This window comes from Demequina litorisediminis, from assembly GCF_030161615.1.
Classification (GTDB): domain Bacteria; phylum Actinomycetota; class Actinomycetes; order Actinomycetales; family Demequinaceae; genus Demequina; species Demequina litorisediminis.
On record NZ_BSUN01000001.1, the window covers coordinates 2,500,084 to 2,553,173 of the forward strand.

A 53,090-nucleotide genomic window follows, 5' to 3' on the forward strand; every position below is an offset into this window, starting at 1 on the left:
CGTGGCATCCGGCTCCCAGGTGGCGAGGTCAGTTGCGAGATACCTCGCGGTGACACCGGCCGATGCCACGCTCGCCCTGGCGCGTTCGATGGCGGTGGGGGAGATGTCGATACCGGTGGCGTCCCAGCCGCGTGACGCGAGCCAGGCGACGTCGCCTCCCTCGCCGCATCCGAGGTCAAGGGAACGCCCGGGCGCGAAGCCCGCCACCGCATCGGCCAGCGTGGGGTTGACGCGGCCCGACCACACGCGGTGATCGCTCGCGTAGCGACGCTCCCAGTAGGCGCTGGGGGCGACGTCCGGCCACTGCGCGCGCTCGCGGAGTGCGGTATCGGTGTCGAGGCTCGACGAGGAAGGCGTTGGCGCGGGCTCCGGCGGTCGCGCCCTCGGCCATGCTCACGGGCACGGTCGCCATGGGGTTGACGACGTTTCCAGCAGCGAAGACGCGGGAGTGGCTGGTGGAGCCATCGGGCTGTACCTCGATGAAGGTGCCGAAGGGAGTGTCGCGTCGCGCCAGGTCCAGCGAGGCGATAGCGGAATCGTGAGGCTGGGGAGGCTCCGCCGGCGAAGAGGGCGTCCACCGCATGGCGAGCCCCGTCGGCGGTGATCACCGCTGTGAGGCGGTCGCCTGCGCCCTCGACATGAGAGACCGGACCATCGACCACGGTGACGCCGCGCGCTGCCAGGGCGAGTCGCGCATCGGCATCGAGGAATCCCGGCTCGGTGGCGAATACGGTCACGGTGTCGCTCCACTGGCGCACCATGCGCGCGAGGTGCCCATGCATCGGCGACGTGACCAGGACGCCGAGGCGCTGGTCGCGCACCTCCCAGCCGTGGCAGTACGGGCAATGCAGGACGGTAGCGCCCCAGCGCTCGGCGAGGCCAGGGACGTCGGGCAGGACATCGGTGATGCCCGTGGCAAGGATGACCGTGCGGGCCTCGACGGTGCCCGCGTCCGTGGTAGCCACGAGAGTGGCGCCCTCGTCGGAGATCGAGGTGACCGTGCCCGTGCGGAACTCGACCCCGTAGCGCGCGAGTTCTTCGCGGCCTCGGGCGTAGAGCCTCGGACGGCGGGGTGCCGTCGTGTCCCAGGATGCCGTGAGCGTGCGCGGCGAACCGATTGCGAGGGCTGCCGCCGTCGATGACGAGGACGCGTCGGCGTGCACGGCCGAGCATCTGGCCGGCGGAGAGTCCTGCGGCGCCCCCGCCGATGATGAGGGTGTCGTAGATCGGGGTCATGACTCGAGAGTGGGGTCGCAGGTGCTCGAATGGCAAGTGAGTTTGCGGAATATGCAAGACTCGCGGGATGGATGATCTCGCTCAGGTGGGTCCACGGCTGCGGACCGCGCGTCAGGCGCGGGGATGGACGCTCGAGGACCTGGCGTCGCGGGCCAATGTCTCCGCGAGCACGCTGTCGCGGTTGGAGTCGGGAAAACGTCAGGCGACGCTCGAATTGTTGGTGCCCCTGACTCGGCAGGCTCGGGATTCGCGTTGACGACCTGCTGCCCGAGGGGGACCGGGACCCTCGGGTGCGGCGTGCAGCGATCCGGCGGGACGGGATGGTCCTGGTGCCGCTCGCGCCGGAGTCGTCGACGATGCGTGCGTATCGGATCACTTACACGCCGGAGCATCGCGGCGGATCACCGCGAACGCATGCTGGGCACGAGTGGTTGTACGTGCTGTCGGGGCGGTTGCGTCTGTTGCTGGGGGACCAGGATCTCGTGCTTGAACCGGGCGAGGCAGCGGAGTTCGATACGCGGACGCCGCACTCCATGGCCAGTGCAGATGGTGAGGCCGTTTCGGTGCTGAGCATCTTCAGCGAAGAGGGCGAAAGAATCCACACCAACCGGGCGGACGACGTGGCCTAACCGTGTGTGTCACGCGGGGAATCTCAAGCCATCGGGAAGATACGTCGGGTGATGTGCGTTACCCACTGCGACCAAGACCCCACGGCCTCGGCAAAGAGGCCGCGACAGATTGGAACCGCTGTGATCATTCTCGGTCTGATTCTCTTCCTGATCGGCCTTCTCGCGTCGATCGGCATTCTCCAGACCATCGGCATCGTGCTGATGGTGGTCGGACTTGTCCTCGCGCTGCTTGGAGGCACCGGCCGCGCCATCGGCGGACGAAAGCACTGGTTCTAAGCCGGCGGGCAGACGCGTGAGCAGTGAGATGTGACCTCTCGCTGAGACGAGGCGGGCGCCGTGGGGTATTCCCCACGGCGCCCGCCTCGTTTTGTCTGCCCAGTGCGTGCTATGCCCAGCGAGGCGCCCCAACGCAGCAACTCGCCAATGAGCCGGCGAGGCCCGTGCGCCAAGCGCTGCCTTGAGCCTGGACCTGATGCTCTGCGACCCTGTTGTCTCGTGGGAGCAAGCATTTCTGACCTGTCGCGTGCTCGCGACAGTTGCGCTCGTGCCGCATTCAGTAATGCACTCGCTGTTCGGCGCCAAGTTGAGCGGCTTCGAGAGTTTCATCGTCTCGACCCGTACGAAGGCGCGAGGCGAGAGGCCGACACGCAGTTTTTGCTCGTCGCGATGTGGCGACTACGCATGGCGGCGGAGATGGCTCAGGATCTTGCGGGTGAGGGTGCGCCGGTGACTGAGGCTTTGTCGGCATTCGACGTGGCGTTCCCCCGACTGCGCAATTTGCGCAACGTCCTCATGCACTACGACAGTACTTGCTAGAGAACGACCGACGGCGCAACACGCGCAACGAGGGCGGCGAACTCGTCAGCAGAGCAGACGTGGAATCCGTCTTCAATAACCCGGACGGATTCTCATGGCTCGGGTCGGACTACCGGTTCGACCTCATCGACACAGAATCCACAGAACTGTACCGAGCAGCAACTGGAGCGCTCGGGGTATCGGGAGCGATGTAGACGCTTGAGGCAGCAAACGGTCAATTCCGCCGAGTCATGATGCGCCACCTAGGCCAGGGGCTTCACCGCTGGGTGAATGTTGGGTGCGACGGCGAGCATGTCGCGTCGCCAGCGATCTGCGTTGCGGCCCTGTTGCTCGGCGGCATGGCAGTATGCGCCGAGCGCGATAGTCTCAAGCGGGTGGTCGTCTCTACCGAATGCTAGGTCGCGGATGCGATCGAAGCCGAGAAGGGGCTTGCATTTGCGACTCGGGCCCGCGGCATCGCTGCGCAACGAGTGCTTTCGCAACTGCCGTTAGCGCGGGAGCAGGGCACGCCTCACGGCGTCGGTCCTCGGGTGGTCTACTCGGGGACGTGATTGAGTATGCGCACTCGTTCAACATCGACACGCGCAAGCGGGTGGGCAATGGCAACAAGCCGCTGGTCGTGAACTTGGTGATGTGCGCCACCGCGCCATGCTCTGTCCGCAGACGAGGTGCGCGCTTTGCACGCGGCGCTCGCCATGGCGTCGGAAGTGCGGTCATGCGTTGGCGCGTCTCGACCGCGGACCCGTATCTCGGTCGCGTGAATGCGAAGCGGTACGCGCGCGGATTCATCGGCGCAGTCGGGGGAACGGTATCCCGTTCACGGTAGAAGGCGGTCTCCGAGGCAGCAGGGCATTGCGCTAGGTTGGTGCCAAGTCGCCTTCGCTGGGGGCAACTGAGGGGGATGCGCTTGAATTCCGCGCACATTGACGTTAGATGGCTACTTCGCGCCGTAGATCAGTTTGAAAGACAAGGTCGGCCATTTGTCGGACTGTTCCCAGAGTTGGAGGTGCTACAAGGCGAGATCGCGACTCTTGCGGGGGCGCGGCGTACGGCGCGGCGGATGTCGGATTGGGCCACTGCGAATCGTCTCACGACAGAGGTATCCGATCTTCGCAAGAAGGTTCGTGAAGAAGTAGTGTCTCTGCTCGAGTAGATCTGCCGAACGTGCTGACTCTCGTGGATCAACCTGAATCCCTTTGGGAGTTGGAACGTGTTCACGGCCTAGTCTCACGGGCGGCGACCTATCGGCTCCGAGACGTTGCGCGCGCACACGTGCTCGCGCGCTTTGTGGTCGAGAGCGATCTTCGGGGAGGCTTGCCGCCGCTGGGCGTGGATCGTACGGCACTTTGCGCGGCTCTGTGCACGACACTGGAAGAGTCGAGCCCCAAAGTGATCGTGAAGACGGATGTGCAGGAGTTCTACGAGAGCGTCAGCCATGAGATGTTGATGGATCTCGTGCGGAACTGTCCTGGCCTTTCGCCGAGTGCGGCTGACCACGTCTCCGTACTCCTTTCACGGTACGAGCGCATCGCCGGAGCGCGAGTGGGGCTGCCGCGTGGGGTTGCCCTCTCGGCGTCTCTAGGCGAACTGGTCCTCGTCGAGGCTCGACAACCGCGTTGCGAGCAGCCTCGACGTCGTGCAGTACTTCCGCTATGTCGATGATGTGGTCGTGGTCTTCGGCGCGGGCGGTCCACTGTCTAGGCCCCAGGATCGGCGGCGCCAGGTTGTGTCGGTAATAGAGAGACTCGGTTTGCGTGCGAACTCAGCCAAGTCCCTCTCTATGGAGCCTCCCGCTATCCAAGAAGTCACGGCTGCGGTCGATTGAGTACTTGGGTTACCAATTCGAATTGAGGCCCAACGGCGTCAAAGTCGAACTATCCGCCAAGAAAATGCGGCGTCTGTCGACCCGACTCGCACGTGCGTTCGACGCATTCCATTCAAGTCGACGGTCGAACGCGGACCGTAATCGCCTTGTACAGCGGGTAGAACTCTTGACCTCCAACTACCGACTCTCCGGGCGCAAGGCTCGCAGTATGTGGGTCTAGCGTTCGCAAGTCCCATGGTTGGATCTACAAGTAGGTCTATACAGGAACTTGACCGTCACCTCGCGTTCAGGATCGCCTCGGTCTTGCCCGACCGGGCGCTCGTCGCGCGGCTCGAACCCCTCACTTTCTCCAGTGGAATCGACGACGTGAGGTTTGTCAAGGTCAGTGCAAAACGGCTTCAGAGGCTGTCCCATATATGGAGGAATCTTGGCGAGACGTAAGAGACTGCGACTCGCGAGGAACCCGTTTACGGCAATCCTCACGGAGACCATGCCCTTCGAGCTTCCCGTCTCGTTCTCAAACGTCGGGCTCTATGAGTACTTGGTTGGTCGACGCGCGAAGTTCACTCCGCGGGGCATCGACCTTGGGCCGCGTGATCCGGCTAACTATCTGCTGGTAAGCATCCTGTTCGGTCAGGAGCCGCATGTGGACACCACAAGACCGGGCAACCCAATGTCCGTGAAGTTGCCGCTCAAGCGGACATCGCCTCTGCGGTACAGAGTGCGTCATGACCGCCATGGCTACCGTGAACTGTCGGTACCCCATCCGGGCGCGCAGATCGCGGTCGCACACTTCTATGATCGCTTTGGTCCCGCGATGCTTCAGTATCTCCGCCGCCCGAGCTTCTCAGTGAGAACACCTGTTCGCCGGGCATCCGTGATGTCGGTGCGAGACTCAATCTTCCGCAGGTTCGAGGACAGAGCCCGGCACGGCGTTGAGTCTGACGCGCACGAGTACGAGTTCCTGACCTCCTACTACCGCTACCGCGAGCACCGATTCATCTTCAAGGCTCTTTGGTTCTCGGAAGTTTCGGCGTCTTGAGCGCAAGTTTGCCTACGTGCTTGCCCTTGATGTTGAACGGTGCTTCGAGAGCCTTTACACACACAGTGCATCGTGGGCTTACGACGGTCGCGACCGGATGAAGCGGAAGTCGACGAGCATTGCGCGGTACCAGGGCTCGTTGGGAGACCGGTTGGATCGCACTATGCAATCCATGAACGACCTTGAGACGCGTGGCCTGCTAATTGGTCCGGAGTTCTCGAGGCTCTTCGCGGAGGTTGTGCTGCAGTCGGCAGATCGTGAGATTCAAGAAGGCTCTGCGCGGATCAGGCGTGACCCGCGGGGACGACTACGAGATTCTTCGGTATGTCGACGACTATTTTGCGTTTGCCTCAACGGAAGCAATCGCAGATCGGGTCAAGTCCACTGTGGACCGAGTCTTAAGTTCGTACCGTCTCTACTTGAATCACGATAAGAGTGATCTCTCTGCCACTCCCCGCCTCAACCAAATGGATTCTTCACGCGCCGCGGTGCGCACAATCATTAGCGAAAACCTTTACGTCGAGTATCGCGAGGAAGTTGGCGCGCCCCGTAAAGTCGGGAGGGTCGTAGCGCGGACGAACAGGATCCGGCAAGAAATCTCGGGCGTAATCTCTCCGTCGACTGAACTCGCAGGTCCTGTCGCTTCCTATGCGGTCTCTTTGCTCGAAGAGCGATTGTCCAGCGTCCTTTCCGAACTCCTGACTTACGCAGATCGACACGCCGGGATTCCGGCCGCCGTGGGCGTTGAGCTCACCCGGAACCTTTCCGACTTGGTCGACCTGTATTTCTGGTTGTATGACTTGGCGCCGCGCGTGGCAAATGCAGTCAAGGTCGTTCGCTCACTCGCAGAGGCAAGGAAAGCGAGTGAGGTTATCGTGCCGTATCGCACTAGCCGTCGTGAACTTGATGCGCGCATCGGAGCGGCATGTCTCATGACCATGGAGAGGTTCGAGTAACTGAAGACAATTCGATCGAGGCTCTATTCTTCCTGGACCTGATGGCGGACGCATGGGTTGATAACCGGCTAGCAGAGCGGGCCCTTCGTGCGGTAGGCCTTAACCGCGATGTGAAGCCGCAGGTGCCTGGCTGGTTCAATCCGCTGGTGGTGTTTGAGTGATGCGGATCTCTTCACGGTCCGCGGATCTGGACTGGGCGCATCGGGCACTTGTCGACCACGCACTTGCCAGGGTTCAGGCAAGGGAGGAGGACGACGTTCCGGACGCGTCAGTCGCGTTCTTCGCGATCGGCCTTCTGGCGTCGCCAACGGTCGACGACGCGACGAAGTTGGCGGTCGGGTTGTCATACAACGCTCGCACGAAGGCTGATCGATATAAGGAACGCCGCGGAGGTCGCATCCAACTGGTTTGTTGACTGGGGTCAGATTGATCTTCACGAGCGCTTGCTGCGGAAGCGCGTGAGAGACATATACTGACCACGCGCCCGCATCACTTGTTGCGTTTGCAGCAAGTACACACCAGCGCATGGACACTGGCGAACGCGGATGCTTTGTCCCTAGGACGCGGCACTCTCGCTCGACTGGCAATAGGCGGCGCAGAGTGTCGCGAACTGGGCGCCTGTATGCCATGGAAACTCGTGGTAACCTCTTTGCCGTGCCCAGTTCGACCACCGCCGGGCATGCGTCGCAGATTGCTTCTCCTTCTCGCCAGCGCCCCCGCTCCTGACATGAGCACACCAGCGCCCGGCTCGTAGAAATCCTCTCTTCGGCGAACGAACGCGTGTCCCCATCGCGATTCGCCACCACCGCCGGTGCCCTCCACGAGGGACAACACACGCGCGCCGCCACGGCGAGCGCGCGCATCGGCCGCAAGCCTGAAAGGCTCCGCACCACCTATGGCTACGACTTTCGCCGAACTCGGCGTACCCACCCAGGCTCACCACCGTCCTGGAGCGTGAGGGCAAGACCACCGCCTTCCCCATTCAGGAAGACACCCTTCCCGACACCCTTCCCGGACGCGACGTCCTGGGCCGCGGCAAGACCGGCTCGGGCAAGACCCTGGCGTTCTCGCTGCCCGTCGCCGCGCGCCTCGGCGCCAAGGGTGGCCGCGCCAAGCCCGGCCGCCCCCGCGCGCTGATCCTTGCTCCCACCCGCGAGGCTCGCCACGCAGATTGACGCGGTCATCGCGCCGCTCGCCGCCGCCTACGGCATGACCACCACCACCATCTTCGGTGGCGTCAGCCAGCAGCGTCAGGAGCGTGCCATGGCGCGCGGCGTCGACATCGTCGTCGCCTGCCCCGGCCGTCTCGAGGACCTCATGGGCCAGCGCATCGTGTCGCTCGACGCCGTCGAGATCACCGTGCTCGACGAGGCCGACCACATGGCCGACCTCGGCTTCCTGCCCGGCGTCACCCGCATCATGAACGCGACGCCCACCAACGGCCAGCGCCTCCTGTTCTCCGCCACGCTCGACAACGGCGTGGACAAGGCTCGTCAAGCGCTTCCTCAACAACCCCACCACGCACTCGGTCGACTCTGCGGAGAGCCCCGTCGAGGCGATGACGCACCACGTCTTCCACCTGGCCGATGCCGAGGCCAAGAAGAACGTGGTCCGCGCCCTGGCATCGGGCACGGGCCGTCGCGTCCTCTTTATGCGCACCAAGCACCACGCCAAGCGCCTGGCACGTCACCACCTCCGACGGCATCCCCGCCGTGGACCTGCACGGCAACCTGTCGCAGAACGCCCGTGATCGTAACCTCGCCGCCTTCGCCGAGGGCCGCGTGAAGGTCCTGGTCGCGACCGACGTCGCCGCCCGCGGCGTCCACGTCGACGGCGTCGAGCTCGTGGTCCACGTGGACCCGCCCGCCGAGCACAAGGCGTACCTGCACCGCTCGGGCCGCACCGCGCGCGCCGGTTCCTCCGGTGACGTGGCAACCCTTGTCCTCCCCGAGCAGCGTCGGGACACCGACCAGGCTGCTGCGCAAGGCCAAGATCAACGTGAAGCCCGAGAAGGTCAACGACTCGTCGCCCGCCGTGGTCGCGCTGATTGGCGAACGCGCCGAGCGCGTCTCCGCCGCAGCGGCCGAGATCGCGATCGCCGGCACCGGCCCGCAGAAGCAGGGTCAGGGCCGCGGTAACGGCGGCGGTCGCTCGCGCAACGGCGGCGCCTCGCGCAATGGCGGTCAGGGCGGCGGCCAGGGTCGCGGTCGTGGCGGCAACGGCGGCCAGTCCGGTCAGTCCGGCGCCGGCCAGAACGGCCAGGGCGGCGGTCGCGGACGCGGCCGTGGACGCGGCGCCGCTCAGGGCGCCCGCTCGACCGCAACCTCGAACGAGCAGGGCGGCACCCGTCAGGCAGCCGGCAGCGGCTCGGGCGGTTCGCGCTCCGGCGGTCGCCGTCCCCAGTCGCACGGCGGAGGTCACCGCTCGGCGGCCGACTTCTCGTCGTCGCGCGGCGGACGCCGCTCGCGCTAATCGGCGCCGCACGCCTTTACGCGGACGCCGCACGCGCCAAGCGGCACACAGTTCTCGCGTAGCACGAGGGCCCGGTCACCAGTCGGTGGCCGGGCCCTCGTCACGTTCTGGGCCTAGGAGAAGCGCGACATCTCGCTGTCCACGACCCAGTCGGAATCCACTGTCCGCGAGGCGAGCGCGGGGTCGTCGGGGGAGAGCATCAGATAGTCCTGCACCAGGCCCGATGCGCCCTCCGCGTCATCCCAGGTGGTGTCGACCACCCACCACTGGCCGTCGACGAGGACCCGGTTCCAGGCATGCCCTCCCACCGTCATTCCCGACGATGCCGTCCCGGTGACCTGGACCGCCTCGAGCCCTGCGGCATCGGCCATCGCGAGGAAGGCCTGCGCGTAGCCGTTGCACACCGCCGTGCGGCTCGCAAAAATCCCGTACGCCTCCTGGGACTGCTCCACACGCGCGCTGCTGACGTCACCCGCCTGGATCAGCCCGTAGGCCTCGTAGTCGTACTCGGCCAGTCCCACGATGTAGTCGTGGATGGCTGTGACCTTCTCACGCTCGCTTGAAGCATCGGCCGCGCCGGAGAGTGAGAGCCCGGCCTGGACCGCGGCGTAGGTGACCGTACGGCGATGCTCCGCCTCCTCGTCGCTGTACACGTACTCGGGCTCCAGGTAGACGCGGTGACCGTCGTCCAGATACGTGCCTCCACCGCCGAACGCATACGGGTTCTGCACGTATGCCTCCGTGTAGGCATCGAACACGCCGTCCTGGCCCACCTCGCGCGCCCAGGTGGTGACGTCGATGCGCCGCTCCTGCGTCAGGAGCCCCTCCTCGATCCGCCGCACCAACTCCGTGGTGCCAAAGGTCGGGTAGCCGCTCACGGGCGTCTCGACCGAGGCGAGGTCGGCCTGCGTTGGCGGCTCGATGACGTACGGCGATCCCCAGCCGCCAGCAAAGGAGCCCCACTCCGGCAGATAGCCGAGGTTGCCGGCCCACCGATAGGCGTTGAGCGCGACGATGACGATCGCCAGCACTATCAGCACCGTGCGTCCCGTGTTGCGGCGCCGCGGCTCAGGCGCGGTCCACGCGAGCGACGACGCCACGCCGGGGGAGTAGACCGCACGTTCGATGCCGGTGGCACGATCGCGGGTGCGCGGCGTCCAACGGTAACCATCCCAGTACCGCTCCAGGCGCGTCTCCGAGGGATCGGGCAGCCAGCCCGGCGCAGGCAGACGCGGCCCAGGGGTGCGACTCGAAGCGTCGTCGTCGCGCCCGTCCGGATAGAACGTCACGGTGGAATGGCCCCCTCAGGCGGCGCGCGCGGCGCCTCGGTGAGGACTGTACCGGCGCACGTAGGGCCCCGATAGGTTCGTGTGAGGAACCCGTGATCGCTTCGCCGCTGGAGCCCCCGACGGGACGTGTGCCGGTGCATGCGCCATGATGAGCGCATGACGCCGCCCTCAGGTCTCGCCTGGACGTGGAGTGGAGCCGCGCGTGGCCTGGTGCTCGCGCTGCCCAGTGTGGTGACGACCCTTGCCGTTGACCCGCGAACCGGGCTCGCTCTCGCCGTGGGCGTCCTGCCTTCGGCGGCTCTCGGGGTGAAGACGTCGCACCGTGATCGCTCGGTATTGTTCGGGGTCGGCGTGCTCGCGGGCCTGTCGCTGTGGCTCGGATCGCTCGTAGCCTCGCTCCCCGTGCTTGCCGTGGTCCTGGTCCTGGGGCTCAGCATCGGTGTGGCGTGGCTGGTGGCCGTGTCTGGGCGGCCGATGGCCAGGCTGGCTTTGATGCTCGGCCTCCCGCTGTACGGGGCTGGCCTCTCTGCGGAGGCGCCGAGCACGGCGCTCGCCGGCGCGAGCCTGATGGTCGCTGGCGCTGTCTACGCGATGGCGGTGTCCTGGGCGTGGCCCGGCGGCAATGCACCCGCAGATCCGGGCGGGCCTGCCCCAGGCGCGCGAGGCTCGACCGCTCCATCCCGGCGCGGCATGCTCGTCTACGGCGCCCAGGTGGGCCTCGCGGGCGCGGTCGCTGCGGCGTGCGGCTTTGCGATGGGTGTGGATCATCCGGGCTGGGGTGCGACCGCCGCCATGCTGGTGAGTCGGCCGGACCCGCACGCCTTGCGTGCCCGTGCGTGGGGGCGTGGACTGTCCGTCCTGGCAGGTGGCGTGGTTGCCGCCGCCATCATCTCGATGCAGCCGGCGGCGGGCGTGGTGGCAGCCGCGCTCGCGGTGCTGCTCGCGGTGGGCACGGGTCTCGCTGGCAGCCGCTGGTACGTGTTCCCGTTCTTCTCCACCGTGGTGGTGCTCTCCTTGCTGGGCATCGGCGCACCAACGACGGCCGAGCACTGGTTGGTGGAGCGGGTGGCGCTGACCTTGCTCGGTGTGGCCTTGGCGCTGGGGTCGGGGTGGGTCGTGCCGAGGCTCGCGGAGCGGGTTAACTCGAGTCTCGCTGGCTAGCCCTTCAGAGTGGCCGCCCCGCGGGTGTGGAGACCGCCGCTTGAGGGCGGCGTCCACACCAGACGGTTGGTAATGCTTCTGGCCTAGAGGCCCGCAGAGTCGGCGCCGAAGGCTGCCTGCTCAGACGTGAAGCCCTCAAACTCGAGCCTGGTCGATGAGGCCCGACCGTGAGAAGGAGGAAAGGTCGAGGTAGTTCTCGGCGCTCAGCGCTGCCTGCTCATTCCAGTCCACCTCGATGTTGTCGACGCCGTACTCCGCCTGCTCGGAGGTAAACCCTTCGAACTCGAGCCTGATCGATCAGGCCAGACTTCGAGAACGCCGAGAAGTCGATGTAATCCGTGGCGCTGCCTACGGCCTGCGCGTCCCAGTCGACCTCAAGAAAGTCGACGGCGAACTCTGCGTCGGCCGTCTCGTAGCCCTCGAACTCCAGTTGCTCGATCAGGCCCGAGCGCGAGAAGGAGGCGAAGTCAAGATACGACTCCGCCGAGCCGACCGCATTCGCCTGGCCAGCCGACAAGTCCGCGGTGGCAGCGCCGTCAGAGTCGGTGCTGTCGCCATCGAGCGCGCCTTCGAGCGCCTCGGTGATGTCATCGGTCACGTCCTCGATGGCGTCGGTGGCGGCATCCGCAGCCGCGGACAGGTCGACGTCGGGCGTCACCGAAGCCTTCACTCGATGCCACCACGTCCGGCGTCGACGAGCCAGCCGTGCCAGAATTCTCTACCGGTTCGCATGCGGAGAGCGCCAGCATCAACGCGGCGCCGCTCAGGACGCCGGTCCACGTGCGGCGGTTCAGGAATGCCTCAGAAATAGTCATGTTTCCCCCAGACTTGTGAGTCGTTCCCCAGCGGGAACTGCCGCCCAGAGTAAGGCGGCGACCTGAGATTACGACGCCGCGCTGACACGCCTCGCCCATGCTGAGGGTTTCGTCCCGCGACGTCCGAAAAGTCCCCCAGAAGAAGTGGTCAGAGCGCCTCAGGAAGCGTCAGTCCGGCTGAACTCTGCGAGTTCCGCGGACACGCTCACCGGTGCAGCGTCCTCGCTTCGCCCCAGAGCCCGCAGCCGCGGCGGAAGTGAGGCGAGTCCCTCCGCGCACCGAGCCCGAGCATCGGCCAGTGAGCCGAAGCCGGTGCCGTCGAGACGGCGACCGTCGGCGATGACCTGAGCGAGCATCGGCCTGCCGTCGATGCGCGTCTCCGCTGCGAGCCCGACCGTGTCACCCAGGATGAGCCCGTCCCGTTCAGTTCGCCACACCTGCTTGCGCCCGGGCAGCGAGGCCTTGCCGGGCGAGAGTTTCTGCACCGGCCTGCCGTCGTACTCGACCAGGCTTGTAGACGGCGCTGAGGGCGGGAGCATCGGCGGAAACACCCATCTGCGTGCCGACGCCGAACGCGTCGATCGGCGCACCCGCCTGGAGCAGGTCGGTGATGCGGTGCTCGTCGAGATCGGAGCTCGCGACGATGCGCACCTCGTGCAGTCCGCCTGCGTCAAGGATGGCCCGCACCTGCGCCGACAGCGCCGCCAGATCCCCCGAGTCGATGCGCACGCCCAGGATGCTGATGCCCTCGGCGGCGAGTTCGCGCGCCACCTCGACCACGTGACGTGCCCCCTGCAGCGTGTCGTACGTGTCGATCAGCAGCACCGACGCCTCGGGGAAGTCGCGGGCAAAGGCGCGGAACGCGTCGCGCTCGTCGGCGTAGGACATGACGTACGCGTGCGCCATCGTGCCGCTCAGCGGGATGCCGTAGCGCTTGCCTGCGAGGACGTTGCTGGTGGCCGATGCCCCCGCCAGGTAGGCGGCGCGGGCCCCCGTGAGGGCGGCCTCGGGCCCGTGTGCCCTGCGGGCCGCGAAGTCAACAAAGGTACGGTCGCCGCAGGCGAGGGCCACGCGAGCGGCCTTGGACGCGATCGCTGTCTGGTGCCCGATGAACGTCAGCAGGGCCGTCTCGACGATCTGCGCCTCGATCAAGGGCGCGGTGACGCGGACGAGAGGCTCACCAGGGAACGCCACCTCACCCTCCGCCATCGCCCACACGTCTCCCGTGAAACGGAATCCCCGCAGGTAATCCAGGAAATCCGTCCTGAAGGTGCCGAGGCTCGCGAGGTAGTCGACGTCATCGGCCGTGAAGCGCAGGTTCTCGAGATACTCGAGAGCGTCGGCGAGACCGGCCGTGACCAGGAACCGGCGCTCAGGCGGCAGGCGTCGGACGAACAGGTCGAACGTCGCCGGGGCCGTGCGGCCCTGCGCGAGGTGGCTGGCCGCCATCGTCGGCTCGTACTGGTCGGTCGTGAGCGCGCTGGCGGAGGCGGCGTCCTGGGAAGGCATGAGGTCAGTCTGGCAGGGTCAGTCGGGGGTGACCTGCCCCACCGTCTTGGCGATCCGTGCCAGACGCTTGGCTGCATCGGGCGCGGTGGTCACCTGGTGCAGGAGGGTGAAGCGTTCCGCGCGTGGCAGGGCACCGAATGCGGCCGATGCTCCAGGCACCGCCGCGAGTGCAGAGACGAGGTCCTCTGGCACCGTCATCGTGGCCTGACCCGCGTAGGCGCGGTCCCAGCGGCCGTCCGCCTTGGCTCGGTGAATCTCCGCCTGCCCGCGTGGGCGCATCCTGCCCTGATCCGTGAGGGCCGCGACAAGGCCAACATTGCGCTGGGACCAGATGGACCGCGCGCGCCTGGGCGTGAAGTGCTGCTGAAAGGTGCGCTCGTCGAGGGAGCGCCGGCGGCCGTCGATCCAGCCGCTGCACAGCGCCTCGTCGAGGGCCTGGGCGTACGTGACCGTCGTGTCCGGCGAGCCCGCCTTCTTCGTCAGGGTGAGCCAGACGCCGTCGGACGTGTCCTCATTCTCGTCGAGCCAGGTGCGCCAGGCCGATGCGTCAGCGACGGTGAGGCGTGGGGGCTCAGTGGGGGAGGCCATGAGGTCATTGTGGACCAGCGCCGCAATGTCAGACCCCTCTGATGTGATGGAGTCATGACGTTGACAGCGACCGAGATCGAGCGGGTGAGTTCCCTGATCCAGGGGCTCATCGACGCTGACGTCTCCGCGCTGTCGCGCGACGCCCTGCTCGATCAGGCTCCAGGCCGTTGGGCGGCTCGAGAAGGTCGCGGGCGCGCTCGGGTCGAAGTACGCGGGCGAGGTGGCGCGGCGTTCTGACCCCGCCGAACGCGGTGGCGGCTTCGCGCGGCGCGAGGGCCACGGCAATGCGGGCGGCATGGTGTCGCACTTCACCGGCGGATCGCCTGGCCGTGCGAAGCGATCCATCGAGGCGGGCGAAGCGTTCCGCCTCGTGCCCGTATCGCAGGCGGCCGATGCTCCTGGTCAGGTTGGCGGGGTCAGTGGCGGTGGTGAGGTCGCCGGTGGCGCCGGTGGCTTGGGTGGCGTTGCGCCGCAGGTGCGGCCGCGATTTCCGTTGGTGGCGGCGGGACAGACGGCGGGCGACCTGTCGGTCGAGATGGCTGCCGTCATCGTCCAGGGGCTCAAGTTGCTCGAGGGACGAGTCGACGATGACTACCTCGCGCGTGTGGAGGCGACGTTTGTCGCCAAGGCTCGTGAACTGTCCGTGGCACGCATGAAGAAGGCCGTCGCGATGGCCATCGCGCGCGTGGACCATGCTGCGCTTGTGGAACGCGAGCGTCGTCACCACGATGAGCGGTACTTCTGGTGGAAGGAAGACGTGTCCGGCATGGTCACCTTCCACGGAAACATGGACGTGGTCACCGCCGCTCCGATCATCGAAGTCCTGTCCCAGGCTCTCGACGACAGAGATCCGCAAGCAGGGTCGCCAGGAGGACCCCGCTGCCGAGACGCGCACGGTGGGGCAGATCCGTGCGGACGCGCTCCACACCCTTGCGCGCCACGCGCTCGGGTGTACGCAGATGCATCAGAGCGGTTTTCGCACCACGCTCGTGGTGCGTGTCGACCAGCGGGTGCGGGAGCGCGGCGAGGGCGTCGGTTCCATCGACGGCATCGCCACGCCTGTGTCCTTCGAGGCGGTGCGACTCCTGAACGGAGACGCCGGCATCATCGCCGAGATCCTGGATGACGACGGCAACGTGCTTCGCCAGGGTCGCAGGCGTCGCGGTTTCACGTTCGCACAGCGAGTGGCGCTGGCCCACCGTGACGGCGGATGCGCACGCTGCGGCGCGCCCGTCTCGCACTGCGAGGCGCACCACATTCGGTGGTGGGAGCACGGCGGCGCTACCGACATCGACAACGGTGTGCTGCTCTGCACCCGATGCCACCACGACGTGCATCGCTACGGGTGGCGCATCGATGTGATCGGCGGAACCGTGACGTTCACCCCGCCAGGCGGAGACGACGCGACGGCATTCGTGGGAGGCAACGCTGCGCTCGCCATCGACCTTGACCCACCTCCCCGAGACGACTGGGAGACCTTCCGCGACGACGCGCTCATCGCCGAGTGGCTAGCGAGCACGCCCGAACGGTTCGACGACCCCTACCCGAGCCCCGAGGAACACGACCGAGCCAACGCGCTGCTCCACGCCTGACACGGGCCGGAGAGGGGTCCGTCGACGTTGTGCCCGTGCACGCCTCGTCGGACCTGCGCCTGTTTCCGCTTGCCTATGCCCGTGCCCCGTGCCCCGTGCCCCGTGCCCCGTGCCCCGTGCCTGTTCCTGTGCCTGTGCCGTGCGCTACGCGGTGTGGACCGTGAGTTCTGCGGTCGGGCGGAGGTATCCGGCCGATGGCCCCGCCGCCAGCCCGTAGCGTCCCGCCTGAACACGCAGGGCACCCTGGTGGAGCCAATCGTCGACCGCGCCCTCCAACCGCAGCGTGTCGTCCCACACAGCCAGCCGCGACAGGGGGAACTCGAGATCCACCACGGTCGTCTCGCCCGGCTCGAGCCGCACTCGCTCGTACGCCACCAGCAGCCGTAGGGGAGTCGGAATCGGCAGGGCCTCATCGCGCACCACGTACAGGCTGCACGAGTTCATCGGCGCTTCGCGTCCCGTCGTTGCTGACCGAGACCTTCGCGCGCACCGTCGGCTCGCCGTCGCGGCAGCGGAAGGAGGCGTGGGTGTGCGTCGGCGCCGGCGCCACCACAGACACAGGCGATGCCACAGGCCCCGCCGATGCCACAGAGACAGCCGACACTGCGGACGCGTCAGACCCTCCAGAATCTTCGGCGACCACGCCCCATCCCGCGTCCGCATCGTCGCCCGCGGCGCCCGGACCAAACGTCACCGGCCCGTACGTCACGTCGCCGTAGGTGCAGCCGTGGCCGAACGGGAACAGGTGCTCCGCGGGCTGGTGTCGGTACGTCGCCTGCTGCCGCCACGTGTCGTAGTCGAACAGGTCGCCGGCCTGCTCGGGGGACGCAGGCCACGCCTGCGCAAGCCGACCCGTCGGCTCCCGGTCTCCCGTGAGGACGTCCACGACCCCGTGGCCCAGTTCCTGTCCGCCGTGGCTCGACCACACGACCGTCTCGGCCTGCGCAAGGTCGCCGCCGAGCACGTAGGGGTAACTCGACACGATCGTGAGCACGGTGGCGGCGTTCACGCCCCGTGCCGTGCGCCAGACCTCGGCCGCGGCCTCGGGCAGCCACAGATGAGGACGGTCCTCGGTCTCGCGCCCCGCGAGGTGCGGGTCATTGCCGACCGCCGCGACCACCACGTCAGCGGCCGCGGCGGCCCGCGCCACCTCGGCAGCGCCGGACGTCACCACGCGCGCGGTGAAGCGCTCCGCGTCGGCAAGCGTGACGGCATCGGCCGCGAGAAGGCCGTTGTCGCGCATGGCCCGAACCCAGCGGCCCGAGCCAAGGTGAAGCAGCGACCAAGCGCCGTCGGCGTGCACGTGACGTCGGAAGGCTCTCCTGGACCACCCAGCCGCCCACGCGAGTGGCGTCGGCACGCATCGGCCACGCACCTCCGGTCAGCAAGTTGCCGCTCGCGCGCGACCGCAGCGAGAGGAGCCCGTCGCCCCAGTCCGTGACGTCCCACAGCGCGGCGTCGGCGCCGCCGTCAGCACCATCGGCGAGCACGGCGGATCCTTCTTCATCGGTCGCCAGGTAAGCCCACGACGAGTGTGCTCGCAACGTGACGGTGTCCGCCCCGGTGGCCACCTCGACCGTTGCCTCGGGATAGCGCTCGCGCAGCGCGGCCCCGATCCCGACGGCATACGGCGGCGTCCCGGAGTACCAGTCCGTGAGCACCGCATCGGCCATGGGGCCCACCACCGCGACGCACGACGGCGCGGCCAGGGGCAGCACGCCCGCGGCGTTGCGCAGCACCACTACGGACTTGCCTGCGGCTTCACGCGCCACCACGGGCACCCGGCCCGTCGATGTCCGCGGCCGCAATGCCTGCGTACGGGTCCTCGGCGCCGTCGAACTCGCCGGTGCGCAGCCGCATCTCCATGAGCCGTGTCACGGCCGCATCCACCGTCGCGGTGTCGAGCGAGCCGTCGGCCAGCGCCTGCGTCACGTAACTGATGGTGGGTTGCGCATCCGCGTCGTTGTCGGTGAACGAGTCGAGCCCCGATCCGAGCAGGCTTCGCCGCGGCCTCGACGTGACCGGCCACCTCGCGCTGAGTCGTCACCAGGAACGTGGGCGCACCCGCATCCGACACCATCGTCTGAGACTCCGGAGCCCACGACCGCGCCTCCGCCACCAGGCTCAGGCTGCGTGTGGGCCGCCGTGCCGTTAACCCGGTTGTAGGACAGCATCATGCCCGCGCCCACTCCGGTCTCGATCGCCTCACGGAACGCAGGCAATTCCTCCTCGTGGAGCGTCCTGAGTGACATCTCGGAACTCGTGACCGAGCGATCCGTCTCATTGGAGTAGCCCAAGAAGTGCTTGAGCGACGGAGCCGTGCGCCACACCAGAGGGTGCCGGCCGCGTAACCCTTGCGCATACGCGGCGCCGAACAGCCCCGTCACGTGCGGGTCCTCCGAGTACCCCTCCTCGTTGCGACCCCATGCGGGATGCCGCAGCGTGTTCACCACGGGCGCCCACACATTGAGGCTGACCAGGGGTTCTCGGACCGCTTGGCCCGCACCTCGGTCGCGGCGACCGCACCCACGCGTTCGATCAGGTCGGTATCCCAGGTCGCGGCCAGCCCCACCGGCTGCGGAAACACCGTGGCGTTGCCCATCCATGCCGCGCCATGGAGCGCCTCGCAGCCGGTGCGATACTCGGAAACCCCCAGGCGCTCGACGGCGGGCATCGCCTGATGCAGCATCGCGACCCGTTCCTCGGGGGTGAGTCGCCCGACGAGGTCGCGCGCCCGCTCTTCGATGCTGAGCGACGTGTCGCCGAAGGGCAGGAGGGCGACGGCGGTGTCGTCGATGGTCGAGGTCATGCGTGATCTCCTTCAATCAGGGCGAGGACGTCGCCGGCCCGGAGGACGGCCTCGCCCTCGAACCGTGTCCCGGTGAGCAGGTCGTGATGCGGCGACGAGAGGCCGATGCGTGCCTCACCCTCGCCGTGGTGGAGCAGAAACAGGATCGAGCCGCGGCGGATCGCCTCGACGTCCTTGGGCGGTGCGGCGCCCTCGGCGAGCGGGCTTGTCACCCCGGCCTCGATTACCGCTCGGCCGATGACGCGGTCGAGTAGCCCGTCGGACATCACCGCCCCGAGGTACCAGGCCGCGCCTGTGGTACCGGGGTGCGGCCCGCGCCTTCCGCGGCGGCGGGGGTATGGCGCGTGAGGGCGGGAAGCCCGGCCAGGACGCCCTCGCCGAACGTGGCCAGCACCTCGGCGCCATCGGAGCGAAGTCGCTCGCCAAGAATCGAGGCGGCATCTGTGGCATCCGTGGCGCCCGCTGAACCCGCTGCACCTGAGCCGCGGTCACCACCCGCGCCGCGGTCATCACCCGAGCCGCCGTCATCGCCCGAGCCGCCGTCATCGCCAAAGACGAGAACCCCGCCGCCCTGCGGCGTCACCTCCACACGCGTGTCGCCGTCGGGCAACGCGCACCACTCCTCGCCGCTGACGCCGAGGGTGTCGCGAAGGAGCACGGGGGAGCGTCCCTGCAGGATGTGTCCGCGGTCATCGGCGACGCCCGAGTACGGCCCCACCACCACGGTGGCGCCGCGGGCGACGGCTGCCTCGAGCCCCGCGGCGGCATCGGGCGTCAACACGTACGAGTGCGGCACCAGGATGAGGTCGTACCCGCCGAGGTCCGCGCCAGGCGCCGCCACGTCGGTCGCGATGCCCCGCCGCCACAGGGCGCCGTGCCAGCGCGCGAGTTCCTCGACGGTGTCGAGCCGGGACGTGGGTCGTCCGGGCTCCGAGGCCGCCCACCACGAGGGCCAGTCGAACAGGAGGACGGCCCGCGCGGTCACCCGTTCGCCCACGACGGGCGCGAGGCGCCGAAGGTCGGCGCCCATCGCCGTCACAGTCCGGAACGTCTCCGTATCCGCGCCGGCGTGGGGCACCATCGCGGAGTGGTGGCGCTCGGAGCCGTAGCGCGACTGCCGCCACTGGAAATAGCAGATCCCGTCTGCGCCCCTGGCGACCGCCTGCAGGGAGTCGAGCCGTGCCCGGGACGGAGACTTAGGCAGGTTGTGTTCCCGCCACGAGGTGGCCGATACGGCCTGCTCCATCAGCATCCACGGCTGGCCCCGCGCAGCGAGCGCATCAGGTCCTGCACAAGCGCCACGCGCTGCGGCGAATCCGCGCGCGCATGGTCGGGATACTCGTCGTCGGCGACGACGTCCACGTGCTCGGCCCACGTCCAGTAGTCGGCGTGAGCGAAGATCTCCATGAAGTTGGTGGTGATGGGCTGCGTCGCCCCCGCCGCACGGATCGCCTCGCGCAGGCTCGCGATAGCAGGCGAGCAGGCGATCCGAGGTGTAGCGGCGGAAGTCGAGTGCCTGGGTGGGGTTCGCCACGTAGGGCATGGCGCGGGGAGGAAGCACGTCGTCGAACGACCGGTACCCCTGCGACCACACCGCGGTGCCCCACGCCTCGTTGAGCTCGTCGATGCTGCCGTAGCGGCGCACGAGCCAGGCGCGGAACTCGCGTGCGGCCTCGTCGCCGTAGTCGAGCCTGCCCGTACTCGTTGCCCACGTGCCACATCACCACCGCGGGGTGGTTGACGTAGCGCTCCGCCAGGTCGCGGGTGATCGCCAGCGCGTGCTCGCGGTACACGGTGGAGGCGGGCGAGAACTGGTTGCGTGAGCCCGCCACGAGCCGCACGCCGTGCGCGTCGACGGGCAACGTGTCGGGGTGGTCGATGCCGAGCCACGGCGGGGGAGAGGCCGTGGGTGTCGCGAGGTCGACGTCGATGCCGTGCGCGTGCAGCAGATCGAGGATGTCGTCGAGCCATTGCCAGTGCCGTTCGCCGGGGCGTGGCTCGATAGTGGCCCATGAACACCCCGACCGTCACCAGGGTGACCCCCGCCTCGACCATGAGGCGGACGTCCTCGTCCCAGGTGGCGCGTGGCCACTGCTCGGGGTTGTAGTCGCCCCCAAAAAGCAGGCGAGAGCCGCCGATGAGGGAGGTGCCTGCCTGCGAGGTACCCGCCTGGGAGGTGCCTGCAGGCGCGGTGCCGGGCCGTGGGGCCGCGTCGGGAGTGGTCATGACGTCCTTGTCGTGTCAATCGTCGAAGCGCTTCAACGATTCGAGCCTATACTACGAGCGTGACCACGTCGACGTCGTCCCTCGAGTCCGCCCACCTGCTCCGGTCGAGCGCCCCCGCCGCCCGCTGGCTCGACGCCTATCCGGTCGGCAACGGGCATCGGGCCGCCATGGTCGCCGGACGCCTCGGCTCCACCCGACTGTGGCTCAACGACACCACCGCCTGGTCTGGACCTGCTCCTGGCGGCGCGCTGCGGGGCCTTCCGGCGGACGGCCCCGCCATCCTGGCCGCCATCCGCGCGGCGATCGCACGCGGCGACATCGGCGAGGCCGAACGCCTCGTCGCCACCCAGCAGACACCCTGGGCTCAGGCGTTCCTGCCTGTCGCAACCCTCGACATCACCGTCGAGGGCCTTCCCGCGGCCGATGCGGTGGCCGGCTTCACGCGCACGCTCGACCTGCGGACGGGGGTTGCCGAGCATCGGTACGTGGCGGGCGGCGTTGCCGTGACGCACCGCACGTGGGCGTGCATGTCGACCGGCGCCCTCGTCCATCATGTGGTGGCCGATGCGCCCGTGGTGCTGCGCGCCGTCGCGTCGAGCCTTCTGCCCGTCGCCACCGCGTCCGAGGACGCTGGGGGCCTGCGGCTCAGCCTCGACCTCCCCGTTGACGTGGCCCCAGGGCACGAACAGCCCGAAGATCCCATCCGGTTCGATCCCGACCGCGGCCGCACGGGCGAGTTCCTCCTGCGGGCGATGACTCCCGCGGCGCACCTCGACCTTGAGGCGATGGCGCTCACCACGGCGAGCACCATGGAGCATGTGCTGCTGGTGGGCACCGGCACGTCGCCCGCCATCGCGGAGGGCATCGGCACCGGTGCTGCGACCGTGGTGGGCGCCGCGCAGACGGTGGGTGACGCCGACGCCTTGCTCGCTCATCACGTCGCCGCCCACCGCGAGCAGTACGACCGCTGCGAGCTCGTGCTTCCCGCGCGGGCAGACGCGCTCGGGCTCGACACGGTCGACCGCATCGGCCGCCAGCAAAGCGTCCCGGACCCGGGCCTCGTCGCCCTCGCGTTCCACTACGGCCGCTATCTCTTGATCGCCTCATCGCAACCCGGCGGCCTGCCCGCGAACCTCCAGGGCATCTGGAACGCGGAACTGCCCGGCCCCTGGTCGAGCGCGTACACCACCAACATCAATCTGCAGATGGCGTACTGGCCAGCCGAGGTCACGGGGCTCACGGAATGCCTCACCCCGCTGACCGATTTCGTGGAACGCGTCGCCGCGACCACGGGCCGTGAGGCCGCCCGGGTCCTGTACGGCGCCGATGGCTGGCTCGTCCACCACAATTCCGATGCCTGGGGGCACGCGGCCCCCGTGGGCGACGGTCACGGCGACCCGGCCTGGGCGTTTTGGCCCCTGGGTGGGGTGTGGCTCGCGCACCACCTGTGGGACCGCTATCTCTGGGGCGGCGACTTGGCGTGGCTACGCTCTCACGCCTGGCCCGTCCTGGAAGGTGCGGCACGGTTCGCCGCCGACTGGATTCAGACCGACCACATACGCGCCTGGACCAGCCCGTCCGCCTCGCCCGAAAACGCCTACCTCGATGCCGACGGCCTCCCGCGAGCGATCACGGAGTCCGCCACGATGGACGTGGCGCTGCTGCGCTCACTGGCCACGGTCTGCGCGGCGGCGGCCGATGCCCTGGACGCCTCCTCGGAGGCCGTCGACCGGCTCGTCGACCTCGCCACGATGCTTCCCGACCCCCGCATCGGACCCTCGGGCGCCGTGCTCGAGTGGGCCGAGGATCTGCCGGAGGCGGAGCCGCAGCATCGGCACCTGTCCCACCTCGTGGGGCTGTTTCCGTTGGCGCAGATCACTCCCGACGCCACGCCGGCGCTCGCGGACGCCGCCGCCGTGTCGATGGCGGCGCGCGGGCGCGAGTCCACGGGGTGGGCGCTCGGATGGCGCATGGCGATGGCCACCCGCCTCCGCGACCCGGCTCTGGTGGAGGAACACGTGCAGATGGCGCTGCGGGCCGCGGAAGGCGCCCTCGACGCGGCCGAGCATCGCGGAGGGGTCTACCCCAACCTGTTCAGCGCCCACCCGCCGTTCCAGATCGACGGCAACATGGGTGTGACCGCTGGCGTCGCCGAGGCGCTCCTCCAGAGCCACGGCGGCGTCTTGCGGCTCCTGCCAGCGCTGCCCGGGTCGTGGCGAGACGGCTCGGTGCGGGGCCTCAGGGCGCGTGGCGGTGTTTGCGTCGATCTCGCGTGGACAGACGGCGCCATCGCGGTCGCGACTCTCACCGCGGAGGCGGCGGGTACCGTCTCCATCGTTGTGCCCAGCGGCGAGCGCCGCTCCGTGACTCTTGCGGCGCGTGAACCGCTCCGCCTGACCTTCCCTGGAGGCTCCTGAGATGCAGATCGACCCCGGCGGACGCACCTCGCAAGGCATCACGGGCTTCCTCGAGTTGGTCGCCCTCAACGTGGTCTACCTCGTGTGCTGCATTCCCGTCGTGACCATCGGCGCCGCCACTAGCGCGCTGCTCGAGGTGATGATGCGCTACTCGGATGATGAGCGTGGCAGGCCGCTACCGGACTTCTTTCCCGCGTTCAAGCGCAACTTCGTGCCCGCCACGCTCGCCATGCTGATGCTTGCCGTGCCTGCGGTCGCACTGGTGTTCGTGGCCATTTTCTGGTTCTCGCAGCCCACGATCCTTGGCACCATCGCCGGAGGTGTGTCCGCATTGGCCGCCGCCTACGCCGCGACCGCCTTCATGTACGCCATGGCTCTCGTGGCGCGCTACCGCAACACGGTGCGCCGCACGGTGGTGAACGCGCTGCTCCTGCCGGGGGCGGAACCTCTGCGCACCTTCGCGCTTGTCCTCGTTCCGGTGACGGTCGTCTCGCTCCTCATCATCTTCCCGCCCTTGTGGTTCCTGGTATTGACCATCGGCTTCTCGTTCGGTGCCTACGGCACCTCGTTCTTGCTGCGCGGCGTCTTCACCCGGCAGTCCTGACAGCGCCAACCCCGACAGCGCCAACCCCGGCCCGAGGGCGCCCACCCGACGCTGTGGGGCCCCGGCACACATGACGATGCCCCGGGGGCGAACCCCGGGGCATCGTGTGGTGAGCGTCGCTCAGCGACCCGTTACTCGAACTCGGCCGCCATCGCCACGCGGGCGTCGTTCTGCGCCTGCGCGTTGGCCATGTCGACCTCGAGGACCTTCGCGTAGCCCAGGCCCTCCGCCTTCGAGATCAGTTCGTCGAGGAGCGACTGGAACTGCGCGTCGTCCTTGGCGAAGGCTCATCTGCCACGAGTAGGTGACGATGACGTCCTTGATCTGGTTGCGTAGCGTCTCGATCTCGGCCTGTCCGCCGGGGCGGTGTAGGAGGCGCCGGGCGCCACCGTGATCTGACCGGCGTTCGTCAGGTACTCCATGGTGCTCGTCGAGTCGTCCATCTGCGCGGACCAGTCCGACTGCAGCGGCGTCTCGGTGAGCCTCCTGGTACGACGGCCAGAACTTGTAGGCGAACGGGAAGCCCGTCGCCTGGTCGGTGTCGTTCGGCAGGACCACGGACACGTTCAGTGCGGACGTGCCGTCGATGTAGCTGCCGCCGCCCCAGTCCTCGGGGACCTGGCCGTCGCCGGACAGGAACACTTCCTGGCCAAAGTCGGTCAGCCTGCGGTTCACCGTTGGTGCCCATCTCCCAGGTGAGGCCCTCGGGGCCCGCGGCGCCCATGGTCTGGGAGTTGTTCATGTAAGTGCCGTCGGGCGAGTACAGCCAGTCGATGAACGCGGCGATGCGCTCGGGGTCCTCGGCCTGCGAGCCGATGGCGAGCACCTGCTTGCCGCCGTACGCCTCGGCGCCGTAGGAGAACACGTTCATGTCGTCCATCGGGGCGATCATGAAGCCCTTGCCTGCCTCGGTGTTGCCCTCGGTGTTGTACGCGGACTGGCCGAGCCACGGCCACCAGGAGAACAGCACCTGTCCGTTCTGGAACTTCGAGAACAGAGTGTCGTAGTTCTGGGTGGTGGATTCGGGGTCCACCAGGCCCAGGCTGGTTCGCCTCGTAGTAGAACTTCAGCGCCCGCACGTACTCGCCGTCGGGCTCGAGGATCGACTGGAAGTCGGAGCCATCGGCCTTGGCGAGGACAAAGCCCAGGCTCGTCGTAGCCGTAGAACGTCACGGGCTGCTTGGCGTTGTTCATCATGTTGCCGTCCCAGTCCTTGAACAGGGACAGGGCGTACGCCTTCTGGCCGTTGTCGCCCTCGGGCTGGAGATCCTGCATGTCTTTGAGGACGGGCAGCAGGTCTTCGAGCGTGCTGATGTTCGGGTATCCGAGTTCCGCGTACAGGTCCCAGCGCACAAAAGGTCCGAAGGTGGGGTCGAGGCCCTCCGACGACTGCGTGGGAGGGATCGTGGAGATCTGCGTGGGGAGGCCGTAGATGCCGTCCGCGTTCTCGTTGAGCCTTCTGGACGGCCTTGTCGAACACGGCCGCGTTCTCCATGGAGCCGTAGTAGTCGCTGGCGTCGGCGACGAGCCCGCCCTCGATCAGTTCGTCGAGCTTCTCGCCCTTGTCGGTGATGATGAGGTCACCGAGGTCTCCTGCCGCCACGCGGGTGTTGTAGAGGGTGTCTCCACCGCCGGCGACGTTGGGGGCGATGATGTTCAAGTTCATGTTGAACTTGTCCTTCACGACCTTGGCGAACCAGCCCTCCTGCATTCCCATGTAGTTGGCGAGGCCATCGAACACGTCGATGGTGATCTCCTCGTCCCAGGCTCTCGGGGAAGGCGGCGGTGGCGGCATCGGCCGAGGTCCCGTCGCTGGTGGTCTCCTCGGGCTCGTCCGAGCCGCAGGCTGCCAGGGCCCCCGCGGCAAGGAGAGTGGTGGCGGTGAACGCCATCGTTCTCTTCAGGCTTCATTGCTTTCCTTTCCGGTGTTTTCCTGCGGTGGTGTCAGCCCTTGACCGCGCCGAGCATGATGCCCTTGACGAAGTAGCGCTGGAAGAGGGGGTAGATGAAGATGATCGGCAGGATGACGATCACCGACACGGTCATGCGGATCGAGGTGGGGGTCTGCGTTGACGCCGCATCCGCGATCGAGGAGAGGTTGCCGCCCGCGTTTTGGGCGGCCATGGCCAACGAGTTGGCCTGGTTGATGAACATGTACAGCAGGTATTGCAGGGTGTAGAGGCTCTGATCCGTGATGTAGATCAGGGTGTCTTGGAACGAGTTCCACTGGGTCACTGCCGCGAAGATCGCCACCGTCGCGAGGATGGGCGTCATGTTGGGCAGGTAGATCATGAAGAAGGTGCGCAGCACGCCGGCGCCATCAACCTCGGCGGCTTCCTGGAGTTCGCGCGGCATGCCCTCGACGTAGGTTTTGACGAGCACGATGAAGAACGGCTGGACCACGAAGGGCAGCACGTACACCCAGAAGTTGTTGGTCAGTCCCAGGTTCTTCATGATGATGAACATCGGGATGAGGCCCGCGCTGAAGTACATCGTGACCACCACGAAGCGGTACCAGAAGCGCCGTCCCCACATCCGGTCCTGGGTGAACATGAAGCCAAGAAAGGCGGAGGCGAGCACCGTGGCGACGGTGCCGATGACGGTGCGCGCCACGCTGATCGCCGCGGCGAGCGGAAGCCCGTTGGCCTGGAACACCTGCTCGAAGTTGGACAGGTGGAAGCCCACGGGGAAGAGGCGGACGTCGCCTAGCGCGGAGACGTCGTTGGCGCTGACCGAGTTGATGATCAGGTAGTAGAACGGGTACGCGCAGATGACGACGAGGAGCAGGAACACCGCGTAGTTGAGCGTGGAGAACGTCATCTCGCCCAGGGTCTTGCGGGGGCCGATGCGGTGGTCGCCTTCGCGGTGCCGGGTGAGGTTTGGGTGGTGGTGGTCATGGCGGCCTCCTCAGACGAGCGACTCGCCGCGCACGCGCTTGGCGATCCCGTTGACGGTGAACAGCAGGGCGACGGAGATGAGCGACTTGAGCATGCCGATCGCGGTCGCCATCGACAGCGAGTTTCCGGTCATGCCGACGTTGTAGACGTACAGGTCGAGCACCTCGATGTGTTCCTTGTTGAACGCGTTTTGGAACACGTAGTACTGCTCCATGCCGTTGTTCAGGAGGTTGGCGATCGACAGCAGCAGGAGCACCAGGTAGGTGGGCATGAGCCTGCGGGATGGTGATGTGGCGCATGGTCTGGAACCGGCCGGCGCCGTCCATCTTGGCGCTTTCGTACAGTGCTGGGTCGATGCCCGAGATGGCGGCGAGGTAGATGATCGCTCCCCATCCGAGGCCCTTCCAGATGCTCCATCCCGTCATGGCGAGCCATACGTGTTGGTCGCTGTCGAGGAAGTTCACGGGGGCGGTGATCATTCCCGAGTCCATGAGGATGTCGTTGACGAGTCCCGTGGAGGAGAACATCGCAAACGCGATCATGTAGACGAGCACCCAGGAGATGAAATTGGGGAGCGTCGTGAGGGTCTGCACGGCGTTGCGGAACCACGGGACGCGGACCTCGTTGAGGAACACCGCGAAGATGAGCGGGAGCACCGAGGTGAGGATGCCGAGGAAGGCGATGGCGAGGGTGTTGGTGAGGACCTGAAGGATTTTCTCGAGCCTGGGCGGGGGAGTTCACCAGGAGCTCGAACCACTGAAGGCCCACAAACTCGGAGCCGGACAGCCCCAGCGCGGGCTTGTAGTCGTACAGCGAGTAGATCCAGCCATACAGGGGGAAGTAGGCGAAGAGGAAGCACAGGACGAGGAACGGCGAAATGAGAAGCACCAGGCCGAGGGACTTTTTGCGGCGCCTGGGCGGCTCATTCTCGGTCGAGGAGTGGCTCTCCATCTGGTGAGCTCCGGCCTCGCGGACCGTGATCTGGCTCGTCATCGCGTCGTCTCCAGACGATGCGCGGGGGTCAGGGCGTGCCCTGTGTCCATTGCTCACTCCCTCGTGGTTCTGGACTTCTGCGTCCGCCTTCGTTGGCGTTGGCAACAATCGAATCGCTTCGATAAAGGTAAGCGTGTCGAAGCGCTTCGTCAATGACCACAGGTCACAGGAGGGTAACGATCGACGTCCGTTATGGGCGAATTACCCTGCGCGGCGCCGCCCTCACCCGCGCTACCGTGGTGCCAGTTCAGGCTCCGACTGGCCGGTGCGCGACGCCCGGCCCCAACCCCGCGAGGTGGCGCATGGCACGCGACGGTGGCGCTCAGGTCAAGGACAAGCGCGAGCATTGGTCCGGCCAGACGGCCTTCATCCTGGCGGCTATCGGCTCAGCGGTGGGGCTGGGCAACATCTGGCGATTCCCGGGCGAGGCGTACGACCACGGCGGGGGAGCGTTCATGATCCCGTACCTGGTGGCGCTCGTGACCGCGGGTATCCCCATCCTGCTCCTGGAGCACGGCATCGGCCACCGCTTTCGCGGCTCCGCGCCGCTGGCTTTCGCCGCATCACCAGACGGGCGGAAGGCGTGGGCTGGTGGCACGTGGCGATCTGCTTCGTCATCGGGCTCTACTACACGGCCATCATCGCCTGGGCGCTCAGTTACTTCGTCTTCGCCTTCGACCTCTCCTACGCCGATGACCCCACAGGCTTCTTCCAGCGCGATTTCCTGCAGCCTGGCGCAGCCCGGCTTCAGCCTGGACTTCGTGCCCGGTGTGCTGATCCCGCTCGCTGCCATCTGGGTCGTCACCATCGTGGTCTTGTGGCTCGGCGTCGCCAACGGTGTTGAGCGGCTCAACGTGGTGGGCATCCCGCTGCTCGTGGTGACCTTCTCGGTGCTCGTGGTGCGCGCCCTGTTCCTTGACGGGGCGGCACAGGGGCTCGACGCCCTGTTCACCCCGGACTTCGCGGCGCTCGCCGATCCCGACGTGTGGATCGCTGCGTACGGACAGATCTTCTTCTCGCTGTCGCTCGCCTATGGCGTCATGATCACGTATGCCTCCTACCGGCGCAGGCGGTCCAACATCACCAGCCCCGGCCTGGTCGTGGCATTCGGCAATAGGCTCCTTCGAACTGCTCGCCGGCATCGGAGTCTTCGCCACCATCGGCTTCCTTGCGGCGCAGCAGGGCGTGGCGGTCGAGGACCTCGAGGGCCTGACGGGCGTCACGCTGTCCTTCGTCACGTTCCCCACCGTGATCGCACAGATGCCAGGCGGGGAGCTCTTTGGGGCGCTGTTCTTCGGCTCGCTCGTGATCGCTGGCCTCACGTCACTGGTCTCCGTGCTCCAGACCGTGTCGGCGGCGCTCCAGGACAAGTTCGGATGGTCGCCTCGGCGCGGGGCGCTGACCGTGGGGATTCCCTCAGCCGTCCTCTCGATCGTCGGATTCGGCACCACCACGGGGCTGTACCTCCTGGACGTGGTGGACCAGTGGTCCAACCAGTTGGGCATCGTCGCAGGCGCCGTCCTCATGATCGGCGCCGCGCTGTGGGTCGCCAGGCGTGGGCCCGAGTTGTCACGTCATCTCTCGGCCGTGTCCACCTTCGCGGTTGGCCGCACGTGGCGCGTGGTGATCAACCTCGTCGCGGTCCTGCTGCTGTACATGTTCGTGGATAAGTGCGTCATGCTCATTCGGGACGGCTATGGCGACCTGCCCACCTGGTATCTGGCTGTTTTTGGGTGGGGAACGCTGGGCTTCATCGCGGTCGTCGCGCTTGCCATGCCGGCCTTCAGGTGGGCCAAGGATCATGGAGAGTTCCACCCGTGGCCTTCGCGTGCGCAGTTGGGCCTTGCGCCGGAGCACGGCGACGCAGGCGTGCGGGAGGCCGATGCGGTCGACGGTCACGCTGCCGAGTCGCCTGGGGGTGTCGCATGAGTGGCTCCGCGGTGGCGCTGATGGTGGTGTCGATGGTGGTGATCTGGGGCGGGCTGGTGGCGTCGATCGTCTTCCTTGCGCGTCGTCCCGAACGCGAGGACTTGCCTGAGGGCGGCGAGGACGAACACGTGGTGGTGCCGCCGCACCGGTGAGTCCGAGCGATGGCCCGTCGCGTGGGCCACACGCGCGCCGCGGCGCCGTCGGCGGCACTATGCATAGGGATGTATGATTATGCGTACCGCGCGCCGCACGGCGGTGTGAGAACCACCCGCGTCCCCGCGAGTCACGCGCGCCCTTCCAAAGGAGATTCCTGATGCGCAAGCCTGCCCTCGTGGCCGCTCTCGCCACCACCGCGTTTGCCCTGACCGCCTGCACCACCGCGTCGCAGGACGTGGAGGCATCCGCCGACCCCAGCGCGTCGACGTCCGCTGCGGCGGGCTTCGACCTCGCCGCGATCGAGGTCAACGAGGAGGCTGCCGCGCTGCTGCCCGCGGATATCGTCGAGTCGGGAGTCCTGCGCGTTGGCATGGAGACCACCTACGCGCCCGCCGAGTTCCTCGATGCGGACGGCCAGACGCCCATCGGCTACGACGTTGACCTGTCGAACGCCATCGCCGCCTCGCTCGGACTCGAGGCCGAGGTGTCGACCGCAGCCTTCGACTCGATCATCCCCGGCATCGGCTCCAAGTACGACGCAGGGATCTCGTCGTTCACCATCACGCCCGAGCGCCTCGAGGTCGTGGACATGACCCAGTACTTCACCGCGGGCTCGTCGCTGGCGGTGCAGACCGGAAACCCCGCGGGTATCGACACCGCCAACCTGTGCGGCACCACCATCGCCGTGCAGACCGGCACCATCCAGGAGTCCGAGGCGGGCGAGATGAGCGCCGCATGCGAGGCCGATGGTGCCGACGCCATCGAGGTGCTGAGCCTACGACTCGAACGCCGATGCCGCGACCAACGTGGTCGGTGGCAAGGCAGACGCGCTCTTTGCTGACTCGCCCGTGGCGGGCTACGCCGTGAGCCAGGCCGCCGGCCGCCGAGCCTGGTGGGCGACGCGCTCGACGCCGCGCCGCAGGGCATCGTCACCGCCCAGGGCTCGGACCTGACCGTCGCCATCGCCGCCGCCCTGCAGGGCCTCATGGATGATGGCACGCTCGAGGAGATCCTCGCCGCGTGGGGCACCGAGTCTGGTGCCCTCACCACGGCCGAGGTCAACCCCGCCTCTTAATATCGATGCGCCCCGCAGGCGGCCGTCGCACGGAACCCGGTCCGTGCGACGGCCGCGGCGGTGGCGAGGAGTCACTCATGAACGCCACCTCGCAGTCTGACCCGGTCCCCAACCGCATCCGCGCCCGCGCAGTGCCGCGCCCCGGCCGCTGGATTGCCGCCGCGGTGCTCGCCGTGCTGGGCGCCATGGCGCTGCACGGGCTCATCACCAACCCGAACTTCCGCTGGGACATCGTCTGGCTCTACCTGCGCGACGTCAGCGTCATGCGCGGTGTCGGCTGGACCCTCGTCCTGACCTTCGGGTCGATGGTGATCGGTGTGGTCCTTGCCGTGATCCTCGCGATCATGCGCCGCTCGGATAACCCCGTCCTGCGCTCCGCGAGCCTGGTTCTACATCTGGCTGTTTCGCGGCACCCCCATCTACACGCAGCCTGGTGTTCTGGGGCCTGATCTCGGTCCTGTACCCGACGCTCAGCCTCGGCATTCCCTTTGGGCCGGAGTTCGTGACGTTCCAGACGTCCGCCGTCATCACGGCGTTCTGGGCGGCACTGCTGGGCCTCGGTCTCAACGAAGCGGCCTACCTCGCGGAGATCATGCGCGCCGGGCTGAACTCGGTGGACGCCGGCCAGTCCGAGGCCGCACGGGCACTCGGAATGAAGGACTCCACCATCTTGCGCAGGATCGTCATCCCTCAGGCCATGCGCGTGATCGTGCCTCCCACGGGCAACGAGACCATCTCGATGCTGAAGACCACGTCGCTCGTGCTGGCCGTGCCCTTCACGCTTGACCTGACGTTCGCGACGAACGCGATCGGCAACCGCATCTTCCTGCCCATCCCGCTGCTGATCGTCTCGGCGTTCTGGTACCTGCTCATCACCTCGATCCTCATGGTGGGACAGCACTACTTGGAGCAGTACTACGGCAAGGGAGTGGGGGAGAAGCCCTCGCGCAAGCGTCGCTCGCGCCGCATGGGGCGCCAGGCGGCGATCGCGGGTTCCCACACCACCACCGACGATCCCTTCTTGGAGGTGACGCCGTGAGCGAGGCTACCGAGGCATCGGCCATGGTCGAGGTGCGCGCGGCGCACAAGGTGTTCGATGACCTTCATGTCCTGAAGGGAGTTGACCTGACGGTGGCCCGCGGCGAGGTCTGCGTGGTGCTGGGGCCGTCCGGCTCCGGAAAGTCCACCCTGCTGCGTTGCGTCAACGAACTCGAGGAACTGACGGGCGGCACCGTCCGTCTCGACGGCGAGCTCCTGGGCTACCGCGAGGTCGGCACCGACGGCACCGCCACCCTACAGCGTCTACATCCGCGCGACATCGCGCGCCAGCGGTCACGTGTGGGCATGGTCTTCCAGCGCTTCCACCTATTCCCGCACATGACGGCGCTGGACAACGTGATGGAGGCACCCCGACAGGTGAAAAAGTTCGCAAGGCCGATGCTCGCTCCGCCGCGATGGCGCTGCTGGAACGCGTCGGCCTGTCCGACCGTGCGGACCACTACCCGGCGCAGGCTCTCGGGCGGCCAGCAGCAGCGCGTGGCGATCGCCCGCGCGCTCGCGATGGAGCCCGAGATCATGCTTTTCGACGAGCCCACATCGGCGCTCGACCCAGAGCCTGGTGGGCGAGGTGCTCGCCGTCATGAAGGACCTGGCCGCTGCTGGCATGACGATGATCGTGGTGACCCACGAGATCGGGTTCGCCCGCGAGGTGGCCGACCATGTGGTGTTCATGGATGACGGCGTGGTCGTGGAGGAGGGCACCGCGTCCCAGGTGCTTGACTCGCCGCGCGAGGCCCGCACGCAGGAGTTCTTGTCGCACGTGCTGTAGCGCGTCGCCACGCGCAACGGCCCGGCATCCTCGAGGATGCCGGGCCGTTGCGCTTTCTGGGAGTGCGCGTTTACGAGGGGTTGTTGACCATCTGGCCGGCATCCACGACCTCGCCCACCAGGCGCTCGATGACGTCCTCGAGCATGGCCGCACCGATGACATCATCCGTGCCGGGCTCCTTCACGAGCGCGATGTGCGTGCCACGCGCCTGCATCGCCGTGAGCGCGTGCTCGAGCGAGGCATCGGCCGTGATCCACGTCAGCGGGCGCACCGCCGTCGCAGGGATGGGCTTGGTGGCGGTGCCTCGCGGCACCTCCACGAAGTCCTTCAGGTGCAGATACCCCACGTAGTGGCCGTCACGGTCCGTGAGGGGGAAGCGCGAGAACCCGGTGCGCAGCGATGCCTTCACGGCGCGCTGCGGCGTCACGTCCTCGGGGAGCACCTCGAGGACATCGAGCGGGGTGAGCACGTCGCGCACCGTCTCGAAGGACAGCGTGAGGGAACCCGCCAGCACGAGGTGTTCGTCCTCGTCGAGGAGTCCCTCCTCGCGCGACTCCGCGACGAACGCCGCCACCTGATCGGCGTCGAACGCCGACTCGACCTCATCGCGCGGGTTGACCCGCAACGCGCGCAGCACGATGTTGGCGATCCAGTTCAGAGTGGCGATCACCGGGCGCAACACCCACACCACGCCGTACAGCAGCGGGCCAAGAATCAGGGCCGAGCGCTCGGGGCCAGCAATGGCGAGGTTCTTGGGCACCATCTCGCCCAGGACCATGTGGAGGAACACCACGATCACGAGCGCGATCGCGAAGGCGATGCCGTGGAGCCATGCTCCTTCGATGCCGATGGCGCCCAGAGGCCTCTCGAGCCTGGTGAGCCACGGCGGGCTCACCGAGCGCACCGAGGCCGAGCGAACAGGCGGTGATACCGAGCCTGGGCGCCGGCCATCATGAGCGAGACGCGTTCCATGGCGCGCACCGTGATGCGTGCGCTCCACGATCCGGCGGCCGCGCGCGGCTCGATCTGACTGCGGCGGGCGGAGACCAGCGCAAACTCGGCGCCCACGAAGAACGCGTTGCCGATCAGTAGGAGGACAGTCAGTCCAATAGCGAGCCCGTCAGACATCCGCGGCCTCCTTCCGGGTAGCGTCCTCGTCCGCGGGAGGCATCACCTCGATGATGATGCGGTCGACCCGATGCCCGTCGACGCGGGTCACGGTCATGCGGGCGCGCACGGGCGTGGGAAGGTCGTCCTCGTCGAGGTCGCCCTCGTTCATCGCGGCGACCTCGATCGAGTCGCCGGGCACGGGGAAGCGTTCCAACTGCTCGGTGAGGAAGCCGCCGAGCGTGTCGGACTCCTGCGCCTCGGGGAGGTCAAGCCGCAACGCGTCGCCGGCCTCGTCGGGGCGCAGCAGCCCGGACAGTGACCAGCGGTGGGGGCCCACCTTGCGGTAGCGCGAGACGGGGCGGTCCTGCTCGTCCTCGATCTCGCCGACGATCTCCTCGACCAGGTCCTCGAGGGTCACGATGCCATCGGTGCCGCCGTACTCGTCGACCACCACGGCCACCTGAGAGCCCGAGCGCAGCGCGTCGAGGACGGCCGCGAGCGGCATGGTGGAGGGCACGGACTCGATGGGCATGCAGATGTCGCTCACGGGCGTCGAGGCACGCTGGCGTGCGGGCACCGCGAGGGCCCGCTTGAAGTGCGCGACGCCGACGATGTCGTCGACGTCCTCGCCCGTGACAGGGAAGCGGGAGTGGCCCGTGCGCGAGGCGAGGGTCAGGACCTCGGCGACCGTCGCATCGGCCGCCACAAAGTCCACGCGGGTGCGTGGCGTCATGGCGTCCGATGCGGTGCGTTCGCGCATCTCGGCGGCACGGCCCAGGCGCGTGGCGACCCGGGGGTCAAGCGTGCCCTGTGCGGCCGAGCGGGCGGCGATCGCCTCGAACTCCTCGGCGCTGCGGGCGGACGCGAGTTCCTCGCGCGGCTCGACGCCAAGGCGGCGCACCAGCCAGTTTGCCGAGCCGTTGAGGAAACGGATGAGCGGACCCATGAACCAGGTGAAGCCGCGGTTGGCTCCGGCCACGGCACGGCCGATGCGCATCGGTTCCGCGATCGCCCAGTTCTTGGGCACCAACTCGCCGAACACCATCTGGGTGCCGGTCGCGAGAATGAACGCCGCCGTGATGGACACGGCCATCGCGCTGCCCTCGGGCAGGCCCGCGGCCTCGAACAGGGGAGAAAGCAAGGTGGCGATCGACGGCTCGGCGATGAAGCCCACGAGGAGGCTCGTCAGCGTGATGCCCAGGCTGAGCGCCGGACAGGCTCCGTCGAGAGTGTGGTGATCGCCGCCTTGAGGGAGCGTGCGCGCTTGTCGCCCGAGGCGGCTTCGCGGTCCACGCTGGGACGGTCGACGGTCATGAACGCGAACTCGGCGGCCACGAACAGCGCGTTGGCGCCGATCAGCAGCACGACAAGTCCCAGCAGAAGCCAGGCCTCGGTCATGACAGAGGACCCTCAGAGGTGAGGGGACCCTCGGCGTGCGCCACGCATAGGGGCGCGGCGGCGAGGGTCGAGTGGACGGGGGCAGGCGCCGGGACTCGCGATGACGCGAGGTGCCGGCGCTTCGGACTATGACCGTCGGACATGCAGGGATTGTATGTCAGCGTCGTGCTCGGTCGGCATCGTCCGTGAGACGGATGATGGGGGCCAGACACCGTCGCGTACCAGCCAACCTTGCCCACATTTGTGTGGACTTTGACTCAAGTTCCCCCATCTGAGGACAAACGTCCCATAACCTTGGCCCGCGGCACCGGGGACCGGGGGGATGGCGCCGCGTCCTATCGCACCCCGGGGATCAGACGATTCGTCCTCGTTGGGGGACAGAACGGACCGCCATGAAGATTCGTAGTATCTCGACGCGCATCGCCGCCGTCGCCATGGGCGCCGCCCTCGCCGTCGGTGTCGCCATCCCGGCCTCAGCCGACACCTCTGCCAAGGTCGACAAGGGCGAGTACACCAAGGTCGTCGTGGGCAAGTGGACCCTCGCGCAGGTGCAGAAGGAGTTCGACTCCGCCGGTACCAACGTGTCCACCTCGTCCACCTCGCGCTCCGTGAAGTGGAAGACCACCACCAGGCTCGAGCGGTTCGGTGTACGTCTACTTTGCCAAGAAGTCGGGCAAGTGGATCGTGTCGTCGAAGTCGGCCTCGTGGGGCGTCGACGCGAAGCAGACCTCGGACAAGTTCACGCAGTCCGAGTTCGGCAAGGTCGGCTCGGTAGCACGCTGGCTTCCGTCCAGAAGACCGCAGGCACGGCTGGTGTCGTCACGAGCGAGTACAAGAGCGCTTACACGGAGAGCCGCACCGTCGAGTGGCCCGTCCCGGGCTACAAGTACGGCTGGGTTCAGGTCGACTTCACCAAGAAGTCTGGCCAGTGGAAGACCAACATCAAGGCTGCGTCCTGGGCTAACGGTCCCAAGCAGACGTCGAACAAGATGACGAAGACCGAGTTCGACAAGATCAAGGTGGACAAGACGACCCTCGACCAGGCGCGCACCATCGCCGGGACGAGTGGCACCCTCACCTACGAGTTCGTGGGCTCCACGGTGAAGTCGCGCACCTACTACTGGCCGGTCTCCTCGCGCTACGGGTTCGCCTACGTTTCGTTCGACGGCGACACCGGCAAGTGGATCGCCGACTACAAGAACTACTACGCGGGCTAAGCCATCGCACAGTCCCCACGGGGCCGCTGCCCGGGTTCGCCCGGGCAGCGGCCCCGTTGTTGTGTATCCACCCCTCCTCGGTCAGGATGGGAACGCCATCGGGAGAGACGGAGCAGCGCATGACCGACCTGACGCTCGACACCGCCCACTGGGTGACGCGGCTCGAGGCGCTCGCGGAGCGCTACGGAGTTCCCGGCGCCCAGGCTCGGAATCCTGCGTGCCACGATGGACGAGGCGGATTCCAGCGCGGATCAGGTCGACATCCTCACGCACGGCGTGTCCCGAGTAGAGACGGGGCAGCCCGTCACCGATGCCACCGTGTTCCAGATCGGGTCCATCACGAAGGTGTGGACGGCGACGCTGGCCATGCAGGTGGTGGACGAGGGTCTCCTCACCCTGGAGACGCGCATTGCAGACGTGCTCCCGGAACTCAAGGCTCCGCGACGCCACCGTGCGCGAGGGCCTGACGGTGTGGCACCTGCTGACGCACACCAACGGTATCGACGGCGACGTGTTCGTGGACACAGGTCGAGGCGACGATGCGTTGGAGCGCTACGTCGAACGCCTGCACGCCGTCGATCAGGCGCACCCGCTTGGCGAGACCTGGTCCTACTCGAACTCGGGCTACCTGATTCTCGGCCGGGTGATCGAGCGCGTCATCGGGTCGACCTGGGATGCCGCGGTGCGCGACCGTATCGCCGCGCGCCTGGGTCTTAGCCGGACCACCACGCTGCCCGAGGATGCCCTGCTGCATGACACGGCGCTGGGCCACGTGGTGGGCCTGCCGCACCCCGTACCTGCGCCCGTGTGGTCGATGCCGCGGTCCGTGGGACCGGCTGGGCTGGTCAACGCCACGGCACGCGACCTGCTCACCTTCGTCCAGGCACACCTCCACGGTGGGCTTGGTGCCGCGGGGGAGCGGCTGGTGTCCGAGGAATCGGCGGAGGCGATGGCTGCCCGCCACGTCGACCTTCCCGACGTGTACTCACTGGGCGACTCGTGGGGCCTCGGTTGGGTGCGATTCGACTGGAACGGCACCCGCCTGATTGGCCACGATGGTGCCACCGTGGGGCAGAACGCGTTCCTGCGGGTGCTGCCCGAGGCGGGACTTGCGGTGACGCTGCTCACGAATGGTGGTCAGGGTCAGGACCTCTTTGAGGCGCTGTTCAGGGAGCCTGTTCGCGGACGTGGTGGGAGTGGAGGCGACGGCGGCGTTCGTGCCGCCAGAGGAGCCACTCACGGGTCCGCTGCGCAACTGGTCAGGGACGTATCGAGGCGCCGCTTTGCAGGTCGACGCCTTCATGGACGGTGAGCACCCGCGCCTCAGGATCACCATGCTGGGTGCGCTGGCGCAACTCGATCCCGAGCCGGTCCAGGAGTATGACCTGCTCGCCGTGTCGGTCGAGCCCGAGCGCGCCGTGTACGCCATTCGTTTCCGCGGTGGCGAGGCCTGGTCGCCTGTGACGTTCTACCGCGCTGCTGGTGGCAGGGCATACGCTCACTTTGGTGCACGAGCCCTGCCCGCTGTCGAGGAGTAGCCGTGGGCGAGGACTCTGTGCGCCCCACCGGCGCCGACGTCGCTGGCTTCCTTGCGGCCGATGCCGCCGCGGCCGATACGACGCTCGTCACCGTGGATGCGGTGCTCACCGAGGCGCTTCCCAGTGCGTCCAGGCGTCTGTGGCGGGGAACCTTTTGGGGCGGCACGGAGCAAACGATCGTCGGGTACGGCGACATCGTGCAGCCTCGGCCGCGTGGCGGGGACGTGGAGTGGTTCCTCATCGGTCTCGCGCGCCAGAAGCGGCACGTGAGCCTCTACGTGAACGCGGCCGAGGGCCGCCAGTACCTTGCGCGCACCTACGCCGCGCCGCTTGCGACCCGGCCCGGCGCGGTGAAGGCGGGTGCGGCCGTGCTCACGTTCACGGACGCCTCGGCGCTCGATATCTCCGTCCTTGCCGACCTTGCACGCCACGCGGCTCGGCTCCAGTCGTCTGCGTAGCCCATCGGTGCGGGAGCCAGCCGGGAGGCCAGCCGTGCCGCAGCCTTCGGTCACGCCCCGCGCTCCGGGCATCATGACGCGGTGTCGGTGTCGGAGTCGGCGAGTCTCCGCACGACCCGCGCGGGATTGCCCGCGACCACGACGCCTGGCGGAACGTCTTTGGTGACGACCGAGCCCGCCGCGACGACGGACCCGCGGCCGATGGTCACGCCGGGGCAGACGACGACGGAGCCCCCAGCCACACGTCGGACTCCAGCGTGATCGGGAATGCTCGCTCCCATCCCTCGCGCCGGGTCGGCACATCGAGGGCGTGGTTCACGGTGTAGAAGCGTGCGTCGGGGCCGATGAGTGCGTGGTCTCCGATGGTGACCACGCCCGAACCCACGATCATGAGGTTGGAGTTGATGAACACGTCGCGGCCTAGCCTCACGCGTTCCCTGTACTCGAAGTAGATGGGCGGTCGGAAGTCGAGGCCGGACCCGCACTCGCCCACGAGATCGGCAAGCGTCTGAGTCGATGCGACGGGCTCGTCGTAGTACCGCGCGGAGAGGTCACGCAGGCTTGCGAGAGTGGCGCGCTGCATGGCCGCGAGCTCGGGCCCGGCGCGGTAGCGAAACCACTCGTCGGCGACCAGGCTTCTCGTACTCGGCGCGAGACGCGTCGGGGACAGGCGTCTGTTCCATCCGCTCGCGCATCGCGCCTGGTTCCATGGGCATGAGTGTCTCCTCGTCGCGTGGCCTGATGACACGGTAGGGCGCGCTACCGGGGTACGCCTGGGACCCTCGCCCCGCGCGTCGCTTGCGCCTCATTCGAACATCTGTTCGAATGAGGGCATGCGCTGGGAGGCACAACAGATTCGCGCGGAGAGCGCCAACGCCCTGCCGGGGCTCGCACGCATCTCGAACCTGGTGCGATCCGTCACCACCCCCGAGTTTGCGGGAGTGACGTTTCACGAGGTGCTCGCGAAGAGCGCCCTGAACAAGGTGGGGCAGTCCAGCGCCGTGCCGTTCACCTGGACCATCAACCCCTACCGCGGCTGCTCCCACGCCTGCGTCTACTGTTTCGCACGGCCAAGCCACCGCTATCTCGAGTTGGACGAGGGGGCGGACTTCGACTCGCAGGTCATCGTGAAGGTCAACATCGTCGATGCCCTGCGGACCGACCTCGCGAAGCGCACCTGGACTCGGGAGCATGTGGCGCTCGGCACCAACACGGATCCCTATCAGCGTGCGGAGGGTCGCTACCGGTTGATGCCCGGCATCATCGACGCGCTCGCGGACTCCGGCACGCCGTTCTCGATCCTCACCAAGGGCTCGCTGCTGCGGCGCGACCTGCCTCGCTTGGCCGATGCCGCGCGACGCGTGCCGGTGGATCTCGCGCTGTCCATCGCGATCTTCGATGATGAGATTCAGCAGTCCATGGAACCGGGGACGCCGACCGCGACGGCGCGTCTCGCGACCGTGTCTGCGGCGGCCGAGGCGGGGTTCGAGGTCGCGGTGTTCATGATGCCGGTGCTGCCGTTCCTGACCGACTCTGAGGAGCACCTCGACCGGGCTCTTGCGCGCATCAAGGAGGCTGGCGCCACCTCCGTCACCTACTCCGCGCTCCACCTCCGCCCGGGCGTCAAGGAGTGGTACGCGCGGTGGCTCAACACGCATCGGCCGGACCTCACGCCGCGCTACCGCGAGGCTCTATGGCGACGGCTCCTACGCGCCCAAGGAATACCGCCGGTGGCTCGCTGCGCGTATCAAGCCGCTGATTCGCGCCCACGGACTCGAGCGCGCCGTCGAAGACCCGCAGACGGGATCGATGGGTTCCACCGACGGCGCGGTGCGCCGTGCGGAGGCGCGAGATGCGGACGGGGAGTGGCGGCGCACCCGCTCGCGCCACGAAGCGGTGCCTCGCGGCGGGGCGGCGCGCAACCTGGCTGAACTCCAGGACGCCTTGTTCTAGACGCTCTACCAGGGGGCGATGTTGAGTTCGGTGCCCGCGATGACGGCGCTGCCGTCCTCGTGCAGGTCGAGGGCCGAGATGCCCACGTTGAGGGCCTGCTCGACCGCGTGGCGGGAGCGCTCGTCCACGATCCAGACGGCGGCACCCTCGCCGTCGCTCACCATGATGCCTCGCTGCGTGAAGCCCGTGACCCACATTCGCATCGGAGCCCGCTCCCGTCCCATGGCCGACCGAAAGGTCGGAACGGGCGAGTGCGTGCTCAGGCGAGCGCGCACGGCGGACTGCTGGGCGGGGGTCATCGCTGCTCCTATCTAGTGTGCTTTGAGCCTACGCCCGTCCCGACCATGCTCGGTGCGCCCAAAGTCACGCGCCCCGTTCTCACGACGCCCAGGGCCAGGCGAACTCGACATACGGCGCGAGCACCGAGACACACACCGCAATGACGGCGGGCGCCAGAATCGCCCAGGCGCACGATTGTGTGGCGCCGCGCCTCGTGTGCAGCGCGATCGCGGCATCGACGTCGCCGCGGCTCTCGAGGACGTCCTCGGCCGCGGCGGGGACGAGCGCGGCGGCACGAGCCGCGACCTCCTCGACACTCACGCCCGCAACGCTCGCGGCGCGCTCGAGGAGTGCGGCGACGGCCGGACCCTCGTAATGCTCGCTCGGGAAAGCAGGGTTGACGAGAGCCGGTGCGGCGAGCAGATCGTCGGCGGTCCGTTCGCGCCGGTGCTCGGCGGCACTCACGCCCCACACGGCCCCACCGGACGGTGCGGACATGAGGGGAGCCGTCTCGTCGTCCGACGCGAGGAGCAGCATGGTTGCCAAGGGCGGAGTCGTGGTCAGCGACACGGTGGAGCCGTCGACGTCGCGGAGTTCGACAGCGTGCAAACCATCGGCATCGACGCGGTCGCGAATCACCTCCAGCGGCAGCACCGTCACGCGGGCAGGCGGAGCCGTCAGAGCAAGCACCATGCCTGGCACGATCATGGTCACGGTCACCGCGATCACCGCGAGGGGAAGCCAGTCGGGGTCGTCTGCCCAGATCTGGCCGCCGGCCACCAGGCCGATCAGCCACACCAGCCCCCAGCCGCGTAGCGTCCGCGCCGCGGAGCGCCGGGAGCGCCGTACCAGTGGCACCAGGCGCGCCACCCGCATCGACTCCGTGGCGCCGTCCTCGTCGGGCTGAAGGGCGCTCGCCCCCATCGGGGCCCGATGCTTGGCGACAAGCGCCGTATCGACGGTCCACAGAGTGCCGTGACCCGCAGCGATCGACGCGTCCTTGTGTGCCACCAGGTAGGCGCGTTCGCGCGGGCTGATTCCCCCAGGTCCATGCCGTGATCGTAGCGAGGTGCGCGACGTTCACGGTGGCGTGCTGGATACGATGACTGCGCTGCCCGACGCAACGGATGGAGTGCCACGTGGAGATCCTGGTCATTGGCGTGTTTGCACTCATGGCGATCGCCACCGCCACGGCCGTGAGCCCCAAGGTCGGTATCGCGGCGCCGTTGATCCTGGTCGCCCTGGGGTTCGGTGCCTCGCTCCTGCCGTTCATGCCCGCCGTCGAGGTGGACCCCGAGGTCATCCTCGCGGGGGTCCTGCCGCCCTTGCTCTTCGCGGCGGGTGCCTCCATCCCCGCGACGGATTTCAGGCGAGAGTTCCGCTCCATCTCGGGGCTATCGGTCATCCTCACCATCCTCTCGACCCTCGTGCTGGGCGCGTTCTTTCACTGGCTGATCGATGACCTCTCGTGGCCCTGGGCCTTCGCGCTCGGCGCGATTGTGTCGCCCTCGGATCCCGTGGCGACGGCCATCATCAAGCGCCTGGGAGTGTCGCCGCGGATGGTCAGCCTCCTCGAGGGAGAGAGCCTTCTCAACGATGCCTGTGCCCTCGTGCTGCTGAGGGGCGCGGTCGCTGCCGCGGCGGCCGCCGTCACGGTGGGCGACATCGCCCTCGAGTTCATCCTCGCCATGACGGTGGCGGTGATCATTGGCATCATCGTGGGGCGGCTCAATCTGTGGGTCTCCAACCGTATGAGTGACACGACCGCCAATACGGTCTTCACGCTTGCGGTGCCCTTTGTCGCATCGATTCCCGCCGAGGCGGTGGGGGCGTCCGGCCTGGTCGCGGCCGTGGTGTGCGGGCTCGTGACCGGCAACGGTTCTGCCAAGGCGCTGTCGCCGCAGGTGCGCCAGTCCGACGCCCAAACCTGGCATGCGATCGAGCCTCATCCTCGAAGGCGTCGTCTATCTCATCGTGGGCCTCGAGATTGTCGCTGTGGTGCGCGAGGTCCAGGAGAAGCACGAGGGCGTCGGGTTCGCCTTCGCGGCGGCGATGGCGACCATCGTGCTGGTACTGATCCTGCGCGCGCTCTTCATCGCGCCGTTGCTCGCGGCGCAGGCTCGCCGGGCGAGGCGAGCCGCCGCGTTGCGTCCGCGCCTCGCGGACCTCCGAGAGCGCCTGGATGACCCGGTGACGCACGCGGAGGCCATCCATGAGGTCGCTCAACACGTGGGGGCGCTCAGCGCACGCCGCCTGCGCAGGGGAGAGGTGAGCCACGACCACGTCTCGCGCCACCTCACCAAGGCGGAGGCGGACATCGGCTACCTGGTGAAGGCACCGCTGGGACCGCGGGAAGGCGCGGTGATGGTGTGGGCAGGTATGCGCGGCGTGGTCACGGTGGCTGCTGCGCAGACGCTTCCCACCGATACCCCCGACCGTGCGCTGCTGGTGCTGATCGCGTACATCGTGGCTGTCGGGTCGCTCGTGATTCAGGGTGGCACCGTGCGGTGGGTCGTGCAGTGGCTCAAGCCCTCACGCGGGGTGTCCGCGCAGGACGCGGCTGAGGAGCGTGCGGCCTTGCACGAGTTCCTGGAAGGCGCGGTGGAGCGTGCTGGCGGTGAGGAATCCCTGGGCGGCCGTGTGGGCGTCATCGAGGCGAAGCGTGACGCGTTGATCGACGCGCGCGGACTGGGCATCTTTTCTTCTGCACTGCTGTCGAGCACCCTCGATGCGCTCGATGCCGAGCAGATCAGGCTCGAACTGTGAAGGGTAGGCGCGCGGTGGGCATCGGCGTACTGCTCGCGGCGGCCAGCGTGAGCGTGAGCGCATGCGCCACAGGCGAGTCGGCGCATCGCGTGACCGTGACCGCGGACCCCTCGGGAAGCGACACCCCGCAGTCGGAGTCGCCCGTGGATGTGGGAACGGTGGACCATGCGGGCAACCGCTATCGGGTGGTCACACTGCCCGTGAAGGAGTGGGACATCCGTGTCGAGTGGCCCGATGCGGACGGCGTGATGCTGCGAGATCTTCTCGCGGACGAGCCCGACATCGTGGCGGCGACCAACGCGGGCATCTTCAGTGATGATCTGACGCCGGGAGGACTGCTGATCTCGAACGGGGAGGAGCCTGCGGAGCCTGAACCTCAGTGAGGGTGGTGGCAACTTCCACCTCCTTCCCAACGCGGTGTTCGGGGTGACGGACGAGGGGACTGCGGAAGTCGTCGAGTCCTCGCAGTTCGACGCGACCGGGGTGACTCAGGCGACCCAATCCGGTCCCGCACTCCTGCTGGATGGCGAGGTTCATCCCGAGTTCAACGAAGGCTCAGCCAATCTCGCGGTCCGCAACGGGGTGGGGGTGAGCCCCGACGGCGCCACCGTCTACCTCGCCATCTCTCTGAGCCTCACCAACCTGTGGGACTTCGCGGGTCTCTTCGCACAAGAGCCTCGGTGTCGAGGACGCGCTGTACCTCGACGGCGATATCTCCAGCCTGTGGGTAGCCGGCGACACGGAGCCTGGGCCGGTCGACGGGCCCTACGCGGGCGTCATCACGGTCCGCGAACGCTGAGGGCGGCACATCGTCCCTGATCGCGCCGGTGGAGCGGGACAGAACGGACCGGTGGTGACCATCGATGTCACGGTTGGGCAAAGTGGCCTGGTGGCTCCCGGGCGACGGTGCTACGTTGATCTCGCTTGGCCAGTCCCAGCCATGATTCACTCGAGAGGAGGCGACGCGATGATCACCATCGATACTTTCCAGGGCCCTGATGCCCGCCGCGTCGCCGTGCCCTCGCGTGCCACGTCGTCACGAAAGCCGATCGCCGGCTTCCATGACGAGGTGTGCACCTCGTTCACGGCATAGCGCGGCCGCCGGCGCCGCTCGCCTTCGCGCGATCGCGCCGAGCCTACGCCCCTCTGCTGAGTTCCGCCGCCCACGCCCAGCGTGAGCCGCGGAAGTCCTCACGCAAGCGTGCCCTCCGGGGCGCGCCTGCGTCCCCGCACGCCTGACACGCATCGGCCACACACCGTCGCGTGCCCGGACGGCCCCTCACCAACGATGAGGGGAGGTGAATCGACATGAACCAGTACCCCGTGGAAACGATGGCGCTGCTCGCGCAGCACCTGGCGAACCACCCCGAGTTGCTCCACGCGGACCGTCTCGCCGAGCGCGAGGGATCGCCGCGTCTGCAGCGACGGGAGGTCCTCGCGAGGCGACTGCGCCGCGCGTACTACCGTGCGGCGCGTCGCCTGCGGGCGGCCCGCGCGGGCCTCGCCCTGAGCGGCCGCGCGGCGTGACGTTCCACGCGACACGGAGGCGCCCCGTGTCGCGTGGAACGTCGCCGCCCGGCGTCGTCACGTGGCCTCGCCGCCTGGCGTCGCCAGCGCAAGACAGGAGTAGCGTCGTCCCTGGCACCATACGCAACAGGGAGGGCGCCATTGTGGCCGAAGACCACCGCAATCCGCAGGTCGCACTCGCCAACGAGCGCACCTTTCTTGCCTGGATTCGCACGTCGCTTGCGTTGACTGCGACCGGCGCGGCCATCGTCGCACTCGCCCCGCCGGTCCACCGCGGTTGGCTCCTCGCGTCGGGAGCGATGTTTGTGGTGCTCGGCATCGTCGCGGGCGCCCAGGCGTGGGTCGGTTGGCGCCACACGGACCGCGACACCCGCGCGGGGCGCGGGGTGGCCCCGCTGCGCATCGGGCCCTACCTCACGGCGGGCGTCATCGTGGCGACGGTGACGTTGTTGATCGGAGCGGTCCTGGCGTGACTCCGACGCACGCCGATCGCCAGGCCGACTCCGGGGACGCTACCAGCCTGACCGCTCTGGCATGGCGCCGTACGGCCCTGCGCGTCGCGGTGGGTGCGGTCGTGGCGACCCGGCTCCTCACGAACGAGTTCGGGGGCTGGGTGGTGGTGGCGGGTCTCGTGGGGGTGGCGATCGTGCTCGTGGTGCATGCGTCGGCCTCGGCGGCGTATCTCAGGTACGACCGTCGTCCGCGCCGTCTTTCACCCGATCAGGGAATGGCGCGGTCAAGCATCAGGGTGGCCGCGCTCGCCGGGTTCACCGTTGCCGTCGGTCTCGTAGGACTCGCGTGGGTCGGCCTCGCGGCCGCCGCGGCAACCTGACGCCGACGCGCCAGGCGGCCGAGGTTCCGTCGCAAGGCCGATGCGCCCGCATCGGCCACCGTGTGAGGCTAGACGCATGACGTCGTTCCGTTCGCGCCAGTGGTCCTTCCAGAACGTCTTCGCCGCCGTCACGCTCGGGTCCTCACTCGTGGCGGTGGTGGTGCTGTTCTTCATTGCCGACGCCTGGGGCGAGGCGCCGTGGCTCGCGTGGCCCACGCTCGCGCTCCTGGCAGCGACGCTCGTCATCCCGACGTCCGTGGAGGTCGGAGCACACGAGGTGGTGGTCCGTCTCGCGGGATGCACGGTGCGGCGCATCGAGCCTCACCGACGTGCTCTCCGCGCAGCGACGCACGTACCGACCCCTGCACGACTTTGGCGGTTGGGGACTGCGGTGGGGCATGAACAGCCGCAACGCGCGGGCGTACACCACCACGGGGTCAACGGCGGTGGTGCTGAGTCTGCGCGATGCCTCGGAGGTGTACCTCGGCGTCGACGATGAGCAGGGTCTCCTCGACGCCCTGAGTCATCGAGGCATCGTCTGACTACTCGCCGGTGGGCTTCTCCTCGTGTCCGCCGAATCCCTTGCGCATCGCGGACAGCACCTTCTCGGCGTAGATGTCGAGGTCACGGGACGCGAATCGTGAGTACAAGGCCGTCGTGAGCACCGGGGTCGGCACGCCCTCGTCGATCGCGGCGATGGAGGTCCAACGACCCTCGCCCGAGTCGGACACGTGGCCGGAGAATTCGGTCAGGTCGGGGTCCTGGTGAAGGGCTTCGGCCGTGAGGTCGAGCAGCCATGAGCCGACCACTGACCCACGTCGCCACACCTCGGCGACGTCGTCGACGGGGATGTCGTACTGGTAGTACTCGGGGTGGGCGAGGGGAGCGGTCTCGGCATCGGCGGCCCGTTCCACGGAGCCGATGTTCGCGTTGCGCAGCACGTTCAGACCCTCGGCGTAGGCCGCCATGAGTCCGTACTCGATGCCGTTGTGGACCATCTTGACGAAGTGTCCGGCGCCGTTGGGGCCGCAGTGCAACCAGCCGCGCTCCGCGGACGATGGTTCTCCCGTCCGTCCGGGGGTGCGCTCCGCGGCGTCGACGCCGGGGGAGATGGTGTCCCAGATGGGGGCGAGACGGTTCACAACCTCCTTCTCGCCGCCCACCATGAGGCAGAAGCCACGGTCGAGTCCCCAGACCCCGCCCGAGGTGCCGCAGTCGACGTGATGGATCCCCTTGGTCGCGAGTGCCGCCGCGTGAGCGAGGTCGTCGCGGTAATACTATTGCCGCCGTCGATGATGGTGTCGCCGGGTTCGAGCACATCCGCCAGGGAATCGATGACGGATTGGGTGATGGTCCCCGCGGGCACCATCACCCAGATGGCGCGGGGCGCCTCAAGGGCCTCGACAAAGCCCGCAAGGCTCATGGACGGGAATGGCGCCGTCCGCGGCGAGCGCCTGGATGGCGTCGTGCGACACGTCGTGGACCGCGACGGTGTGCCCGTCGCGCATGAGGCGTCGGCTGAGGCCGGCGCCCATGCGTCCCAGGCCAACCATGCCGAGCCTGCTGCGGGGTCGAGGTGGTCATGCGTCTCTCCTTGGATGGTGCGGGTGGCCGATGCGGTCGTGGGCGGCCTAGTGGCCACTGTGGTCGGGTCTCACCACGGGGTTGTGCCACGGACCGTCGTCGCCGATGAGCCGTCCGGCCGCCTCTTCCGGTCCCCAGGTGCCGGGGGCATACCGCATGGCGGGTGCGTGATCCGTGAGGACGGCGTCGACGACGCGCCATGCAGCCTCGACCGAGTCCTCATGGGTGAACAGTGCGCTGTCGCCGTGCAGGGCGTCCGCGAGGAGCCGTTCGTAGGGTTCGCGTTCGAGGGGGCTTTCCGTGGGGAGCAGCAGTTCCTGCTCGTGTCCCACGAACTCCTTGCCTGGCGCCTTGACCCGCACGAATAGGCCGATCTCGCCCTCGGGTGAGAGGCGGAAGCGCAGTCGGTTGGGGTGTTGATCGGGATCCTGCGCGTCGTTGAACAGGGCCTGCGGAGGTCGCTTGAAGTCGACCACCACTTCTCCGGCGGAGACCGCTAGCGCCTTACCCGTGCGCAGGTAGAAGGGCACGCCTGCCCACCGCCAGGAGTCGATCGACAACCGCACCGCTGCGTATGTCTCGACGTCGGAGTCGGCGGCCACGCCGTCCTCGTCGCGATAGCCGATGAACTGTCCGCGCACGTAATCCTGGCGCGTGAGGGGGCGCATGGCGTTAAACACGTTGGCCTTGGCTGCCTGCACCGCCCCGTATCCCTGGTAGGTCGGCGCCTCCATGGTGAGCAGAGCGACGATCTGGAAGAGGTGGTTCTCGACCACGTCCCGGAGCGCCCCAGCGGACTCGTAGAACGCTCCGCGGCCCCGCACCCCGAAGTCCTCGGCAAGGGTGATCTGCACGGACTTGATGTAGTTGCGGTTCCAGATTGGCTCGAACATGGCATTGGCAAAGCGGAAGTAGAGGAGGTTCATGATCTCCTCCTTGCCAAGGAAGTGGTCGATGCGGAAGATCGCGTCCTCGTCGAAGGCGTCGCGGATGACCGCGTTGAGTTCCTTCGCGCTGGCGAGATCGCGACCAAAGGGCTTCTCGACCACGACCCGCGCCGCCTCGTGCAGGCCCACGGACTTGAGCCCCTGCACCACCGTGCCGAACAGGCTGGGCGGAATCGCGAGGTAATGCGTGGGGTGGGCGCATTCGGCGAGGGTGTCGCGGAGCCTGCGTGAACGTGGCGGGGTCCTGATAGTCACCGTCGACGTATCGCAACAGGTCAACGAGCCGGGCGAGCGCGTCGTGATCGACGTTGTCTCCGTGCTTGGCCACGACCGCGTCGCGCGCCCGTTCCTTGAGGTCCTCCAGCGTCCACTGCGAGTAGGCGACGCCGATGACGGGGACAGTCAACAGGCCGGCCTTCACCATGCGGTAGAGCGACGGAAAGATGGACTTGCGTGCGAGGTCGCCGCTGGCGCCAAAGAACACGAGGGCGTCCGAGGGGGTTCCGGGTGCTGCTCCGGGCATGTCTCTCCAGGTGTAGAACGGGGTTCCAAGCAGGGATGACTCTCCTGTCACCCTACGACCGTCGCGGGGCAGCGGACTACTCGACGGGCCCGCTGAGGGGTTCAGTCGGTCGGAAGTTCGCCGCAGCGGGTGCGCGTGTACGCGATGATCGTGCTCGCCGCGCTCGCCCCTGACTGGGCAATCTCGGCGGCCCCCTCCCGCGCGGCGAGCGCCTGCATCCCGTCGTTGTACTCGTCGGGTGAGGTCGCCGACGCCGCGAGTTCGGCCTCGGGTCGAGCGATGGCGTCGATGTAGGTGAAGAAGTCGGTGAACGCGACGGACACCGCGGCGTGGGAGATGGATGCCTCGGAGTCGTCCCACGCTCCATTCATGACGGCTATGCCCGCGGCACCCCACGTCTCCTCGAGTACGTCGATGGCGGTCGTCATGGCCGCCCCCGCCGCGTTGGCGAGGTCCACCGCGCCGGCATCGTCTCCGAGCTCTGCCTCAAGCGCGGTGGCATCGGTGGCGTCGAGGAGGTCTCGTTGAGCCGCGTACCCGGTGGCGGCGGCATCGCAGTACGAGTCCGCGTCCTGCGCTATGGCGCTGGATGACATCGCCGGGGTGTTGGAGGCGGACGTCTCGGCCGCGCCCGTCGCCGACGAGTCCGCAGCCGGTTCGCCTGCGGTGCACGCGGTCAGCGCGAGCACGGCGCCGAGGGCCACGGCAGACACGATGGTGCGCATGGCACGAGCGTGCCAGAGCACGCGCGCGCTCGCTAGCGGTGGATCACGACCTTGCCGATGACGGAGCCGGACTCGACAAGTTGGTGCGCCTCGAGGATGCCGGCGGCCGAGAAGTCGTTGATGCGAACGGTTGCCGTCGGCACGATGCCGCCCGCGTCGACGAGGTCCGCGGTTTCGGCGAGCATCCGGCCTTGCTCTGCCATGTCCCACGTGCCGTACCGCGACCGCGCGAACATGTACTCCCAATGGAAGCCGATGGACTTGGGGAACAGGGGAAGGAGATCGAGGGCGCCGCCGTCGATGGACACGATCTGCCCGAAGGGCCGCAGCATCTCCGCATACGCCGGGATATTGCCAGGGGTGTACGACGAGAACACGTAGTCGATCCCGCCCGGCGCGAGCGAGGTCACCTCGCCGAGCAAGTCCCGGTGGTTCACGACGGCGTCGGCTCCCATGCGGCGACACCACTGGGCGGATTCCTCGCGCGACGCCGTCGCGATCACGTGAAGGTTGGTGAGTCGCTTCGCGAGTTGCGTGAGGATGGAGCCGACGCCTCCTGCCCCACCCACCATGAGGAGCGTCCCCGCATCCTCGCGGTTGATGCGCATCCGCTCGAACATGCCCTCCCACGCGGTGATGGTGGTCAGCGGCAACGAGGCGGCGTCCGCGAAGTCAATGCTGGCGGGCTTGCGGGACACGATGCGGTGGTCCACGGCCTGGAGGTCTGCGTTCGCACCATCGCGGAAGGCGTCACCCGACCACCACACGGCGTCGCCCACCTCGAAATCGCTGACCGCGTCGCCAAGGCCCACCACGGTGCCGGCGCCGTCGAAGCCGAGGATGCGCGCCTTGCCGTCGGCCTTGACCTTGGAGCGCCGCTTGACATCCGTGGGATTGACGGAGACCGCCTCCACCCGGATGAGGAGGTCGTTCTCGCGGACAAGCGGCTCGGGCGCGTCGATGTCGCGTAGCGCCAGGGGGTCGGTGACGGGTCGTGCGTCGAGTGCGGCGATGGCGTGCATGGTGTTCTCCTGAGGCGCGTTCAGCCGCGGCGCGAGTCGACGTCGGCGAGGCGAGCGCGCGCGGCAATCGCCACGTCGGTCGCGTCGCCCCAGCCGATGCCTGCGGCACAGAGGGCGTGGGTCATGGCGAGTTGGAGCGGGTCAGCGCCGGCAAGGGCCTGAGCCTCGGCGGCCTCGATCACATCGATGACGGCCTGTTCGACCAACCACTCACGGCAGCGGGGGAGATGTCGGCGCGCACCTCGCCACGCTCGGCGGCTAACGCGATGGCTTCGCGCAACGTGGCGCGCAGGGGGAGAGGGCGCGTTCGACGGAGCGGCGGTACGGGCCTCGCGCGCCGAGCCGCGTCAGCGGCAGTACCGGCGCCTGGTCCTGCCACACGCGGCCTATGAGCATCGCGATCTGCTCACGGGGCTCGCCATCGTCGAGGAACGCAGCGCCCGCGATGCGGGTGGCGCCGCGCACCACGGTCGCTTCCACGAGGGCGTGGCGGGTGGGAAAGAGGCGTCGCGCCGTCTCGTCATCCACCTGGGCGCGACGTGCCACGGTTCCCAGGGGTGCTCCCGCGTCGCGTCCCAGCACGGAGACGGCGGCGTCGAGCAGGCGGACGCGCGCGGCGTCGTCATCGATCGCGGGGGCCAGGGGCTTGCGGCGGCGAAAGAGGCTCATCGGCCCGCCTCGTCGAGCGCGCGGCGGTAGATGCTCGCGAGCCGGTCAAACATGGCGTTGGCGCGGGCGTCCACGCTCTGGCGGGCCGGATCGGCCTCAAACCAGGCGATGCACTCGCGAATGCCTTCGGTGAACGGAATCCGCGCCTCCCACCCGGGCACAAGGTCGCGGATTTTCCTCGTGTCGTACACGGCAGGGTGCATCTTGTCGCCGTAGATCGAGCCAGCCTGGTCAGGGGTGGCCGCCACGAGAGCGTCGGAGGGTACGCACACGCGCTGCTGGCCGAACCGCTCGGGTGAGATCCCTGCGGCGTCCGCGATGGTGCCATAGATGGCGTTCCAGGTGAGGGCCTCGCTCGACGTGATGTGCACGGCCTCGCCGAGGGCGCGGTCGAGGCCCATGAGCCCCACCGCCGCCGCGGCGAGATCCCGCGCGTGCGTCAGCGTCCACAGGCCGGTGCCGTCCCCGGGGATCACGATGTCCGCCCCGCGGCGCATCCGGTCCACGATGGTCCAGGGGTGCGCGCTATTGCCCGTGTATGCGGGAATCTTGCTGGGGCCGTACGTGTGGGCGGGCCGCACGATGGTGTAGCCGAGCCCTGCGGCGGTCGCACGTTCGCGCAGGACCTCCTCGGCTCTGGCCTTCTGCCGCGCGTAGTCCCAGAACAGGTTCTCCTGTGGGTCGTCCTCGGTGGTCGCATGGAGCCGGTCCCACGTGGCGTAGGCTCGCCGAGGTGGCGATGAGGAGGTACTGGTCCGTCAGGGGGCGAACGTCTCGACATCCTGCGCCACGTGCTCGGGGGTGAAGGCAATCGACTGGAGCACGGCATCAAACCGTTCGCCCCGATCGCGATACTCGCGCAGGGCATCGCGCAGTGCCAAGGGGTCTGTCGCATCGGCGACGATGCTGGCCGCCCCAGGCGGCGGCGTGACGGTTGAGGAGCGGCCCCGGGTCAGCAAGGTGAGATCGTGGCCTGCCGCGTGGGCCGCGGCCGCGATCTCAGAGGAGATCAGCCCGGTCCCTCCGACGATGAGGATGCGCATGCACTCCAGGCTAGCGAGCCGCGAGGCCTCTCGCGTCCGCGGAAGCGGGAAGGGTATGTCACACTAGTCGGCGTTGAATACTCCACCTGGACTATTGGGAGGGTGCCGTGCCCGAGAGGCTGACCCCGTTGGCGGTCTGCGCCCTCGCGTTGCTCGCAGAGCGGCCCATGCACCCGTACGAGATTGCCCAGCTTCTCCGCGCTCGCGGGCAGGACCAGGACGTCAAACTCCGCATCCCGAGCCTCTACCACGCGATCGAGCGCCTGGAGCGAGACGGACTTATCGAGGTTTCAGGCGTCGACCGCGAGGGCAACCGGCCCGAGCGCACTACCTATCGGCTCCTCAAGGCTGGGCGCGACGCGATGGAGCGCCAGGTCATCGTGTGGCTGCAGGCCCCCCGCGCCGAGTTCCCCGTGTTGCCCGTCGCCGTGGGCGAGGCGCACTTTCTGACCCGCGCAGAGGTGGAGCGGGTGCTCGCTGAGCGGCGTGACGCCGTCGCACGCGAACGTGCCGCCGTGCGGGTATTTCAGGAGGCGGCGCTCGACAAGGGCGTGCCGCGGCGGATGCTCCTGGGCAAGGAGTTCACCCTTCATCGTCTCGACGCGGAGCCTCGCGTGGGTCGACTCTCTCCTGTC

The 53,090-nt window shown here is 68.0% G+C and carries 63 protein-coding genes and 17 pseudogenes (2 of these 80 only partly in view); 36 read left to right on the forward strand and 44 right to left on the reverse strand.

The features are described from left to right. From QQK48_RS15285 to QQK48_RS20480, 4 genes and pseudogenes are all read right to left on the reverse strand, one after another. Positions 1–246: the start of a class I SAM-dependent methyltransferase gene (locus tag QQK48_RS15285; protein WP_284329017.1), read on the reverse strand. The gene continues 318 nt to the left of window position 1, outside the view; the window shows 246 of its 564 coding nt (coding positions 1–246); its start codon is at positions 244–246; its stop codon lies off the left edge, out of view. Next, positions 176–583, reverse strand: coding sequence for an NAD(P)/FAD-dependent oxidoreductase (locus QQK48_RS15290; protein WP_284329480.1), 408 nt, complete (start codon positions 581–583; stop codon positions 176–178). Before QQK48_RS15290 ends, QQK48_RS15285 begins: the two co-directional genes overlap by 71 nt. A 22-nt stretch (positions 584–605) precedes the next feature. Further along, a pseudogene (locus QQK48_RS20475) lies at positions 606–1,163 on the reverse strand (FAD-dependent oxidoreductase); the annotation flags it as partial. Continuing rightward, a pseudogene (locus QQK48_RS20480) lies at positions 1,123–1,236 on the reverse strand (NAD(P)-binding protein); the annotation flags it as partial. The pseudogenes QQK48_RS20475 and QQK48_RS20480, both read right to left, overlap by 41 nt. Before the next feature lie 67 nt (positions 1,237–1,303). On the opposite strand from QQK48_RS20480, the pseudogene QQK48_RS22190 reads away from it, so the two are divergent. The 6 genes and pseudogenes from QQK48_RS22190 (at position 1,304) to QQK48_RS15330 (ending at position 8,976) form a co-directional block, all read left to right on the forward strand. Then, positions 1,304–1,865 (forward strand): annotated as a pseudogene (locus tag QQK48_RS22190) (helix-turn-helix domain-containing protein). Between the two features lie 51 nt (positions 1,866–1,916). Next, entirely contained in the window at positions 1,917–2,141 is a 225-nt protein-coding gene (locus QQK48_RS15310; RefSeq protein ID WP_488798434.1) for a DUF6131 family protein, read from the forward strand. Positions 2,142–2,674: 533 nt separating this feature from the next. Beyond that, a complete protein-coding gene (locus QQK48_RS15315; RefSeq protein WP_284329019.1) occupies positions 2,675–2,875 on the forward strand; it encodes a hypothetical protein in 201 nt (66 codons plus the stop codon). A gap of 2,121 nt (positions 2,876–4,996) precedes the next feature. Continuing rightward, positions 4,997–5,548: a hypothetical protein gene (locus tag QQK48_RS15320; protein WP_284329020.1), complete on the forward strand. Its 552-nt coding sequence runs from the start codon at positions 4,997–4,999 to the stop codon at positions 5,546–5,548. Between the two features lie 257 nt (positions 5,549–5,805). Then, positions 5,806–6,504, forward strand: coding sequence for an RNA-dependent RNA polymerase family protein (locus QQK48_RS15325; protein ID WP_284329021.1), 699 nt, complete (start codon positions 5,806–5,808; stop codon positions 6,502–6,504). Positions 6,505–7,399: 895 nt separating this feature from the next. After that, a pseudogene (locus QQK48_RS15330) lies at positions 7,400–8,976 on the forward strand (DEAD/DEAH box helicase). Positions 8,977–9,089: 113 nt separating this feature from the next. Here the strand turns inward: QQK48_RS15330 and QQK48_RS15335 are convergent. Further along, positions 9,090–10,265, reverse strand: coding sequence for a transglutaminase domain-containing protein (locus QQK48_RS15335; protein WP_284329022.1), 1,176 nt, complete (start codon positions 10,263–10,265; stop codon positions 9,090–9,092). Between the two features lie 156 nt (positions 10,266–10,421). Here QQK48_RS15335 and QQK48_RS15340 point away from each other — a divergent pair, with 156 nt between their 5' ends. Continuing rightward, positions 10,422–11,426 (forward strand): FUSC family protein, encoded by a 1,005-nt coding sequence (locus tag QQK48_RS15340; protein ID WP_284329023.1) that lies wholly within the window; start codon positions 10,422–10,424, stop codon positions 11,424–11,426. Positions 11,427–11,561: 135 nt separating this feature from the next. On the opposite strand, the gene QQK48_RS15345 is transcribed toward QQK48_RS15340, so the two are convergent. The 5 genes from QQK48_RS15345 to QQK48_RS15365 form a co-directional block, all read right to left on the reverse strand. Then, a complete protein-coding gene (locus QQK48_RS15345) occupies positions 11,562–11,657 on the reverse strand; it encodes an Ltp family lipoprotein (RefSeq protein ID WP_284329024.1) in 96 nt (31 codons plus the stop codon). Beyond that, a complete protein-coding gene (locus QQK48_RS15350; RefSeq protein WP_284329025.1) occupies positions 11,644–12,084 on the reverse strand; it encodes an Ltp family lipoprotein in 441 nt (146 codons plus the stop codon). The genes QQK48_RS15345 and QQK48_RS15350 overlap by 14 nt, the downstream gene beginning before the upstream one ends. 315 nt (positions 12,085–12,399) lie before the next feature. After that, complete coding sequence (locus tag QQK48_RS15355) at positions 12,400–12,678, reverse strand: hypothetical protein (protein WP_284329026.1); 279 nt, start codon at positions 12,676–12,678, stop codon at positions 12,400–12,402. Continuing rightward, positions 12,665–13,750 (reverse strand): nicotinate phosphoribosyltransferase, encoded by a 1,086-nt coding sequence (locus QQK48_RS15360; RefSeq protein ID WP_284329027.1) that lies wholly within the window; start codon positions 13,748–13,750, stop codon positions 12,665–12,667. Before QQK48_RS15360 ends, QQK48_RS15355 begins: the two co-directional genes overlap by 14 nt. 18 nt (positions 13,751–13,768) lie before the next feature. Next, entirely contained in the window at positions 13,769–14,338 is a 570-nt protein-coding gene (locus QQK48_RS15365; RefSeq protein WP_284329028.1) for a YdeI/OmpD-associated family protein, read from the reverse strand. A gap of 54 nt (positions 14,339–14,392) precedes the next feature. Here QQK48_RS15365 and QQK48_RS15370 point away from each other — a divergent pair, with 54 nt between their 5' ends. The 3 genes and pseudogenes from QQK48_RS15370 (at position 14,393) to QQK48_RS22200 (ending at position 15,930) form a co-directional block, all read left to right on the forward strand. After that, entirely contained in the window at positions 14,393–14,575 is a 183-nt protein-coding gene (locus QQK48_RS15370; protein ID WP_284329482.1) for a hypothetical protein, read from the forward strand. A 58-nt stretch (positions 14,576–14,633) separates the two neighbouring features. After that, positions 14,634–15,179: pseudogene (locus tag QQK48_RS22195) on the forward strand (DUF222 domain-containing protein); the annotation flags it as partial. Next, positions 15,067–15,930 (forward strand): HNH endonuclease signature motif containing protein, encoded by an 864-nt coding sequence (locus QQK48_RS22200; RefSeq protein WP_284329426.1) that lies wholly within the window; start codon positions 15,067–15,069, stop codon positions 15,928–15,930. The pseudogene QQK48_RS22195 and the gene QQK48_RS22200, both read left to right, overlap by 113 nt. Positions 15,931–16,074: 144 nt before the next feature. Here QQK48_RS22200 and QQK48_RS20505 read toward each other — a convergent pair whose 3' ends face one another. The 11 genes and pseudogenes from QQK48_RS20505 to QQK48_RS22210 form a co-directional block, all read right to left on the reverse strand. After that, the gene (locus QQK48_RS20505) at positions 16,075–16,374 is read right to left on the reverse strand and encodes a fibronectin type III-like domain-contianing protein (RefSeq protein ID WP_348523670.1); all 300 of its coding nucleotides are present in this window, start codon (positions 16,372–16,374) and stop codon (positions 16,075–16,077) included. Continuing rightward, positions 16,340–17,173, reverse strand: coding sequence for a glycoside hydrolase family 3 protein (locus tag QQK48_RS20510; protein WP_348523671.1), 834 nt, complete (start codon positions 17,171–17,173; stop codon positions 16,340–16,342). Before QQK48_RS20510 ends, QQK48_RS20505 begins: the two co-directional genes overlap by 35 nt. Next, positions 17,055–17,705, reverse strand: a complete 651-nt coding sequence (locus QQK48_RS20515; protein ID WP_348523672.1) for a glycoside hydrolase family 3 C-terminal domain-containing protein — start codon at positions 17,703–17,705, stop codon at positions 17,055–17,057. Before QQK48_RS20515 ends, QQK48_RS20510 begins: the two co-directional genes overlap by 119 nt. Next, a complete protein-coding gene (locus QQK48_RS20520) occupies positions 17,692–17,862 on the reverse strand; it encodes a hypothetical protein (RefSeq protein WP_348523673.1) in 171 nt (56 codons plus the stop codon). Before QQK48_RS20520 ends, QQK48_RS20515 begins: the two co-directional genes overlap by 14 nt. Further along, complete coding sequence (locus QQK48_RS20525; protein WP_348523674.1) at positions 17,859–18,383, reverse strand: glycoside hydrolase family 3 N-terminal domain-containing protein; 525 nt, start codon at positions 18,381–18,383, stop codon at positions 17,859–17,861. The genes QQK48_RS20520 and QQK48_RS20525 overlap by 4 nt, the downstream gene beginning before the upstream one ends. Beyond that, positions 18,377–18,739 (reverse strand): glycoside hydrolase family 3 N-terminal domain-containing protein, encoded by a 363-nt coding sequence (locus QQK48_RS20530; RefSeq protein ID WP_348523675.1) that lies wholly within the window; start codon positions 18,737–18,739, stop codon positions 18,377–18,379. The genes QQK48_RS20525 and QQK48_RS20530 overlap by 7 nt, the downstream gene beginning before the upstream one ends. After that, the gene (locus QQK48_RS15390) at positions 18,736–19,008 is read right to left on the reverse strand and encodes a hypothetical protein (RefSeq protein WP_284329029.1); all 273 of its coding nucleotides are present in this window, start codon (positions 19,006–19,008) and stop codon (positions 18,736–18,738) included. Before QQK48_RS15390 ends, QQK48_RS20530 begins: the two co-directional genes overlap by 4 nt. Beyond that, the gene (locus QQK48_RS15395; protein WP_431308436.1) at positions 19,005–19,820 is read right to left on the reverse strand and encodes a beta-galactosidase; all 816 of its coding nucleotides are present in this window, start codon (positions 19,818–19,820) and stop codon (positions 19,005–19,007) included. The genes QQK48_RS15390 and QQK48_RS15395 overlap by 4 nt, the downstream gene beginning before the upstream one ends. Beyond that, positions 19,809–20,146 (reverse strand): annotated as a pseudogene (locus tag QQK48_RS22205) (beta-galactosidase); the annotation flags it as partial. The pseudogene QQK48_RS22205 and the gene QQK48_RS15395, both read right to left, overlap by 12 nt. A 115-nt stretch (positions 20,147–20,261) precedes the next feature. Then, positions 20,262–20,384, reverse strand: a pseudogene (locus QQK48_RS15405) (beta-galactosidase); the annotation flags it as partial. A gap of 97 nt (positions 20,385–20,481) precedes the next feature. Next, positions 20,482–20,965 (reverse strand): annotated as a pseudogene (locus QQK48_RS22210) (beta-galactosidase); the annotation flags it as partial. Positions 20,966–21,024: 59 nt separating this feature from the next. Here QQK48_RS22210 and QQK48_RS15415 point away from each other — a divergent pair. Both QQK48_RS15415 and QQK48_RS15420 read left to right on the forward strand, forming a co-directional pair. Next, positions 21,025–23,382, forward strand: a complete 2,358-nt coding sequence (locus QQK48_RS15415; protein WP_284329030.1) for a glycosyl hydrolase family 95 catalytic domain-containing protein — start codon at positions 21,025–21,027, stop codon at positions 23,380–23,382. Between the two features lies 1 nt (position 23,383). Further along, the gene (locus QQK48_RS15420; protein ID WP_284329031.1) at positions 23,384–23,986 is read left to right on the forward strand and encodes a YesL family protein; all 603 of its coding nucleotides are present in this window, start codon (positions 23,384–23,386) and stop codon (positions 23,984–23,986) included. Positions 23,987–24,395: 409 nt separating this feature from the next. Here QQK48_RS15420 and QQK48_RS15425 read toward each other — a convergent pair whose 3' ends face one another. The 5 genes and pseudogenes from QQK48_RS15425 to QQK48_RS15445 form a co-directional block, all read right to left on the reverse strand. Next, a complete protein-coding gene (locus QQK48_RS15425; RefSeq protein ID WP_284329032.1) occupies positions 24,396–25,019 on the reverse strand; it encodes a type 2 periplasmic-binding domain-containing protein in 624 nt (207 codons plus the stop codon). A 33-nt stretch (positions 25,020–25,052) separates the two neighbouring features. Continuing rightward, positions 25,053–25,781 (reverse strand): type 2 periplasmic-binding domain-containing protein, encoded by a 729-nt coding sequence (locus QQK48_RS15430; protein WP_284329033.1) that lies wholly within the window; start codon positions 25,779–25,781, stop codon positions 25,053–25,055. A 149-nt stretch (positions 25,782–25,930) separates the two neighbouring features. Continuing rightward, positions 25,931–26,806, reverse strand: a complete 876-nt coding sequence (locus QQK48_RS15435; protein WP_284329034.1) for a carbohydrate ABC transporter permease — start codon at positions 26,804–26,806, stop codon at positions 25,931–25,933. Between the two features lie 87 nt (positions 26,807–26,893). Then, positions 26,894–27,154 carry a hypothetical protein gene (locus QQK48_RS15440; protein WP_284329483.1) on the reverse strand — a complete coding sequence of 87 codons (261 nt, stop codon included), beginning with the start codon at positions 27,152–27,154 and terminating at the stop codon, positions 26,894–26,896. A gap of 61 nt (positions 27,155–27,215) precedes the next feature. Continuing rightward, positions 27,216–27,539, reverse strand: a pseudogene (locus QQK48_RS15445) (sugar ABC transporter permease); the annotation flags it as partial. 639 nt (positions 27,540–28,178) lie between these two features. On the opposite strand from QQK48_RS15445, the pseudogene QQK48_RS20540 reads away from it, so the two are divergent. The 8 genes and pseudogenes from QQK48_RS20540 to QQK48_RS15475 all read left to right on the forward strand — a co-directional run bounded on the left by QQK48_RS20540 (position 28,179) and on the right by QQK48_RS15475 (position 32,773). Then, positions 28,179–28,720, forward strand: a pseudogene (locus QQK48_RS20540) (hypothetical protein). After that, positions 28,686–28,934: pseudogene (locus tag QQK48_RS20545) on the forward strand (sodium-dependent transporter); the annotation flags it as partial. The pseudogenes QQK48_RS20540 and QQK48_RS20545, both read left to right, overlap by 35 nt. Continuing rightward, positions 28,927–29,805 (forward strand): SLC5/6 family protein, encoded by an 879-nt coding sequence (locus QQK48_RS20550; protein ID WP_348523676.1) that lies wholly within the window; start codon positions 28,927–28,929, stop codon positions 29,803–29,805. The pseudogene QQK48_RS20545 and the gene QQK48_RS20550, both read left to right, overlap by 8 nt. Beyond that, a complete protein-coding gene (locus tag QQK48_RS15455; protein ID WP_284329035.1) occupies positions 29,802–29,957 on the forward strand; it encodes a methionine/alanine import family NSS transporter small subunit in 156 nt (51 codons plus the stop codon). The genes QQK48_RS20550 and QQK48_RS15455 overlap by 4 nt, the downstream gene beginning before the upstream one ends. Before the next feature lie 161 nt (positions 29,958–30,118). Then, a complete protein-coding gene (locus tag QQK48_RS15460; RefSeq protein ID WP_284329036.1) occupies positions 30,119–30,802 on the forward strand; it encodes a transporter substrate-binding domain-containing protein in 684 nt (227 codons plus the stop codon). A 51-nt stretch (positions 30,803–30,853) separates the two neighbouring features. Beyond that, a complete protein-coding gene (locus tag QQK48_RS15465; RefSeq protein ID WP_284329037.1) occupies positions 30,854–31,036 on the forward strand; it encodes a hypothetical protein in 183 nt (60 codons plus the stop codon). Positions 31,037–31,113: 77 nt separating this feature from the next. Then, positions 31,114–32,075: pseudogene (locus QQK48_RS15470) on the forward strand (amino acid ABC transporter permease). Beyond that, positions 32,072–32,773: an amino acid ABC transporter ATP-binding protein gene (locus QQK48_RS15475; RefSeq protein WP_284329038.1), complete on the forward strand. Its 702-nt coding sequence runs from the start codon at positions 32,072–32,074 to the stop codon at positions 32,771–32,773. The pseudogene QQK48_RS15470 and the gene QQK48_RS15475 overlap by 4 nt, the downstream one beginning before the upstream one ends. Before the next feature lie 161 nt (positions 32,774–32,934). On the opposite strand, the gene QQK48_RS15480 is transcribed toward QQK48_RS15475, so the two are convergent. From QQK48_RS15480 to QQK48_RS15490, 4 genes are read right to left on the reverse strand one after another with little or no spacing between them, the layout of a single operon-like run. Continuing rightward, complete coding sequence (locus QQK48_RS15480) at positions 32,935–33,759, reverse strand: CNNM domain-containing protein (RefSeq protein ID WP_348523677.1); 825 nt, start codon at positions 33,757–33,759, stop codon at positions 32,935–32,937. Next, positions 33,756–33,992, reverse strand: a complete 237-nt coding sequence (locus QQK48_RS20555) for a CNNM domain-containing protein (RefSeq protein WP_348523678.1) — start codon at positions 33,990–33,992, stop codon at positions 33,756–33,758. Before QQK48_RS20555 ends, QQK48_RS15480 begins: the two co-directional genes overlap by 4 nt. Next, positions 33,985–35,148: a hemolysin family protein gene (locus QQK48_RS15485; RefSeq protein ID WP_284329039.1), complete on the reverse strand. Its 1,164-nt coding sequence runs from the start codon at positions 35,146–35,148 to the stop codon at positions 33,985–33,987. The genes QQK48_RS20555 and QQK48_RS15485 overlap by 8 nt, the downstream gene beginning before the upstream one ends. A gap of 11 nt (positions 35,149–35,159) precedes the next feature. After that, the gene (locus tag QQK48_RS15490) at positions 35,160–35,372 is read right to left on the reverse strand and encodes a CNNM domain-containing protein (protein WP_284329040.1); all 213 of its coding nucleotides are present in this window, start codon (positions 35,370–35,372) and stop codon (positions 35,160–35,162) included. A gap of 392 nt (positions 35,373–35,764) precedes the next feature. On the opposite strand from QQK48_RS15490, the gene QQK48_RS15495 reads away from it, so the two are divergent. From QQK48_RS15495 to QQK48_RS15515, 5 genes and pseudogenes are all read left to right on the forward strand, one after another. After that, positions 35,765–36,589 (forward strand): hypothetical protein, encoded by an 825-nt coding sequence (locus QQK48_RS15495; protein ID WP_284329041.1) that lies wholly within the window; start codon positions 35,765–35,767, stop codon positions 36,587–36,589. A gap of 225 nt (positions 36,590–36,814) precedes the next feature. After that, positions 36,815–36,973: pseudogene (locus QQK48_RS22215) on the forward strand (serine hydrolase); the annotation flags it as partial. A gap of 67 nt (positions 36,974–37,040) precedes the next feature. After that, the gene (locus QQK48_RS15505; protein ID WP_284329043.1) at positions 37,041–37,901 is read left to right on the forward strand and encodes a serine hydrolase domain-containing protein; all 861 of its coding nucleotides are present in this window, start codon (positions 37,041–37,043) and stop codon (positions 37,899–37,901) included. Beyond that, entirely contained in the window at positions 37,891–38,127 is a 237-nt protein-coding gene (locus tag QQK48_RS15510) for a hypothetical protein (RefSeq protein WP_284329044.1), read from the forward strand. The genes QQK48_RS15505 and QQK48_RS15510 overlap by 11 nt, the downstream gene beginning before the upstream one ends. Before the next feature lie 2 nt (positions 38,128–38,129). Then, on the forward strand, positions 38,130–38,585 hold the full coding sequence (locus QQK48_RS15515; protein ID WP_284329045.1) for a hypothetical protein: 456 nt from the start codon (positions 38,130–38,132) through the stop codon (positions 38,583–38,585). Between the two features lie 71 nt (positions 38,586–38,656). On the opposite strand, the gene QQK48_RS15520 is transcribed toward QQK48_RS15515, so the two are convergent. Then, positions 38,657–38,794 (reverse strand): hypothetical protein, encoded by a 138-nt coding sequence (locus QQK48_RS15520; protein WP_284329046.1) that lies wholly within the window; start codon positions 38,792–38,794, stop codon positions 38,657–38,659. Beyond that, on the reverse strand, positions 38,791–39,168 hold the full coding sequence (locus QQK48_RS15525; protein ID WP_284329047.1) for an LbetaH domain-containing protein: 378 nt from the start codon (positions 39,166–39,168) through the stop codon (positions 38,791–38,793). Before QQK48_RS15525 ends, QQK48_RS15520 begins: the two co-directional genes overlap by 4 nt. Positions 39,169–39,418: 250 nt before the next feature. On the opposite strand from QQK48_RS15525, the pseudogene QQK48_RS15530 reads away from it, so the two are divergent. After that, positions 39,419–40,538 (forward strand): annotated as a pseudogene (locus QQK48_RS15530) (Rv2578c family radical SAM protein). Between the two features lie 5 nt (positions 40,539–40,543). On the opposite strand, the gene QQK48_RS15535 reads toward QQK48_RS15530, so the two are convergent. Then, positions 40,544–40,837 (reverse strand): hypothetical protein, encoded by a 294-nt coding sequence (locus tag QQK48_RS15535; protein WP_284329048.1) that lies wholly within the window; start codon positions 40,835–40,837, stop codon positions 40,544–40,546. A 79-nt stretch (positions 40,838–40,916) separates the two neighbouring features. Further along, entirely contained in the window at positions 40,917–41,828 is a 912-nt protein-coding gene (locus QQK48_RS15540; RefSeq protein ID WP_284329049.1) for a hypothetical protein, read from the reverse strand. 128 nt (positions 41,829–41,956) lie between these two features. Between QQK48_RS15540 and QQK48_RS15545 the strand changes: the two genes are divergently transcribed. The 9 genes from QQK48_RS15545 to QQK48_RS15585 all read left to right on the forward strand — a co-directional run bounded on the left by QQK48_RS15545 (position 41,957) and on the right by QQK48_RS15585 (position 46,441). Next, complete coding sequence (locus QQK48_RS15545) at positions 41,957–43,003, forward strand: cation:proton antiporter (protein WP_284329050.1); 1,047 nt, start codon at positions 41,957–41,959, stop codon at positions 43,001–43,003. 4 nt (positions 43,004–43,007) lie between these two features. Continuing rightward, on the forward strand, positions 43,008–43,583 hold the full coding sequence (locus tag QQK48_RS15550) for a cation:proton antiporter domain-containing protein (RefSeq protein ID WP_284329051.1): 576 nt from the start codon (positions 43,008–43,010) through the stop codon (positions 43,581–43,583). Beyond that, a complete protein-coding gene (locus QQK48_RS15555; RefSeq protein WP_284329052.1) occupies positions 43,580–43,966 on the forward strand; it encodes a hypothetical protein in 387 nt (128 codons plus the stop codon). The genes QQK48_RS15550 and QQK48_RS15555 overlap by 4 nt, the downstream gene beginning before the upstream one ends. Positions 43,967–44,000: 34 nt before the next feature. Beyond that, entirely contained in the window at positions 44,001–44,402 is a 402-nt protein-coding gene (locus tag QQK48_RS15560; RefSeq protein WP_284329053.1) for a phosphodiester glycosidase family protein, read from the forward strand. Between the two features lie 148 nt (positions 44,403–44,550). After that, positions 44,551–44,676, forward strand: a complete 126-nt coding sequence (locus QQK48_RS15565; RefSeq protein ID WP_284329054.1) for a hypothetical protein — start codon at positions 44,551–44,553, stop codon at positions 44,674–44,676. A 215-nt stretch (positions 44,677–44,891) separates the two neighbouring features. Beyond that, entirely contained in the window at positions 44,892–45,110 is a 219-nt protein-coding gene (locus QQK48_RS15570) for a hypothetical protein (protein WP_284329055.1), read from the forward strand. A 143-nt stretch (positions 45,111–45,253) separates the two neighbouring features. Beyond that, positions 45,254–45,583, forward strand: a complete 330-nt coding sequence (locus QQK48_RS15575) for a YidH family protein (protein WP_284329056.1) — start codon at positions 45,254–45,256, stop codon at positions 45,581–45,583. Beyond that, positions 45,580–45,942 carry a DUF202 domain-containing protein gene (locus QQK48_RS15580; RefSeq protein ID WP_284329057.1) on the forward strand — a complete coding sequence of 121 codons (363 nt, stop codon included), beginning with the start codon at positions 45,580–45,582 and terminating at the stop codon, positions 45,940–45,942. Before QQK48_RS15575 ends, QQK48_RS15580 begins: the two co-directional genes overlap by 4 nt. A 76-nt stretch (positions 45,943–46,018) precedes the next feature. Then, entirely contained in the window at positions 46,019–46,441 is a 423-nt protein-coding gene (locus QQK48_RS15585; protein ID WP_284329058.1) for a hypothetical protein, read from the forward strand. Positions 46,442–46,484: 43 nt separating this feature from the next. Here the strand turns inward: QQK48_RS15585 and gnd are convergent. The 10 genes and pseudogenes from gnd to QQK48_RS15635 all read right to left on the reverse strand — a co-directional run bounded on the left by gnd (position 46,485) and on the right by QQK48_RS15635 (position 52,455). Further along, positions 46,485–47,365, reverse strand: a pseudogene (gnd, locus tag QQK48_RS15590) (phosphogluconate dehydrogenase (NAD(+)-dependent, decarboxylating)). Continuing rightward, on the reverse strand, positions 47,334–47,495 hold the full coding sequence (locus QQK48_RS15600) for an NAD(P)-binding domain-containing protein (protein WP_284329060.1): 162 nt from the start codon (positions 47,493–47,495) through the stop codon (positions 47,334–47,336). The pseudogene gnd and the gene QQK48_RS15600 overlap by 32 nt, the downstream one beginning before the upstream one ends. Positions 47,496–47,573: 78 nt before the next feature. Then, positions 47,574–48,728 (reverse strand): glucose-6-phosphate dehydrogenase, encoded by a 1,155-nt coding sequence (zwf, locus tag QQK48_RS15605; RefSeq protein WP_284329061.1) that lies wholly within the window; start codon positions 48,726–48,728, stop codon positions 47,574–47,576. 28 nt (positions 48,729–48,756) lie between these two features. Continuing rightward, a pseudogene (locus QQK48_RS22220) lies at positions 48,757–48,996 on the reverse strand (hypothetical protein); the annotation flags it as partial. A gap of 101 nt (positions 48,997–49,097) precedes the next feature. Further along, positions 49,098–49,721, reverse strand: a complete 624-nt coding sequence (locus tag QQK48_RS15610; RefSeq protein WP_284329062.1) for a hypothetical protein — start codon at positions 49,719–49,721, stop codon at positions 49,098–49,100. Between the two features lie 32 nt (positions 49,722–49,753). Beyond that, positions 49,754–50,743, reverse strand: coding sequence for a zinc-binding alcohol dehydrogenase family protein (locus tag QQK48_RS15615; protein WP_284329063.1), 990 nt, complete (start codon positions 50,741–50,743; stop codon positions 49,754–49,756). 20 nt (positions 50,744–50,763) lie between these two features. Continuing rightward, positions 50,764–50,949, reverse strand: coding sequence for a hypothetical protein (locus tag QQK48_RS15620; RefSeq protein WP_284329064.1), 186 nt, complete (start codon positions 50,947–50,949; stop codon positions 50,764–50,766). A 52-nt stretch (positions 50,950–51,001) separates the two neighbouring features. After that, complete coding sequence (locus tag QQK48_RS15625; protein WP_284329065.1) at positions 51,002–51,412, reverse strand: hypothetical protein; 411 nt, start codon at positions 51,410–51,412, stop codon at positions 51,002–51,004. Continuing rightward, positions 51,409–52,098, reverse strand: a pseudogene (locus tag QQK48_RS15630) (NAD-dependent epimerase/dehydratase family protein); the annotation flags it as partial. The pseudogene QQK48_RS15630 and the gene QQK48_RS15625, both read right to left, overlap by 4 nt. Positions 52,099–52,170: 72 nt before the next feature. Further along, on the reverse strand, positions 52,171–52,455 hold the full coding sequence (locus QQK48_RS15635) for an NAD-dependent epimerase/dehydratase family protein (protein ID WP_284329066.1): 285 nt from the start codon (positions 52,453–52,455) through the stop codon (positions 52,171–52,173). A 107-nt stretch (positions 52,456–52,562) separates the two neighbouring features. Between QQK48_RS15635 and QQK48_RS15640 the strand changes: the two genes are divergently transcribed. Next, positions 52,563–53,090 carry the 5' portion of a PadR family transcriptional regulator gene (locus QQK48_RS15640; protein ID WP_284329067.1) on the forward strand. The gene runs 24 nt beyond the window's last position, so only the first 528 of its 552 coding nucleotides appear in the window; its start codon is at positions 52,563–52,565; its stop codon lies off the right edge, out of view.

What these genes read in the sequence shown, in the direction of transcription:
- QQK48_RS15435 (WP_284329034.1), bottom strand. Translation starts at nt 26,806, where the DNA reads ATGACGTTCTCCACGCTCAACTACGCGGTGTTCCTGCTCCTCGTCGTC.
- QQK48_RS15610 (WP_284329062.1), bottom strand. Translation starts at nt 49,721, where the DNA reads ATGCGCACCATCGTGTCTGCCGTGGCCCTCGGCGCCGTGCTCGCGCTG.
- QQK48_RS15535 (WP_284329048.1), bottom strand. Translation starts at nt 40,837, where the DNA reads ATGACCCCCGCCCAGCAGTCCGCCGTGCGCGCTCGCCTGAGCACGCAC.
- QQK48_RS15430 (WP_284329033.1), bottom strand. Translation starts at nt 25,781, where the DNA reads ATGCCGCCACCGCCGCCTTCCCCGAGAGCCTGGGACGAGGAGATCACC.
- QQK48_RS15460 (WP_284329036.1), top strand. Translation starts at nt 30,119, where the DNA reads ATGCGCAAGCCTGCCCTCGTGGCCGCTCTCGCCACCACCGCGTTTGCC.
- QQK48_RS15585 (WP_284329058.1), top strand. Translation starts at nt 46,019, where the DNA reads ATGACGTCGTTCCGTTCGCGCCAGTGGTCCTTCCAGAACGTCTTCGCC.
- QQK48_RS15570 (WP_284329055.1), top strand. Translation starts at nt 44,892, where the DNA reads ATGAACCAGTACCCCGTGGAAACGATGGCGCTGCTCGCGCAGCACCTG.
- QQK48_RS20510 (WP_348523671.1), bottom strand. Translation starts at nt 17,173, where the DNA reads ATGCGCGACAACGGCCTTCTCGCGGCCGATGCCGTCACGCTTGCCGAC.
- QQK48_RS15440 (WP_284329483.1), bottom strand. Translation starts at nt 27,154, where the DNA reads ATGCCCACCTACCTGGTGCTCCTGCTGCTGTCGATCGCCAACCTCCTG.
- QQK48_RS15420 (WP_284329031.1), top strand. Translation starts at nt 23,384, where the DNA reads ATGCAGATCGACCCCGGCGGACGCACCTCGCAAGGCATCACGGGCTTC.
- QQK48_RS15525 (WP_284329047.1), bottom strand. Translation starts at nt 39,168, where the DNA reads ATGCAGCGCGCCACTCTCGCAAGCCTGCGTGACCTCTCCGCGCGGTAC.
- QQK48_RS20555 (WP_348523678.1), bottom strand. Translation starts at nt 33,992, where the DNA reads ATGTCTGACGGGCTCGCTATTGGACTGACTGTCCTCCTACTGATCGGC.
- QQK48_RS15625 (WP_284329065.1), bottom strand. Translation starts at nt 51,412, where the DNA reads ATGAGCCTCTTTCGCCGCCGCAAGCCCCTGGCCCCCGCGATCGATGAC.
- QQK48_RS20505 (WP_348523670.1), bottom strand. Translation starts at nt 16,374, where the DNA reads ATGAACTCGTGCAGCCTGTACGTGGTGCGCGATGAGGCCCTGCCGATT.
- QQK48_RS15615 (WP_284329063.1), bottom strand. Translation starts at nt 50,743, where the DNA reads ATGCACGCCATCGCCGCACTCGACGCACGACCCGTCACCGACCCCCTG.
- QQK48_RS15395 (WP_431308436.1), bottom strand. Translation starts at nt 19,820, where the DNA reads ATGGTGCCCCACGCCGGCGCGGATACGGAGACGTTCCGGACTGTGACG.
- QQK48_RS15635 (WP_284329066.1), bottom strand. Translation starts at nt 52,455, where the DNA reads ATGCGCATCCTCATCGTCGGAGGGACCGGGCTGATCTCCTCTGAGATC.
- QQK48_RS15370 (WP_284329482.1), top strand. Translation starts at nt 14,393, where the DNA reads ATGACGTTGACAGCGACCGAGATCGAGCGGGTGAGTTCCCTGATCCAG.
- QQK48_RS15510 (WP_284329044.1), top strand. Translation starts at nt 37,891, where the DNA reads ATGGACGGTGAGCACCCGCGCCTCAGGATCACCATGCTGGGTGCGCTG.
- QQK48_RS15360 (WP_284329027.1), bottom strand. Translation starts at nt 13,750, where the DNA reads ATGCCTTCCCAGGACGCCGCCTCCGCCAGCGCGCTCACGACCGACCAG.
- QQK48_RS15320 (WP_284329020.1), top strand. Translation starts at nt 4,997, where the DNA reads ATGCCCTTCGAGCTTCCCGTCTCGTTCTCAAACGTCGGGCTCTATGAG.
- QQK48_RS15455 (WP_284329035.1), top strand. Translation starts at nt 29,802, where the DNA reads ATGAGTGGCTCCGCGGTGGCGCTGATGGTGGTGTCGATGGTGGTGATC.
- QQK48_RS20550 (WP_348523676.1), top strand. Translation starts at nt 28,927, where the DNA reads ATGCCTCCTACCGGCGCAGGCGGTCCAACATCACCAGCCCCGGCCTGG.
- QQK48_RS15490 (WP_284329040.1), bottom strand. Translation starts at nt 35,372, where the DNA reads ATGACCGAGGCCTGGCTTCTGCTGGGACTTGTCGTGCTGCTGATCGGC.
- QQK48_RS15365 (WP_284329028.1), bottom strand. Translation starts at nt 14,338, where the DNA reads ATGGCCTCCCCCACTGAGCCCCCACGCCTCACCGTCGCTGACGCATCG.
- QQK48_RS15565 (WP_284329054.1), top strand. Translation starts at nt 44,551, where the DNA reads ATGATCACCATCGATACTTTCCAGGGCCCTGATGCCCGCCGCGTCGCC.
- QQK48_RS22200 (WP_284329426.1), top strand. Translation starts at nt 15,067, where the DNA reads ATGAGCGGTACTTCTGGTGGAAGGAAGACGTGTCCGGCATGGTCACCT.
- QQK48_RS15310 (WP_488798434.1), top strand. Translation starts at nt 1,917, where the DNA reads ATGTGCGTTACCCACTGCGACCAAGACCCCACGGCCTCGGCAAAGAGG.
- QQK48_RS15290 (WP_284329480.1), bottom strand. Translation starts at nt 583, where the DNA reads ATGCGGTGGACGCCCTCTTCGCCGGCGGAGCCTCCCCAGCCTCACGAT.
- QQK48_RS15340 (WP_284329023.1), top strand. Translation starts at nt 10,422, where the DNA reads ATGACGCCGCCCTCAGGTCTCGCCTGGACGTGGAGTGGAGCCGCGCGT.
- QQK48_RS20530 (WP_348523675.1), bottom strand. Translation starts at nt 18,739, where the DNA reads ATGACCTCGACCATCGACGACACCGCCGTCGCCCTCCTGCCCTTCGGC.
- QQK48_RS15600 (WP_284329060.1), bottom strand. Translation starts at nt 47,495, where the DNA reads ATGGTTGGCCTGGGACGCATGGGCGCCGGCCTCAGCCGACGCCTCATG.
- QQK48_RS15495 (WP_284329041.1), top strand. Translation starts at nt 35,765, where the DNA reads ATGAAGATTCGTAGTATCTCGACGCGCATCGCCGCCGTCGCCATGGGC.